Consider the following 57,671-nt stretch of genomic DNA (forward strand, 5'->3'; position numbering starts at 1 on the left):
ATTAAAGATTTCTTTGTGCTCAAGTTAGTGAAGGTAAAGTAAACATGTTCCTTTGCTAGATTATCATAGCCATTCAAATTCATTTTAAAAACCGCAGCTTCCGTGTAAGGAAAAACCACTTTCAGACTATCGTTTTTCGTTATTTGACTGTGGATTGCATTTGTTTTTGCAATCAGTTTTTTAGTGAAATAGATTAACTCGGCATCAGTATATTCTTTTTGGATTTCCATTTTTTCAAATAGCGGCTCGCGGTAATAATTTAAAGCCCAAAGTACATGAAATAGAAAGTAAAAAACCGAGAAGAAACTCAATACCGTAAGTAGGTTGTTTTTCCATTGTAACTTCCATGATTTTCTTTTGTTCCAAAACCATCTTAAAGTAAAGAAAATCAATATAATATAAATACAATCTCCTACAGAAAACGGAAAGACGCTAAATAATTTTCTCGAAAAAAAGGTAATAATCGGGTAGATTCCGTTGCTGTAATATTCCTCAATACTTTCTGGAAAATAAGCAAGAATTTGTAAAGCAATTATTTGTATAACGAGAAATAGAGGCAGTAGGTATTTAAATTTCACGAAGAAGGATTTTATTGATTTGAGAATGGTAAATATAAGTACTTTTGAAGTTAATTAAAAGCTGCTTTTTTTGAAATCAATTCAAGCGCAGTCATTCCGTGAAACAGGGTTATCATGCTCTAGAAATTATACTACCTTGCAATATGACCTTCTTTTAAAATTCAAGCAAGGCTGTTTTATGCAACAAGTTCTTGTTTTTTCTTTCCGGTTTCTTTTAATAGCAAAGCAAAAACAATCGCAATTCCAATACCAATAACCCAAAATAATCCTGCACTTTGAAAATGGCTTTCCTTGTCTACAGCTGTCGCCAAAGTATTTCCATACAAATTACCAAATAATGGTCCCAATAAAGAGGTAACACCAAAGGTTAAGAAATTAATAGCTCCAGTTGCGCTTCCTTTAACACTGTCGGGATTACTTTCTTTGATTATGGAATACGGAATCATAGCTGCACCAGAGGCTACACCTAAAATAAATGTACTGATATAGGCAGGGTAGATTTCTGGAAAATAAAGTAATTGCAATAAATTAGAAATCATCAGTAACGCTCCTGTTATTAAAACCGGTTTTCTTCGGCCTATTTGGTCTGCTATCCATCCCATTAAAGGACAACCTACAGCCCATCCTAAGGCGACACAAGCGCTCACGAGTGTGGCCGATTCAAAATCCATCATACGGTCTTTTTGAAAGAAGGCAACTCCCCAAGTCATTGCAAAAATAGTGGTAGGGGCAAACAAGAGTCCTGAAATTGCGCCAGATAAATAACTTTGTGAATTACTAAAAACAATTTTGTAAGGCGATAATAGTCCGCCTTTTTGAGCTTTTTTAATAGCTAATTCGGTCTTGTCTTGTGGTGTGATGTAAAGTATAAAAACACCAACGGCAATAATCAAGAGTCCCATACCAATCCATATAAAAGGCAAGCTATAGCCATTTTTAATAGCGGGTCCTATGATGAATTGTCCAGCTGAGCCGCCAAGCATTCCAAGTGACTGTGTTGCTCCAATAGCAGTTGCTAGTTTGCGGGGTGAAAAAGCTTTAGAAGCTAAATATACACAAGCAGGAAAAGCCATTGCTGAACCAGCGCCTTGTAAAAGTCTACCAATATAACCATCATAAATACTGGATACGGCAAATAAAATACAACCCAGACCTACAATGATGGTCCCAATTGATAAGGGGTATTTTGCTCCAAGTTTGTCCAGAGCAATTCCGGCAATTAAACTCGTAATAGAATAGGTCAAATAATACATTCCTATAACAGCGCTTACTCCCTTTGTTGAAGTTGTAAAAGCGTGTGAAAGTTCTGGAATCATGACACTTGGTGCTGAGCGGACAGCATATTCTAAAAAGTAAAAGATCAAACCAAAAAACCAAGCTAGTAAGTAGGGATTTTTAGTATAGGAAGTTGTATTTGATTGCATAATTTGAATTCCAAAATTCAAAACGACCTTTAGATATTAGGTAGAAATTGAATGTTCATTGTTTTTCTCAAATTTACGAATACCTATATCTTTGTCAAGGGGTGCAAGAAAATTTAGTGAGTTACGGTGTTTCTTAGCTTAAAAAAATGATTCTTATTTTTATTGTTTAAATTTCTATTACAATTATTCTGATTTAACTTAATTTAAGAATAATTTTACAGATTAAAATATCTTGAGTTTTTCATAACATCCCGTTTTTTTTATTTAAATGAGATGTAAAGAAGGTGATAAAACATTTTAGTAGCAATTTTAGATTAATTTGAAAAGATATAATCCCTTTTTCCCGAAGGCTTCTTTATTCTCTTGATGATTGTCTGTTTGTAAGCGCTGTTTCAAATTCTATGGACGTTGCTTTTGTCAAGATTGGTATCAATTAATTTAATTAGCTAGTCAAATTTGGTTATGACACCTTTTATTGATTTAATCCTCGGCTATTCTTAAAGTCCAATGTGAGAGTCGTTGAAGGCAATGAAATAATCATGGTTATTGAAACCGTTTATAAAAGTTCTTTGAGAGCTTCAGTTTGTGAGATTGCTTCGTTCCTGGCAACGACTAAACTTGTAGTTGCTTGCGTGAGGGATTGAGGCAAGCTACCGAAGTAGCGCCGAAAGCCCGACAGCACTATAGAAAGGGGCTTTGTGAGCGCAAAATGAATATGCCCCTTTTTATAGTGGTGGCACGCCCAAAAGATTGTGCTAATTTTAAGCGAGAAATTATTTTATAAAGGGGAAAACGAATTTAAACTTTGTAACTTTGAGCTTTAAAAATGTTAAACTTCAAACAATAATAAATGAGTCAAGAGATAAGAAATTTAGAACCAAAAGTACTTTGGAATAAGTTTGCCGATTTGAATGCCGTTCCTCGTCCTTCAAAAAAAGAAGAGCGTGTAATTGAATTTATGAAAAACTTTGGTGAAAGCCTTGGATTAGAGACTTTTGAAGATGATATTCGCAATGTGATTATTCGCAAACCTGCGACTCCAGGAATGGAAAATCGTAAGGCGATTGTGATGCAAGGACATCTAGATATGGTGCATCAAAAAAATGGAGATACCATTTTTGATTTTGATACACAAGGGATCGATATGTATGTTGATGAGGATTGGGTTCGCGCTAGAGGAACTACTCTTGGGGCGGATAATGGATTAGGTGTTGCTGCAATTATGGCAGTTTTAGAAAGTACTGATATTCCTCATCCTGCTATTGAAGCGTTGTTTACCATTGATGAAGAAACTGGAATGACTGGTGCTTTGAATTTGAAAGGCGGAATTCTACAAGGACAAATTTTGTTGAATTTGGACACCGAAGAGGATGACGAAATCGACATTGGTTGTGCAGGTGGAATTGATGTTACGGCAACGGCGGAGTATGATGAAGAGGATGCTCCAGAGGGTTCTGTAGGATATAAAATTACCGTAAAAGGATTAAAAGGTGGACATTCAGGAATGGATATTCATAAAGGTTTAGGGAATGCTAATAAGATTATGAACCGTTTATTATTTGATGGTTTTGATAATTTTGGTTTGCAAATTTCTGAAATTCAAGGAGGTAGTTTGCGTAACGCGATTCCGAGAGAAAGTGTTGCGCAAGTAGTTATTGCGGCCGTTTATGATGAGGCGTTTGTTTATGACATGCAACAAATTGTAAACGATATCAAAACCGAATTAAAAACAACGGAACCTAATCTCGAAGTGGTTTTTGAGAAACTTGATGCAACTCCAGTAAAAGTAATGCCTTCGATAGCTCAATTTTATTTTGTACGCGCTATGTATGCTGCACATAATGGTGTTTATGCTATGAGCGCCGACTTTGATGATCTTGTAGAGACGTCAAACAACATCGCTAAGGTAGTTCTTGGTGAGGGAAATCTTTCGGTGCAATGTTTAACGCGTTCGTCTGTTGAAACGGCTAAATTTGATTTGGCTAACAGTTTGCGTTCTGCTTTTGAATTAATGGGTTGTGAGGTAGAGCTTTCGGGTTCTTATCCAGGATGGACTCCAAATTCAGAATCGGAAATTATGGATGTTTTAGTGCCTATTTATGAGAAACAAGTAGGAGAGAAGCCTCGCGTTGTGGCTTGTCACGCTGGATTAGAATGTGGAATACTAGGAACTAATTATCCTGATATGGATATGATTTCTTTTGGTCCTACAATCCACGGAGCGCATTCGCCAGATGAGAGAGCAAGTATCTCATCATCACAAAAATTTTGGAAGTTCTTGGTTGAAATTTTGGCTAACATTCCAGTTAAATAGTTTTGGGTATTATATAAAAATAACAAACCCTCGTTTATTATTATACGAGGGTTTATTGTTTAAAAGAAATTAGTCTCTTTTAGGAGCGTTCTTCTTTTCTCTTTTCTCGTCCTTTTTTTCTTTAGCCGTTTTAAGAGGCTCTTTCTTTGCGGTTTTCTTCGCGTCTTGACTTTTTGCCATGATATAGGTATTTATTGTTTGATTAGTTAATTGTGTGTGAGTAAATGTAATTAATATTCTGATGTTACTGCTTTTTTTCTATAATAAAAATCCCCAAAATACATTTGTATAATGAGGATTAATGATCTTCTTTGTATTTTATAAGAAACGAATAAGTTACTTTACCCTTTCTTTAATATTTTGTATTCTTCATAACAACCGCTTATGGCATCCATAATTTGTAGGTCATTTGCTGATTGAATGAATGATTCACTATAATTGCATCGTTGTAATATTTCGGCGATTTCTTTTTTATCTACGCCTAAAAGTACTGAAATAGTTTCTCTGTCAAATTTGGATTCCAAAAGATTACGCACGGTATCGTCTTTTTTCATTTCCTTAAGCTTTTTGAGATCTTTTCCATTTTTCCCAAAGAAATTATAGAGCATATCGGCTGGATTAAATATGGAACCAAGAACTTTTCCAAAAGCATCAGGGGAATATTCTCCTGCTTCATAACCATGGGTTAATCCAGATATACTGTATCTAAAGTTTTCATTAACAGGGATAGTTTTAGAGTCGACTTCTAAGTAACCAGTTAGGTTAAATGGTCTGATGACCACTTCTTCAAGTGCAATGGCTTTTTCTGTAAGGTAGATTTTTGCCATTTTATTTTTTATCCAGTCATTAGTAACCTTTACTCTTAAAGATTGAAATCCTAAAAGAGACAAGTGTAATGTGTCAGTAGGCTGTACATCAATTTCAAAATAACCGCTAGCGTCTGTTCTGGCACCACGGACTTTATTGATATTGATGATGTTTACATTTATCAATGGCAATTTAGTATTGTCATTATAGATGTAACCGGATACTTTTTCAGATGGGTTAACCGTCTGTGCTTGAGTAATTAGAGATAGTGTTAAAAAAAAGAAAACTACAAAATATTTCATAAACTGGTTTAAGACTTTAAAAGTAGTAAATCAGGATTAAATATTTTGTAGTTTCTTAGTATTATTATCAGAAAATTAACTAATTGTTAGTCTCTTCTTGGTCTTCTTGGTCTTGGTGCATCACCAGAGTTTTCTGAGCGTCTTGGTGCTCTGTCAGAAGAACCTTCACTTCTTGATGAACTTCTTGGGCCAAATCCGCCTTCTCTTGGAGCAGAACTTCTTCCGCCGAAACCACCTTCTCTAGGAGCTGAGTTTCTATCGCTTCTGAAACCTCCAGAACCTTCTCTCCTTGGAGCAAAGCTTCCTTCTCTTCTTCCGCCACCGCCAGAACTTCTTCCGCCGAAACCGCCACCACTTCTTCCGTTGTGATCACGTCTTCCACCACCGTCATTTTTAGAAATTTCAACATTGATACGACGTCCTTCTAATTGTACGTTGTTCAATACTTCCATAACTTTGTCAGTGTGCTCAGGGTCAGTGTTAAAGAAAGAGAATCCTTCTTTTACATCTACTTTAAAGACATCATCACGACCTAGGTCTAATGTTTCTTTTAAGTAATCTTTTAATGACATCCAATCGAAGTTATCTCTAGAACCAATGTTTACAAAGTATCTTGTTGCACCATCACTACTGTTACCTCTTGAAGCACCTTCTCTGTTATCATCACGCTCGCGACGCTCACCTGATTGGCTAGAAATGTCTCTGTTTTTCTTGTAGTAAGCAATAAAACGGTTAAATTCTACAGATACCATTTTCTTAATCAATTCTTCTTTAGATAAATCTTCAAGAACATTGTTGATAGCTGGTAAGTAGTTGTCAATTTCGTGATCAACTTCTGTATCTTTAATTTTATTAGCTAAGTGTAATAATTGGATTTCACAGATCTCAATTCCAGAAGGAATTGTTTTCTCTTCAAATTTTTGTTTGATGATTCTTTCGATAGAAGAAATCTTACGCAATTCACTTTTAGTTACAATAACGATAGAAGTACCTAATTTACCAGCACGACCAGTACGACCTGATCGGTGATTGTAAGTTTCTATTTCGTCAGGAAGTTGGTAATTTACTACGTGAGTAATATTATCAACATCAATTCCACGTGCAGCAACATCAGTAGCTACAAGCATTTGGATTTGTCTTCCTCTAAAAGATTTCATAACACCATCACGTTGCGCTTGAGATAAATCTCCGTGCAATGCTGCAGCGCTGTATCCATCTTCAACTAGTTTTTCAGCAACAGCTTGTGTATCACGTTTTGTTCTACAAAAAACTACTGAGAAAATATCAGGGTTAGCATCAGCTAAACGTTTTAATGCTTCGTAGCGATCACGTGCATTTACTAAGTAAAACTCATGAGATACTGTTGAAGAACCAGAGTTCTTTGTACCAACTGTAATTTCAATAGGGTCTTTCATGAATTGTTTTCCAATACGTGCTACTTCAGCAGGCATTGTTGCAGAGAACAACCATGTGTTTTTTTCGTCTGGTGTAGTTGAAAGGATGTTTACGATATCTTCGTAGAAACCCATGTTCAACATCTCATCCGCTTCGTCTAGAATACAAAAATTAATTTGAGAAATGTTTACCAATCCTCTATTAATCATGTCTTGCATTCTTCCTGGAGTAGCCACAATAATTTGTGCTCCTCTTTTAATGTCTCTTGCTTGTTCTGTAATGCTAGCTCCACCGTAAACTGCTACCACATTAATACCTTTTTCGTATTTGGAGTAGTTTTTAAGCTCGTTGGTAATCTGCAAACACAATTCGCGTGTTGGAGATAAAATTAATGCTTGTGTATTTCTGTTGTTGGCATCAATTTTCTGAATAACTGGAAATCCAAATGCTGCCGTTTTCCCTGTCCCTGTCTGAGCCAACGCAACCATATCTGTGTCTTTTTCCAATAATAGGGGAATCGCTTTCTCCTGTACGTCCGTCGGATTTTCAAATCCTAGATCTAAAATCGCCTTCAGTAACGATTCACTCAATCCTAATTGTTCAAATTTATTCATATGTATTTTTAAAATAGGGTGCAAAATTACTCTAAATTATTGAGATAAACTAATGCTATTTTAAGTTTTGATGATTTAGTACCGTTTGATAATCAGAATGTTATGCTTTTGTGAAATTATCGATAGTTTATTTTTTTGTTTTCAACAACAAAACAGGTCTCGATTTAACAAATTTTGAACTAAAAATGTTTCTTTAGGAACAGTTATTTGTCGTTTTTAAAAAAACCTATTAATTTTTGTACGGCAATACCTCTGTGACTTATTTTGTTTTTTGTTTCAATTGGTAATTCGGCAAAGGTTTGATTGTAACCAAGTGGTTGAAAAATAGGATCATAACCAAAACCTTTGTCTCCTGATTTATTGGTTGTAATACTTCCTCTAGCGATGCCAGTAAATAAATGTTGTTCTCCTTTGTAATTTAATGTAATTACGGTTTTAAATTGTGCTTGTCTGTCGTTTTTTGTGGCTAATCCTGTTAAGACCTTATTCATATTGTCTTCGGAGCTGCGTTGTTCTCCTGCGTATCTCGCCGAATAGACACCTGGTTCCCCATTGAGCGCTATTACTTCCAGACCTGTATCGTCAGCAAAACAGTCGTAACCGTATTTTTGAGTAACATAGTTTGCTTTTAAAATTGCGTTTCCTTCAATTGTAGCTGCGGTTTCTGGAATTTCTTCATGGCAACCGATGTCTTCTAAGCTCATTAACTGAATCGTTTCTGGTAATAATTGCTGAATTTCTTGTATCTTATTTTTGTTATTTGAAGCAAAAACTATTTTCATTTTGTATTTTTTAGAATAATACTCCTTAATATATAATTAGAAGAAATATTTTGATTATTTCAGTTTAAAGTCTAGAAACATTGGTTAAGTTGTCTGGGAAGTAAAGGTCTGATAAGTTAGTAAACTCATCTCCACGCATAAAAACGCTGATATCAACTTCATTATAGCTTGATTTTCCGGCTGCTGCCAAAAGTTCGTTAGCCGAATGTAAGGTGTTTTTATGAAAATAATATACTCGATCAGATTTATCAGTTACTACCAGTCCTTTCATTAGCATTTTGTCTTGGGTTGCCACTCCTGTGGGGCAACTGTTATTATTACATCTCAAGGCTTGGATGCATCCTAGGGAGAACATGAATCCTCTAGCACTATTACAAATATCAGCTCCCATGGCTATAGCTCTTAAAATAGAATAGCCTGAAATTATTTTACCGCTAGAAATTACACGAATTTTATCTCTTATGTTCAAATTAATTAATGTTTTGTTTACAAAAATTAACGCAGGTTCAAAAGGCATTCCTACACCATCAGAAAATTCTAGTGGAGCTGCACCTGTACCACCTTCTGCACCATCTACTGTGATAAAATCTGGGTAACAATTTTGGTTAATCATCTCTTGGCAGATTAATTCAAATTCACTGGTTTTACCAATGCAAAGTTTAAAACCAATCGGTTTTCCATTAGATAATTCACGTAGTTGTGCTATGAATTTAATTAATCCAGGCGCGTCACTAAAAGCGGTGTGACTTGGAGGGGATAATATAGTTGTGTGTGGTTCTACACCACGTATTTTTGCTATTTGTTCCGTATTTTTACTAGCGGGTAAAACACCTCCATGCCCAGGTTTTGCTCCTTGTGATAATTTAATTTCGATCATTTTTACCGAAGGATTATTCGACTTATCAGAGAATTTAGCGGCATCAAAATTCCCTTCGGCATTTCGGCATCCAAAGTAACCCGTTCCTATTTGCCAAGTAATGTCTCCTCCTTGTAAATGGAATTCAGTTAATCCTCCTTCTCCAGTATTGTGATAAAATCCTCCTTTTTTTGCTCCAATATTTAATGCTTTAATGGCATTTTCGCTCAATGAACCAAAGCTCATTGCTGAGATATTCAATAATGAAGCAGAATAGGGTTGTTTGCAATCAGGTCCTCCCACAATAATACGTGGCAATTCCTCATTTACTTTTGCTGGAAAAATAGAATGTTTTATTCCTTCGTAATTTGATTGATTGATGTTTAATTGTGTCCCAAAAGGAGTTGTAGCATCAATATTTTTTGCTCTTTGGTATACGATAGTGCGTTCGTTTCTAGAAAATGGTTTTCCGTCTGTGGTTCTTTCAATAAAATATTGCTGGATTTCTGGAGCAATCATCTCAAATAAATACCTGAAATAACCTAAAACAGGAAAATTTCTTAAAATAGCGTGCTTGTGTTGCGTAGTGTTTATTACTCCAATGAATAAAAGAAGAGCTAGAATTATGGTTAGAAAGAAAGCGTGTTGAAAAAATATATTTATGAGTACGCTAATTATTAAAGCTATAATTCCAAAAGTAAAAAATTTGTTTCTCATCTTGTTTATTTTGTTTTTAATGTAATTACTAATTTGATTTACAAAGAGTTAATACTTAATTTAGTGTATTTTAAACACTATTTGTATAAAGCCAATTAGCACTAGGTTAGTTATGTGAATTTTTACCAAGAAAATAGGAACTGTAAAAATACAAATCAAAAGTAAATATTTAATAAAGATAGTGATGTTATTAGTTTTTATTAATTCATATTCTCAATTTATCTTTAATTTAGAAAGATTTACTAGCGCAGTATCACTACACAATTATACGACAATTGTTGATAGGATAGTGTGATTTAAATATTGACTACGTGAAAACTCATTATAATGCTTTAGCTTCTTTTGTTTTAGTTGTATTGTTTTTATAACATGTAGTTTGAATTTTAGTTTTCTGTGGAATTATTTTTGCTACTAGAAATTTGAAATCCAGTAGAAGGTTTCAAAAGGTAAAAGAATGTATATTTGATTTTTTAAAAAATAATAGTAATAAAAAACAAGCTTTAATTTAATGAGTTAGGGATTTATGTTAAAAAAAAAGTAAATAAATATGCAAGAAATAAATATAAAGATGGATAATGAAGCAGTTGTTGATTGTGGTGTTGAGAAGAGGCAGATAAATACAACTAACAATATTTTACCTGATGTTTATGACTTAGGCGGAAAAACAATTTTAGTGGTTGAAGACAACTCGATTAATCAAATGGTGATTAAAATGATAACTAAGAAATGGTTGAATACAACGGTTATTTATGCCAATAATGGTCAAGAAGGTATTGAAGTTATTAAAACAAATAAAATTGATATTGTTTTGATGGACTTGCAAATGCCAGTCATGGATGGTTATGGTGCAACTCAAGCAATACGTAGCGGTGCTGCAGGTTTAGAGAATGTAGCTATCCCAATTATTGCAGTCACTGCTGATGTTATGGAAGTGACAAAAAAACAAATTGAGCAAATAGGAATGAATAATTATATATCCAAACCTATTAAGAAGCAAGAGTTGTATGAAATGGTAAAAGAATTGGTTTTTTAATTAAAACGCAACCTTACATAAACGTGTTTTATCCCTTTTTTATCAGAATCTCTTTCGTCAATTTCTAAAATATCAGTTAGGGATTTAAGCATAGGAGTTAATTTAGCAAAACCGTAATTTCTAGGGTCAAATTCGGGTTTTTTCTTTACAATTAAGTTTCCTACATCACCTAGGAATGCCCAGCCACTATCATCAGCAATATCGTCAATGGAGTCTTCAATAAGATCTATTGTAGGTTCGTCGATTTTATTCAATGGTTTTGTAATATTTTTTTCTACAACTTTGCCAGTGGTTTTACCTACAGTTTTCTTGTTCTCAGTGTTTGAATTTCTTTTAGGTGCATTTTTCTTAATAGCGCCGTCTAAAACTTCAATAAATACAAATCTATCACAAGCGCTTATAAATGGTTTGGGTGTTTTTTGTTCTCCAATTCCAATTACTTTCATACCTGATTCACGCAAACGAATGGCTAAACGTGTAAAATCACTATCACTGGAAACAATACAAAAACCATCTAGCTTACCTGAATATAACAAATCCATTGCGTCAATAATCAAAGCAGAATCCGAAGAGTTTTTTCCAGAGGTGTAACTGTATTGTTGGATAGGAGTAATGGCATGTTCTAATAAAACCCCTTTCCATCCATTAGCGTTAGGACGCGTCCAGTCTGCGTAAATACGTTTGGTGGTAGGAGTTCCGTATTTGGTAATTTCCTCCATCATTCCTTTTACATTGCTATAAGGTACGTTGTCTGCGTCAATTAAGACTGCTAATTTTAGTTCTCGGGTATTTTGTGACATATAATTGTTTGCATTGTGTGATTTTTCAAAGATACAGCAATATTTTATTGATTGAAAATTTTGTTTTGCAAAGCTTTTTTAAGTTTGATTATTGCTAGGAATGAAATAATATTGATTGCTGCTCTAATTGTTGTGGGTTAATCTTGGTTAGGTTATAAATAAGGTGAAACGGATATTTTTATTTCTTCGATGAGTTCCTTGTCCATGAATTTATAATTGTCTTGAATTTCTAAAATTAGGATAGTAGTGTTTTCTGTTTCTACAGGGAAATTTTGTAGTAGTTTTTGCTTGTGGTGTTTTTCCATAACAAAAATTTGATCAGCCCAAGTGATTAATTTAGAGTTGATTTTAATACGAGCGGAATTTTCGGTACCAGCCGATTTAACGCAAAAGTCAGCGCTGTTTTTATAAATAGTTTCGGCGGTTAAGCTTCTCCATTTATTTCTACTGCATACAAATAATATGTTTTTCAAATTGTTTAGTTTAAGGTTTTGACGGCTTTTTAGTTTTATATATTGTTAAAAACAAGAATTATATATAGGAATATTTGTAGTTTTTTGTTTAGGATTTACTTCTTACTAAAGTAAATTAGTATTTATTGCAAAGATATCTTTTACTTTATTTAGAGATTAAATAAAAGTGTTTTGCATTTGTTGTTTTGTATTTAAAACGTACATAGTTAGTAAAAGTAGACAAGTTTGTATTACTTTTGGTTGGTTGTAATGCGTTATTTAAAGTTTTTTCTTTCTTTTAGGAATTAATTATTTGGAGTTGTACAGAACTCTTAGCCTTGATAGGAACGGCATCCTTTTACTTTTTTTTTATAAAAGTAAAAGATATAGTGGATAGCAGGAATAGCTACGAAAAAATAATTTTAATTTCAAGACCTTTATAAAATATAAATAATTATTTTTGCAACCTCTTAAAATTAAAATTATTACTTAAATATATTATGGTAAAGGATTTATTCGAAAGAATTCAAAACAATAAAGGACCGTTAGGAAAATGGGCTTCACAAGCTGAAGGGTATTTTGTTTTTCCAAAACTAGAAGGAGAATTAGGTCCTAGAATGAAATTTCAAGGAAAAGACGTTTTGAACTGGAGTTTGAATGACTATTTAGGATTAGCGAATCACCCAGAGGTGAGAAAAGCCGATGCTGATGCGGCATTAAAATATGGTGCGGCTGCCCCAATGGGAGCACGTATGATGAGTGGTCACACTAAATACCATGAACAATTAGAGAATGAGTTAGCTGCTTTTGTAATGAAAGAATCGGCATATTTATTGAATTTTGGTTACCAAGGAATGGTGTCTATTATTGATGCTTTGGTTACAAGAAATGATGTAATTGTATATGATGTTGATGGTCACGCATGTATTATTGACGGAGTTCGTTTACACAGCGGAAAACGTTTTACATACAGGCATAATGACATTGAAAGCATGGAGAAAAACCTGCAACGTGCTACTAAAATTGCTGAAGTTACTGGAGGAGGAATCCTTTTTATTACGGAAGGTGTTTTTGGAATGCGCGGTCAACAAGGAAAGTTGAAAGAGATTGTAGCTTTGAAAAAGAAATACAATTTTCGTTTATTAGTTGATGATGCACACGGTTTTGGTACACTTGGTAAAACAGGAGCTGGAGCAGGTGAGGAGCAAGGTGTTCAAGACGAAATTGATGTTTATTTTTCTACTTTTGCTAAGTCAATGGCTAACATTGGTGCATTTGTAGCTGCTGATAAAGATATTATTGACTATTTGAAATATAACTTACGTTCTCAAATGTTTGCAAAATCATTGCCTATGATTCAAACTATAGGTTCATTGAAACGTTTAGAGTTACTGCGTAACCACCCAGAATTGAAAGATAAGCTTTGGGAAAATGTGAATGCATTACAAAGCGGTTTAAGAAATAAAGGGTTTAATATAGGTGATACAAATACTTGTGTTACTCCAGTGTATCTTGAAGGAAGTGTACCTGAAGCAATGGTGATGGTGAATGACTTGAGAGAGAATTACGGTATTTTCTTATCAATTGTGATTTATCCTGTTATTCCAAAAGGAATGATTTTATTACGAGTTATCCCTACTGCTTCTCATACACTATCTGATATTGATGAGACATTAATAGCGTTTGAAGCTATTCGTGAGAAATTAGAAAACGGTACTTATAAAGAGATTGCTTCTACAACTAAAGTTGACTTAGACGCTTAAATATTCTACTTTTTAAATTCTCTTTATGGGAATGTTATAACAAAAACCATTCATTGTATGAATGGTTTTTTGTGTTTATGGCTAAATTTACCTTTATATTAACCATAAATAATAGCAACTATGAAAAAGGCATATTTATTTTCGACCATTATAATAGTAGCTTTGTCTACTGCTTGTAAGAACAATCAAAAAGAGGCTATGAGTGTTCCTCAATTACAAGTTGAAGCGCCACTGGAAACTACCGCTAAAGAATGCTATCAAGCTGTAATTGAAAAGGATACCATCACGCTAACGGTTGATGTTAATAAGGTTAATCAATTTGAAGGGGAGTTGGATTATTCTTATTATCAAAAAGACAAAAGCTTTGGTACGCTTTTAGGAAATGTAGCAGGCGATACTATTTTTGCTGATTATACTTTTCAGTCTGAAGGGAAAACAGCTGTAAGAGAACTGGTTTTTCTTAAAAAAGATGCTAATACTTATTTAGAAGGCTATGGTGAAATTATAGAAACTAACGGGAAAATGACGTTTAAAGATAAAAGCAAAATTAAATTTGACGGAAATGTTGTTTACAATAAAATTGATTGTAAAGAATAATTTTCAGTAAAATAATAAAAAGAAAAGATCCATTAATTTATACTAATGGATCTTTTTTATGGTTTAAAATTAAACTGATTTTAGTCTAATTTAGCTCTTTTTTAAATGTTTTTCTTCGACAAATAATTTTTGGGTCAAAGTTTTTCCATATTGCATGAATGGCATGATTATCGGCTAATTCAGGTGTTCTAATGCAGTTTTCTATTCCTTTCTCTGTAAAAGTAGTATGGTATTCTTTAAAGATTATTGCGTGAGCTCCTTTACTCTGGTAATCAGGATGCACTCCAATAAGGTAAAAACAAACGTCTTTGCTGTTTTTTCTGGCATTTAATAAATGGTAGAATCCAAAAGGGAAAAGTTTACCATTTGCTTTTTGTAATGCTTTAGAAAAACTAGGCATTACGATGGCAAAAGCAACTAAATTCTGGTCCTTGTCTTCTACAAATTTGATGTACTCAGGATTGATGAAACTAATGTATTTTTTCTTGAAATATTCTTTTTGAACATTAGTAATGGGTACAAAAGAGGACAAGCTTGCGTAAGAGGCATTGAATAAATCAAACATCTTATCTACGTAAGGCATTACGTCTTTTGTTTTCTTGAAATTTAACGGTTTAAGTTGGTACCTTCTTTTAATTATTTCTTGCGCTTTATCAAATTTTTCAAGTTTTACATTACTAAAAGGAAATTTACTTTCGATATATTCCTTTTCGGTTACGTAGCCCAGTTTTTCAAAATGAGTAGCATAATAAGGAGGATTGTACCAAGTTATCATGGTTCCTAATTGGTCAAACCCTTCAGTAAGTACTCCAACTTTATCTAAGTTAGAAAAACCCATTGGACCTTCTACATGTTCCAAGTTGTTTTTACGTCCTAATTCATAAACTTTATCAAGTAATGCTTTAGTTACTTCGATATCATCAATAACGTCAAACCATCCAAAGCGGACTTTCTTTTTTTGTTGATCATTTACTTCGTTCCAGTTGATGATTGCAGTAATTCTACCCACTATTTCATCATTTCTATAGGCGATGTAAAAATAAGCCTCGGCATTTTCAAAAGCAGGGTTTTTTGTTTTATCAAATGATTCTAATTCATCAGCAATAATAGGTGGTACCCAGAATTCATTGTCTTTATATAACGAAAAAGGGAATTTTATGAATGTCGTTAATTCCTTTTTTGTTTTCGCTTCCTTAATTGTAATCATGGTATTTATTATATTTTGACCTCGGTTTCTTTTTTATTTTTTTTGTTTTTCTTTTTGGCTTTCTTTAATTTATCAACGGCTTTGTCTTGTTTTTTATCTTTCTTTTTACCGCTATCAAGACGTACAATAACATCTTTATGATTTGCGTCGTAACGCCAAGAAAAACCAATTCCGCCATAAACAACAGAAGGCGTGTTTTTTAAACTTGAACTTAGTGACGCATCAACTTGCATGTCGTCACTCAGTAAATAAGCCGCCCCACCACGTACAATTGCATCGCTGTAAAGGTCACTTTTAAAACCTTGATTTTCTACAAATCCAGACCATTTTTTATTAATTCCTTTCGTTAGAGTTAGTACATAACCATAACTAGGATAATCAGTAGTGACATAATCAGCAATAAAGTTAGTTACAAATACCCAACTTCCGTTACCTAAATGATTTTGGGTAATCAACATGATTTTTGGCGAAAGCCCACCTTTTAAATTACTAGTGTAGGGATTTTTGTTTGAGTAGGCGTAAGGGTTATTGCTTGAAGTAATGTTAGCTCCTGCAAATACTGATACAGCAGGAATAAATTGACGCCATTTAAAACTGTGATTGGCTTTCCAGCTGTAGATGTTTGCTTTTTCTTTATAGTTTTTAAAAGGGTCGTAGATTAAATATTTAGCTCCAAGAATGGTTTGTTTTAATGCCGATCTATTGGTGTTAAAAAACGGTGCGCTAACTTGCTCGTTTTGATATTGTAAAGTAGCAATTACCTCTAAGTTTTCCTTGAATACACCCCATCTCACGGTTGCGTCTAAGCCAAAACCATTTGCATCATAATCTAATAAATCATGGTGTTGTTTTATACCATAAATACCTACTTCTGCTTGGATAACTGATTTTCCTACTGCGTAAGCTGACATCGTTTCTCCAGGTCGGTTAGAATTGATGATATCAGTGTGCTGTGCATATTGTACTGATGGTAAAATTAGTAGTGCAAGAAGGTGTTTTAATTTAAGTTTTGCCATGTGTTTTTTAAGGTTAAAAGTGATATTGCTTTTCAAATGTACTATATTTTATTATTTATTTAAGAATGATAGTTTAATTTTGAACTTTGGATTTGTTAAATTTGTAAAAAAAAAAGTGATTATGCAAACTGCTTCGTTTTATGGTTTTATAAGAACCTTATTCTATATCATAGCTTTCTACTATATTTTTAAGTTTTTGGCTAAGTTATTTCTACCTCTTTTGTTAAAAAAAGTAGTGCAAAAAGCGGAAACTAATTTTAAACAACAACATCAAAATACTCAGGACAATTCTTGGAATAAATCTCAAGCTGAGCAGGAGGTTTTTTATAAGCCACCTACGTCTAAAAATTATAAAGAAACCAAAAAAGTAGGTGACTATGTAGATTACGAAGAAATAGATTAAATTTGCCGTAGTTTACATATTAATACTCTTAAAAAACGCTTTAAAATTGAAAATATTAAATAAGTTTTACCCGCACGCACTGGCAGTTTTAGGTTTTGTAATCATTTCTTTAATTTATTTTTATCCTGTTCTACAAGGTAAACAGATTTTTCAGTCGGATATTGTTCAATATACAGGTATGGCTAAAGAGCAAAATGACTTTAGAGCATCTGATCATGTAGAGCCTTATTGGACAAATAGTTCTTTTGGAGGAATGCCTACCTACCAATTAGGGGCTAAATACCCTCATGATTACGTGGGAGCAATTGATGATGCATTGCGATTTTTACCTCGTCCTGCTGATTATTTATTTCTTTATTTTCTAGGTTTTTATGGTTTGCTTTTAGTATTAAAAATAGATCCTTTGAAAGCCTTTTTTGGTGCTTTGGCTTTTGGTTTTTCTACTTATATGATTATAATTTTAGGAGTAGGACACAATGCAAAAGCACATGCAATTGCTTATATGCCGCTTGTAATTGCAGGTGTTATATTGGTTTTTCAAAAGAAGTATGTACTTGGGGGATTACTAACAATGTTTGCAGCTGCATTAGAAATTAATGCAAACCACTTTCAGATGACCTATTATCTGTTGCTTTTCTTATTATTACTATCAGCTTATTTTATATTTAAAAATGTTAAGGATAAACAATATAAATCACTTTTAAAATCATTTGGTTTTCTTGCTATCGCTGGAATTTTAGCCATTGGTGCTAATGCAACTAGCTTATTAGCAACCGCTGAATATACGGGTTTTAGTATTCGATCAAAAAGTGAATTAACTTACAATCCTGACGGTACAGCCAATACTACAAATAGTGCCATGACCAGAGACTATATTACCGAATATAGTTATGGTGTGATGGAAAGTTTTAATTTGATTGCACCAAGAATTTTTGGTGGTTCTAACAATGAAAATGTAGGGAAAGACAGTGAAATGTATGAACTGATGTTGGGTAAAGGTGTTCCTGAAGCCCAAGCAGCTGATTTTGTTTCTGGCATGCCAACTTATTGGGGCGATCAACCTATTGTTGCAGCTCCAGCATACATTGGTGTGGTAGTTTTCTTCTTAGGGATTTTGGCTTTGTTTATCGATGAAAGAAAAATTAAATATGTTTTCCTTTCTGGAGCGATAGCATCATTGTTACTATCGTGGGGGAAAAACTTCCCAGCATTAACTGATTTTTTTATCGATTACATTCCTATGTACGATAAGTTTAGAGCAGTATCCTCAATACAGGTTATTTTAGAATTATGTTTCCCAGTTCTAGCAGTAATGGGTTTGCAATCTTTTTTTAAACTCGAAAAAGACAAACAATGGAAACCTTTATGGCAATCTGGCGCAATAGGTTTAGGAATTATCGTTATTTTATTTTTAAGTAAAGGGATGTTTAGCTTTTCAGGATCTAGTGATGGTTATTACATGGAGAGCTATGGGCCAGAATTTGTTGATGCATTAAAAAGTGATAGAAAAAGTTTGTTTAGTGCTGATTTATTGCGTTCTGCTTTCTTTATTTTATTAGTAGCAGGAGTATTGTGGTTGTTTATCAAAAATAAAATTGCCCAAAATACCGCAATTATCTTGGTAGGTTTATTTATGGTATCAGATTTATTTTTTGTGGATAAAAAATATGTTTCTGATAAAGATTTTGTTTCAAGTCGCCAAGTAGAAGTGCCTTTTCAAGAAACCCCGGCTGATAATCAAATTTTGCAAGATACTACTGTTTACAGGGTTTTTGAAGTACAAAACTTGATGGGAGCAAGAACATCTTATTTTCATAAATCAATAGGAGGTTATAGCGCTGTGAGACCTCGTAGAGTACAGCAATTGTTTGATTATCAATTAGCTAAAAACAACTTAGAAGTGCTTAACATGTTGAATGTTAAATACGTAATCCAAAAAGATAAAGAAGGAAAAGATTTTCCCGTAATAAATCCAGATGCAAACGGAAATGCTTGGTTTGTAAGAGATGTTAAGTTGGTTAATAAGGCCAATGATGAGATGAAGCTTTTGAATAAATTTGACACTAAACGTGCCGCTATTTTTAATATTCATCTTTATGGTTATAAATTTAAGAATGCACGTTTAAAAAGAAATTTGGATGACAGCGGAACAATTTCTTTAAAGGTTTATAAACCCAATTATATAAAATACAATTCAACTAATAAAAAAGAAGGTTTAGCCGTTTTTTCTGAGATATATTATGAAGATGGTTGGAATGCTTATGTTGATGGTGTTAAAACATCACACTTTCCGGTAGATTATGTATTGAGAGCAATGATGGTTCCTGCAGGTGAGCATACAATCGAATTTAAATTTGAGCCAGATGTTGTAAAAACAGGAAGTACAATTACATTAATTAGTTCTATAATGATGTTATTACTTTTAGTTGGAGGTATTTATTTCGAAAGAAAAGAAAAAAAAATATAGATCATACTGGATGTTAACCAAGCACAGTAGTGCGTGGTTGACATTATAAATTATCCCAATTGGAACCTGAAAATAAAAAAATTTTAATAATTACCTATTATTGGCCGCCAGCAGGTGGTCCAGGTGTACAACGGTGGTTGAAATTTGTCAAATATTTGCCAGATTTTAATTTCCAACCCATTGTTTACATTCCTGAAAACCCTACTTATCCTATTATAGATAATGATTTGCTGAATCAAGTTTCGGAAAAAGCGATTGTTCTTAAACATAAAATTTTTGAGCCGTATCAGTTGGCTTCTTTTTTTTCGAAAAATAAAACCAAGAAAATAAGCTCAGGAATAATTCCGAATCAGAAGAAACAATCTTTTTTAGACAAAGTTTTTCTCTGGATTCGAGGTAATCTTTTTATTCCAGATGCTCGGGTATTTTGGGTAAAACCATCCGTTGTTTATTTAGAAAAATACATTGTCGATAATAATATTGATACCATTATCACATCAGGACCACCACATAGTTTGCACCTTATTGGACTTAAATTAAAACAAAAAACAGGTGTTAAGTGGTTTGCTGATTTTCGGGATCCATGGACTACCATTGGATACCATAAATCTTTGCGGTTGTCAAAGTATGCAGCTAAAAAACACAAGCAATTAGAAAAGCAAGTAATGAATACTGCCGATGAGATTATTGTAACGAGTAAAACTACAAAAACTGAATTCCAGGCGATTACTACTAAACCAATAACGGTGATTACTAATGGTTATGATGTGGAGCCAGTGATAAGTAAAGCTTTAGATACTAAGTTTTCGCTAGCGCATATTGGGTCTTTTTTATCTGATAGAAATCCAATAATTTTATGGGAGTCTATTCAAGAATTACTTGCAGAAATACCCACTTTTAAAGATGATTTACAAATAAAGTTAATAGGGGCGATCAGTCAGGAAGTATTAACAACGATAGCGCAGTTTGGATTGAATAATTATCTAAATAATCTAGGATATGTTTCCCATTCAGAAGCGATTGAACACCAAAAAAAATCACAAGTTTTATTACTTATCGAAATTGACTCTCGAGATACAAAAAGTATTATTCCTGGAAAATTATTTGAATACATGGTGTCTAACCGACCAATAGTAGCAATAGGACCTAAAGATTCTGATTTTTCCGAAATTATTACACAAACCAATACTGGGGTGTTTTTTGAATACACAGAGAAAGAAAAACTTAAAAAGGTGATTCTAGAATATTACAATCTATTTTTAGAAGGTAAGTTACGGTCTAACGGTGTAGGATTACAACAATATTCTAGAAAAAACTTAACTAAGGAATTGGTTAAACTGCTTAATAAATAACATAAAGAGATATTTATCTCACTCTAATTACTAATGGGAATAGTATTAAATCAGTCCTTAAAAAACACAATAATAACTTACATCGGTTTTGGTGTAGGAGCTATAAATACACTTTATTTATATCCAATTTTTCTTGGTGCTACTTATTACGCTGTAACAAATTATATATTATCAGCGGCTAATGTTATCATGCCTCTTTTTGCTATTGGTATGCAGAATACACTGGTGAAATTTTATTCCCAATATAATACTGAAGAAGATCGAGAACGGTTTTTGTCCTTTACAGTGTTATTTCCATTATTATTATGTATTCCGTTAGCTTTTATCGGACTTTTTTTCTTTGATGATTTGGTTTTTTTTGTATCTAAAAAAAATCCAATAGTAAAGACATTTATTTGGTTGATTCCGTTTACAGGATTGTGTATGGCCTATTTTGAAATATTTTATGCTTGGGCAAGAGTACACATGCATTCCGTTTTTGGAAATTTTATAAAAGAGGTAGGTTTGCGTTTGTTTTCATTGTTTGCCTTAATTGGGGTTTATTTTAAATGGATGACTGTTATTGATTTTGTTTATGTAACATCTGGAATTTATTTCTTAGCCTTAGTGATTACTATGTTTTATGCTTTCAAAATCAAGAAACCTAAATTTCAATTTACGATTCCGTCTAATGTAAAAGCAATTTTAGAATATACTTTTTATATCATCCTTTCAGGTAGTGTGGCTAATTTACTTTTGGATGGAGACAAGTTAATGCTTAACCAATACATGGTAATTGAGAATATAGCCTATTATTCAGTTGCAACCTATATTGCACTAGTGATTTCGGTTCCAAGTCGTGCCATGCACCAAATTGTCTACCCAATTACAGCCAAATTAATGCATGAAAATAAGTATGAAGAATTGAATGATTTATATAAAAAAACATCCATTAATCTTCAAGTTGTAGGTGGTTTTGTAATGCTTTGCATTTTTGTAAATATTAATCAGTTATATGAATTAGTTCCAAAAGAATATAGTGGAGGAATAGTAGTTGTTTTTTTAATTGGTATGTCTAAGTATTTTGATTTAATTTTAGGGAATAATAATGCGATTATATTCAACTCTAAATACTATCGTATGGTGCTGTTTTTGGGACTATTCTTAGTGTTTATTACAATAGTTTTAAATATGATCTTTATACCATTGTACGGAATACTAGGGTCAGCTTTTGCGACATTATTGTCTATAACATTATATAGTTTAGCTAAATTGCTTTTTGTGGTTAAAAGGATGCATTTATATCCTTTTACAAAACAGACTGTAACCTCTTTAATAGTCACTTTTATCTTGTTTTTAGCATTTTATTTCTGGGAGTTTCCATTGTATCCCATAATAGCCATTGGTCTTAAATCCATACTAGTAACTATAGCTTACGTTTATTTGAATTATAAATTCAAAGTATCTAAGGAAATTAACGCTGTTCTGGATGGTCTGATAAAGAAATTTGGAATAAAATAAAATAGTATAATCATTGACAACTTGTTATTAATAATTATTTTATAAATAGCTGTGGTAATAGTTTGTTTAAAGAAGTCCATAAGTTGTAATTTTATAAACTTATAATAGTAAAGTGTAACAATCATAATAAGGTATATTGATATTTTTGTTGAGAAAATTAACTTCAACTCATAAATATTTAGTGTTTTTTTTAAAATATCACTAAAAGTGGGTATTGTGGGAGACCAACTAAGAACTTAATTTTGTAATATCAATACTGTTTGACTAGATAGAACAATGTTGAAACTAAATAATACAAATTATTATGAGTAGCCAACTAATTATTAACGAGGAAAGTTCAGTGAAATTTTCTAAGATCCTAAGGGATAAAATAAGTAAGGGTTTTGTAATTGAGGAGAGGAATGATAAATTGCCTTTTGCTGTTTTGTCAAAGAAAAAGCAAAAAATTAATCATAATATCTATTTTGTATTTTCATGTGTTACCCTAGGAATAGGTTCTATTGCTTGGATTTACAAAAGTTTTATTTCTTCAAGAGAAATAAGAATATTAGTTGGTCTTGATGAAGACGGAAACGCCTTTGAAGATAAATGTTACAACTAATACTTACTGTTTTAAGTAAAAAAAATAGCCTAATACAAATATGTATTAGGCTATTTTTTTTTACTTGTTGATTAATATTATTATAGTTTGTCTTTTAAATAGTAACCTGTGATTGATTTTTTGTCTTTTACAATGGCTTCAGGTGTTCCTGCAGCTAATAATTTACCACCATTTTCGCCACCTTCAGGACCTAAGTCAATAATCCAATCGGCACATTTTATTAGGTCTAGATTGTGTTCAATAACTAAAATAGAATGACCTTTTTCGATTAAAGCCTCAAAGGAAGCTAATAATTTTTTAATATCGTGAAAGTGCAATCCTGTGGTAGGTTCATCAAAAACAAATAATGCTTTGTCTTTAGTAGCGCCTTTTACCAAGAAAGAGGCTAGTTTAATCCTTTGTGCTTCACCACCAGATAATGTTGATGAAGATTGTCCTAACTGCACATATCCTAAACCTACATCTTGTAATGGTTTTAATTTTTGAGTAATTTTGGCTTGTTTGTTTTTATCAAAAAAAGTAAGTGCATCATCAATTGTTAGCGTAAGAATATCATGAATGTTTTTACCTTCAAACGTTACTTCTAAAATTTCTTTTTTAAATCGTTTTCCGTTGCAAGTTTCACATGGTAGCTGAACATCGGCCATGAAAACCATTTCAACATTAATTGTACCTTCTCCTTTGCAAGTTTCGCACCTTCCTCCATCTACATTAAAAGAAAAATGTTTGGGTAAGTACCCTCTTAATTTAGATAGTTTTTCTTTGGAAAATAAATCTCTAATATCATCATAAGCTTTGATATAGGTTACTGGGTTAGAGCGAGAACTCCTACCAATAGGATTTTGATCTACATATTCAATATGTTTTATTTGCGAAAAAGAACCTGTTAATTCGCTAAATTGCCCTGCTTTTTCCCCAGCGTTTTCTAACTTTTTTTGCATGGCTGGAAAAAGAATTTTCTTCACTAAGGTACTTTTTCCACTTCCTGAAACACCTGTGATTACAGTCAAAACATCTAATGGGAAAACAACATCAATGTTCTGTAGATTGTTTTCTCTCGCGCCTTTTATTTCAATGAAGTTTTTAAAAGGACGACGTTTTTTAGGAACAGCAATTTCTAAATCACCATTTAAATATTGAGCAGTAAGCGAGGTCGATTTTAATATTTCATCATAAGTTCCTTGTGCTACTAATTCTCCACCAAAAGTACCTGCTTCTGGGCCAATATCAATAATCATATCGGCTGCTTTCATGATATCTTCATCGTGTTCTACTACAATTACCGTATTTCCTAAATCTCGTAAGGAGAGCAATACTTTAATTAAGCGCTCAGTGTCTTTGGGATGTAAGCCAATACTTGGTTCATCTAAAATATACATTGAACCCACGAGGCTGCTTCCTAATGATGTAGCAAGATTTATACGTTGTGACTCACCACCAGAGAGAGTTGCAGAGTTCCGATTTAGTGTTAGATAATCTAAACCAACTTCTGTTAAAAAAGAGAGACGGTTATTGATTTCAATTAGCAAACGTTTAGCAATTTGCTTTTCATAAACATCTAATGTTATATTTTTGAAAAAATCTACTAAGTGTTTGATAGGTAAATCAACTAATTCAGAGACTGTTTTTGAATTTATTTTCACATAAGAGGCTTCTACTCGCAAACGTTTTCCTTTGCAGGAATAGCATTTGGTTTTTCCTCGGTAACGAGAAAGCATGACTCTGTTTTGTATTTTGTAATTTTTTTCTTCTAATTCTTTAAAGAAATCATTCAGACCTTGAAAATAACTGTTTCCTATCCAAATTAATTCTTTTTGCGCTTCTGTTAATTCAAAATAAGGTTTGTGAATAGGGAAATCAAATTTATAAGCACTATTAACTAATTGATCGCGAAACCAACTCATACTTTCTCCACGCCAAGGATAAATAGCGTTTTCAAAAACAGATAGTGTAGTGTTAGGAACAACTAATTCAGCATCGATACCTATTATGTTCCCATACCCTTCACAAACTGGGCAGGCTCCGTATGGGTTATTAAAACTAAATAAATGGACATTGGGCTCTAAAAAAGTGATTCCGTCCAACTCAAAGTTATTCGAATAACTGTGTCTTTTATTAGTTTTTATTTCTTGTAAATAGCAAATGCCTTTTCCTTCAAAAAAAGCAGTTTGTACAGCATCAGCAAGTCTGTTATAAAACTCCTCTTCCTCTTTAACAACAATTCGGTCCACGATTAAAAACAGTTCTTTTTTATTCAAACCAGTTGGCAAATCATCTAAACGAACCATTTCATTATCAACAAGAATTCTTGCAAAACCTTGTTGTAATAATACTTTAAGTTTGTCTTCTAATTTTCGGCCTTTTTCAAGATGAATAGGAGCTAAGAGCAGCCATTTAGTGTCAATTTCTAATTTTTTAACATCAGCAACTACATCGGTTACGGTATTTTTCTTTACTTCTTTTCCAGAAACAGGAGAAAAAGTTCTTCCAATACGGGCATAAAGAAGCTTGATGTAATCGTAAATTTCAGTAGATGTTCCTACCGTTGAACGGGCATTTGTGGTATTTACTTTTTGCTCAATTGCTATTGCGGGAGCGATACCTTTAATGTATTCTACTTTTGGTTTATCTAATCTTCCAAGGAATTGTCTTGCATAAGAAGATAAACTTTCTACATAACGACGTTGCCCCTCAGCGTAAAGGGTGTCAAAAGCCAAACTGGATTTACCAGAACCCGAAAGTCCTGTAATAACAACAAGTTTATTTCTTGGAATAGCAACATCTACACTCTTTAAATTGTGTACTTCTGCGCCTTTTATAATGATATTTTTCTTTGGATCTAATTTTGAAAACTCAACTTGCATAAAAAATTGTATTTCTACAAAAGTAATGAATTTTAAGCAGAGAAAAAGGATTCAACAAATCACAAATTTAAGTTATAGAACTAATTTGAAGCTAAAGCTAATTACCAATAATAAAGGTATCTGGTCAGCTTTTTGGATGTTTGTTGGCTAAAATGTGGTGAAATTGATATTCTAGAATAGGTGGGAAAGAACGAAATACTGTTTTTAACTCTTTACATACAGTAGATAGCGATGGAAATACGATTAATAGTAAGAAAACTGAACTTGAAGGTATACAAAATGGATTTCATATTTATGGGATTGATTAGAGTAGTGAAAAAATGATTTCTATGTAGATGGTAAAATGTTATATAGCTTATTTAATCCAGAAGAAAAAAAAAGCTGTTTGGCCATTTGATCATCCATTTTAATTTTCTAATTAATATGAGTATTGGAGGAAATTTTGGCAGAGCAGAAGCAAATGATGTGATTTTTTCGCAAGATTTTATCGTTGATAACATAAAAGTTTAACAATAATGCACTAATAAGGACATATTTTGTCGATTGCTAAAACGCTGTTTGCTCTTTAAAATTGCGGGATTGATCACGATAAGTAAAGTATTTCTAATTTTTTGTTAAAATTATTTGTTTCTTAGTTAAAATATTTACTATTTTTGGACTTCAATATTAACATTAAATTATAATAAGCCTATACCACAAAATTACTTTTTTTAGAGAAAATTACTCCAAAATTTAATCAAAAACTAAAAGGTATTATTATGACTAATTTAGAACTCCCAGATGCTTTATTGGTGCAAAACTATATAGCTGGAAATGAAAATTCTTTAGCTACATTAATTAATAGACATGAATCTCGTATTTATGGTTTTATATATTCTAAAGTATTAGATAAAGACGTATCCAATGATATTTTTCAAGATACATTTATCAAAGTAATAAAAACATTAAAATCTAATTCTTATAACGAAGAGGGTAAATTTTTACCTTGGGTGATGCGAATTTCACACAATTTGATTATTGACCACTTTAGACGTAACAAAAAAATGCCATTATATAGAGAGACAGAAGAATTTTCTATTTTTTCTATAATGTCAGATAATGAACCTACTATTGAAAGCAAATTGATTTCAGAACAAGTGGAAATTGATATTAGGAAACTTCTAGAAGAATTGCCTATTGACCAAAAAGAAGTACTTATTATGCGTATGTATCAAGATATGAGTTTTAAAGAAATATCAGAAATTACTGGCGTTAGTATTAATACCTCTCTTGGAAGAATGCGTTATGCTTTATTGAATTTAAGAAAAGTGATTGACAAACATCAAATTGTTTTGACTAACTAACAATATATATGGGTTCATTACGTTATTGTGATATAATAATTCATACACATGGCGAAAATTTACTCTAAAAATTCATTGGTTGCTAAGGCAAAAGGGCCTAAAAAAGAAGTTATTTCTTTTTTATTAAATTACTCAAAAGCGCTCCATGTTTTTACTTTAGAGCATAAAACTTATGAGATTAATGCAAATTAAATTTTAGAATCAAACTCCACTACTTTTATAAATAGTGGAGTTTTTTTATTTAATTAAAATGTAGCTTTTAAATTTAAAAAAGCCCGTAGTTTGTTGTAACTACGGGCTTTTGTGCTTTGTGAAAATAGTTGTCGATTATGTGATTGGCGTCTCTTTAAGCGCTTTTTCTTTTGCCTTTCTTTTTTCTTCTAAAATAGCTTCTTGCTGTTTTGCCGTCACCATTAGTCCCACCATCATTATTATTGCCGTTAATAAAATTACTTGAATAATGAGTGATTTGTTTACAATAAGAATGGTATGTTCTGGCGTTATGGATAAAAATAATAGAATGGTAATTAATCCTCTAGGTGCAACAAAAAGTAATGGAAACATTGGGATTTTAGATAGTTTGAGCTGTAAATAGCGTAAAATAAATAAAATAATTACAATACCAACTGCCCATACTAAAGTATCAGTGTTTATAATTTCGGAGGTTTGAATCAAATATCCAAAAAGCATAAAGAACAAGGCACGAACTAAAAATGTAGCCTCAACAATAAGCTCTTTGAATTTATGAACCTCTTTGTTCAATAAGTCTAACCTAAATCTTTGCGCCCATTTAAAATGGTTTAGTTCGTCTAAATTACCAATTGATAATCCAAATACCAGTATGAATATTAAAGCTGGTAAATGGTAAATTTTAGACACTTCATAAATTAAAATAATCAGTAAAATGATAGGTACGAATTTAATATGGTGGTCAATTTTATTCAATAAAAAGGAAAGCAATATGGTTGCTACGACTGAAATTACAATAATAATTAAAATTTCAAGACAGAAATATCCGAAGGTTTCAAGTCCAAAACTAGTGTTAAAAGCAATGAAATTAAAGAAAACGACACCAAAAATATCTGATAAACTACTCTCGTAGATAATAAATTCTTTTTGGCTTGAGCTTAAATTTCGTACACTAGGAATGGCAATAGCACTACTAATAACACAAAACGGAATAGCGTTAGTAAGACTGTCTTTAAAAGAATAACCACCATAATAATGTAATAAATAGGCAAGCGAAAAGGCCAAAACAATTAAAGGTAAAAATGCACCAATAGAAGATTTTTTAATTAATCCAATTTTAGATTTATTGAGTTCTAATTCTAGAGAACCCTCTAATACGATAAGAATCAATCCAATAGTTCCTAAAATAGGAAGTGTTGAGGTTAAGTCAGGTATTTCTATATCTACTAAAACGGTAACTTCTCTAACTAACCAACCTAATATAAGGAGTAAGATTACAGAAGGTATTTTTGTCTTTGATGCTGTAAGATCAAACAAATAGGCGACTAACAATAGTAGACAAAGTGAAATTATGATGGTCATATTGTATGGTTTATTTTTTTAAAATTTTATCTCCTGTTTCTACTGAATTACTAGAAAGTAGGGGATGTAAGGTAATACATTTGGTTGTTAAAATACAAAAGATTTTTGTTTTGTAAAGAATTATACCGCGTTAAATTTAGCAATTGTAATTGCTTTATAAAAGTAAAGTTGCAGTTTTTAGTTTTATTATAATTAAAGTTTAATCCTGATAATGTAGACGTGATTAAAAGAATTTCGTTTCTTTAATTTTAAGTAGCTGTTTTACTTTTAATTATATAAAAATATAAAGCATTAAAAGTCACTAGAGTTATCTTAATAGCTACTCATTTTTAGATTAGGTAAATAAATTGGTTTGGGGTAAAATGAAATTGCTTAAAAAAGATGTGTATTTTGGTAACTTTAAAAAAAACGTTGAGATTGTATAATTAGAACATCATTTTTTTGAGTTCATCCATTGTAATTGGTTTAACAATATAATTGCTTATAAAATCATACGCTTTTGCTCTTTCTATGTCAGCTGGGTCAATTGAACTTGTGATAATGTAGATGTGAATTTTTTTTTCATTTGGTATCTTGATGAACTCATCTAGAAACTCCCATCCATCCCAAATAGGCATGTTTAAATCAAGAAGAATGACATCGGGCTGTTTCTCATCATTAAGTATGATTTTTTTAAGGTTGTCGTAGGCCTCTTTGCCATTACTAAAAACCATGTATTCTTTGCAAAAATTTACGGACTGCATGATTCTTTTGGTACCAAAGATGAAAATTGGATCATCATCTATGATACAGGTTATATCAATTTTTTTCATATTTAAAATATATTTTAAAAGTTGTTCCTATATTTTCTTTGCTTATTACTTCAATTTTGCCTTCTAATGCTTCGACTTGATTTTTAGTTATGAAAAGTCCTATACCTCGCGCATCTTTATTATCATGAAAGGTTTTATACATTCCAAAAATTTTAGAGCTATTTTTTTTCATGTCTATTCCTATTCCGTTATCTTCAATTTCTAAAATGACAAACTTTTCTTTTTGGGTGCTACTTATTTTAATCATACTGTCTCGTTCTTCTGACTTGTATTTTATTGCGTTTGTAATTAAATTAAGTAAAATACTTTCTAAATAAGCGGGTAATGCTAAAATGGTCGTTTCTTTAGGGATCTCATTAATTATTTTAATATTTGTGTTAAATATTAAGGAACGAGTATTCTCTATTGTCAGTTCCACATAATCGTGCAAGTTTAAACTTTGTAGGTTTTCATTTATAGCGCTATTCATTAAAACAACTTCATTAAGATGTTTAATTGTTTCTTGTAAATTAACTGAAGCTGTTTTTAATAAATTTACAATTTCATTGTCTGCTATTTCAGGTTGTTCGTAAAGTAATAAATCCATCATCATCGTGATATTACCAGAATGGGATCTTAAATTATGAGAGACAATATGAGCAAAGTTTTTCAACCTTTCATTTTGATCTTTAGTAACAGTAAGTAGTGACTGTATTTCTTTTTCAGTTTCTTTTATATAAGTAATATCAACTGCTATGCCTAAGTAACCCGTAATCACCTCATTTTTTTTAATTGCTGTAATCGTTAATTGTACGGGAAATTGAGAGCCGTCTTTCCTAATGTAGGTCCATTCATTAGTATCATAATCACCTTTGTCAGTGGGTAAAGTGAAAACTTGAAACTCTTCAATAGGTTGGTTGTATTTAACAGTTAATTCTTGTGTACGGGTTTGTATTTCGTCTTTTACATGAATCAATAAAGGAGTTGCAATACCTATAATTTCTTCTTTTTTATAACCTAATAAATTTTCGGCACCTTTGTTAAAAGTTCGTATTATTCCATCTAAACTAGTTTCTATAATTGCAACACGTGTACTAGCTTCAATAAGTCCCTGAGTTTTTGCAATTGTATCGGCTAATTGTAACTCTGCCTTTTTTTGAGCAGTGATATCAATGATTTGTACAATAAAATAGAGCGGTTCTTGATTCTCATCTCGTACTAGTGAAGCTGAAAGGATGGTGGTTATAACGCGCTCATTTTTACATATAAATCTTTTCTCAAGATGATAAAAAGAACGTCTCCCTTTTATAAGTTCATCTAATAAGTTTAGATCGGCTTGTAAATCATCTGGATGCGTTATTTTTTGAAAATTTTGGGTAACCATTTCTTCTTCAGGAAATCCCAATAACTTACATAGGCTAGTATTTACCTTAAGCCATTGTCCGGTTGTATTTAATAAGCCCATACCAATAGCGGCATTTTCAAAATTACCTCTAAACGCTTCTTCGCTGATACGAAGTTTTTCTTGAAATTGTTTCCTTACCGTAATATCAGCAGTGTACATAATTAAACCACCTATAGATCCATTGTCATTATGCCAAGGTTTTATTTCCCATTTTAACCATTGAATACTTCCATCTTTTCTAATAAAAACATCTTCTTCACGATGATCAGGAATACCCATCAAGCATTTTTGATGAATTGCTTTCCATTCTTGTTTTATTTCTGGAAATATATCATAGTGGCATTTACCAATGATTTTTTCATCATTTAATTGGTAATCGCTTTTCCATTTTTCTGAGGAAGCTAAATAGTTCATTTGATTATCAAACATAGCGATTGCTGTGGGTGTTTGTTCTATAAAATGAATGTTCCGTTGATTAATTTTCTTCTGTTCTGTAATGTCATAATGTGTACCAAACATCACTAATGGTTTGTTGTTCTCAGTCCAGCTAATTACTTTTCCTTTATCTAACACCCATATCCAATGCCCGTTTTTATGTCTAATACGGTATTCGGCATTATAATATTCTGTTTTTTTATTGAAGTATTCTTCTAGTTTTTGTTTGGTAATTAATAAATCATCGGGATGTACTAGTTTTTCCCATTTTTTAGAACTTATTGGTTGTAATTCAGCTAAGGGATAGCCTATTATTTCAGCCCAAATTTCGCTGTGATGTGTTTCTTCTGTTTGAATATTCCGCTCCCAGGTTCCTGTATTGGTTCCCTTTAAAACACTTATTAACTTTTCTTTTTCAGTAGTTAAAGCGATATGCGCTTCTTTGACAACGGTTATATCTTGAAAAGTTCCATATACTCGTGTGCACACTCCGTCAGAAAATGCAGCTTGACCTATTGATCTCACCCACTTAGTATTTCCTTTTAGTGTTATTATTTGAAGTTCATGATTAAAAGGAGTCCCTTTTGCAACAGCTTCTTTAAAAGATTTTTCTATAAGATCTCTATTCTCACCTTCTTTATAAAAGTCAATAGCAGTTTCTATATTTGGAATATAATCAAAAGAGGTCTCATGAATAACTTTAGTCATGCTACTCCAATTTAATTTTTGACTAACCAAATCAATTTCCCAATATCCAATATTTGCAGCTCGATTACATTGGTCTAAGAAAGCATCTTGTTTTTTTAGTTTTTCAAATTCCTTTTTTAGTTCTTCATTTAGTAATGTAGTTTCACTTACAATATTACATTTTTTATATGCTTTTAAAATATGGCTGTTATTACCTAGCTTATTTTTTATATAAATTGCTTTGCATTCGGTTATAATGTTATTTCCTTCTTTGTTTTTAAATATAATTTTTTGATTGATATAATTTTTATCAATTTCATTTGATGACTTTTTTTCGGATATAATTAAGCTTGGGAGTGTTAATTGACTTCTTTCGAAACTTTTAGAATCATAACCTAACATTGTAAAAAAAGGGGCATTCATCCATGATTTTTCAGGATTTTCTAAATCAGAAAATGAAATACCGTTAATGGCATATTCTTGAATAAAATCAAAAATTGAAACATCTTCTTTTAGTAATTCGTAAAGTTCATCTTTTAGGTAATTCATAATTTTAAACTTGGTTTAAAGCAAAGAGATCGTGCCTTAATTAAAGTTTTAATTGCGACTAATGTTGCTTAATGTGTGGTAAATGAGCGTAATATACCACATTTTAAGAGTTTATATGGTTTAAAACATGAAAACTATTTAAATAACTTGTTTTCACAGTGTTTGTAGTGTTATATAAAAAAAAAATAAAAGCTATAATGACACTTAAATGAAGTGTCATTATAGCTAAAAATTAATTGTCATAGATCCTTAAACTATTTTTAACAGTTGTTAATTCTTGTTCTAAGGAATCTATTTTTTGAAGCAAGTTTAAAATAATAGCAACACCTTCTATATTTACATCTAAGTCTTGATGAATTCGTATTATTTTTTCGATTTTATAAATAGCATCGTTATGTATGTAGTGGGTCTCATCAATATTTAGAATTTCTATAAGTCCTATTTCGTCTAAATTATTAAAAAAAGCAACTTCTACTTGGTAATGAGTGCTTAATGTATGTACTGTTATCAGGTTTTCGGTATTCATGTTGTTCTTAGTTTAGAAAGTTCAGTGAATAATTCTTTTTCTTTATCAGATAGCTCGGTTGGAATCGATATTTGATAGCTGATATATAAATCTCCAAATTGTCCCTCTTTTTTATAAACGGGAAAACCTTTTCCTTTCAATTTTACTTTGGTATCATTTTGTGTTCCAGCGGCGATTTTTAATTTTACTTTTCCGTCAAACGTAGCTACAGTAATTTCTCCACCTAGCACAGCAGTATATAAGTCTAAAGCAACTGTTGAATAAAGATTTTCTTTGTCTCTCTTAAAATCAGTATGATTATCAATCGAAAAAGTAATGTATAAATCTCCTTTTGGTCCACCAGAAGCACCTTCAGCGCCATGTCCTGGAATTTTAATTACTTGTCCGTTTTCTACACCAGCAGCAATAGTAAGTCGAATGTTTTTACCATTAACTGTTAGTGTTCTTTTATGAGTAGTATATACGTCTTTTAGATCAAGGTGTAATTCAGCATTAAAATCTTGTCCTTTATATTGTGGACTGCGACGTTGGCCACCTCCACCACCAGATTGATTGAACATTGATTCAAAAAAATCAGAATAATCGCCTCCTCCAAAGCCATTAAAGCCTCCTTGTTGGCCATTACCTTGATGTTGTCTTTGCTGCTGTTGTCTTGATTTTTCGTATTCTTCACCATGTTCCCAGTTTTCACCATACTGATCATACTTTTTTCTATTCTCAGGATTGCTCAATACTTCATTAGCTTCGTTAAGTTCTTTAAACTTTAATTCGGCTTGCTTGTCATTTGGGTTTAAATCAGGATGGTGTTTTCGGGCCATTTTGCGGTAGGCCTTTTTAATTTCAGTCTCTGTTGCTTTTTTGTCTACTCCAAGGACTTTGTAATAATCTATAAATGCCATGTTTACATTTTTTTTTATAATTATTTAATTGCATATTTTGCTACTCAATGTATGTTCATCTAGAAGGAAATGTGCTCTATCAAATTTACTCAAATTTTAGCAGACAAGTAGTAATAAAATGTTTTATTTTAAGTGTATAATTGTTTTTTACAATCCAGTTAATGACAAAATACCTGAGTTAACTATTCGACTTAATTTGACTTTTCTCTGTTTTTTTTTCTAAAATCACTTGGACGCACTTTTGCAATTTCGAAGAAAGTATTGCTAAACGTTGCCAAACTATTGTATCCAGAGGCATAGGCTATTTCGCTAATTGATAGATCGGTTTGCAATAGTTTTTCCATACTTAATATAATGCGGGTAAGCTTGACGTATTGTAAAAATGAAATGTCTAGATTTTCTCTAAATAGGCGTGATAAACTGCGACTACTCAAACTGAATTTTGCAGCAATATCTTTTAACTGCAAGGATTGATCTACGTTAAAGTAAATATGTCTAAGTATAGGGCGCAACTTAATGTTTGTAGTTGTAGGTAACACAACTGCTAGTGCCGTTTTATTTGTTGAGGCGATTACATTACCTAAGGTCTTCATGTACAAATATTTTTCAGGTTCTTTTTTTGTGATGTTTTCACTCCAATTTTCAGTAAACGAAATCATCTCTAAAACCAATGTTGAAACAGGATAGATTCCCATTTTAGAATGAAAATTATTTGGCATCAAAGCCTGATTAGGAATATAAATATTGCGCATCATGGTAATCGATGTTCGTAATTCGATAAAATGTTCTAATCCCGCTGGAATCCATACAAAGTGGCGTGCAGGCAAGAAATAGGAGTTCTCCTTAGTTTGTAAGTAAGCCACTCCTCCTTCGATATACGTTAATTGATGTTTAGTGTGACTATGCATTTCTAGTCGTACTTCTACATTACTGTGATATACATAGCTAGATCTTGGAAATTGATCTACTTTCTCTAAAAAAGATAGCTCTTGAAGCGCTAATTTTGGATGATTTTGTTTCTGGCTCATATTGACAAATATATGGCTTATTTAGTAAAATAAGACTAGAAAATATATCCCAATTTTGCATATTAATTTAAGAGAAAAATATGCATTTTAATTGTTATAAAATGGCAGTGCCTTCATTCTTATTTGCACTTTGCTCAACTGTAGCCCAGAGTCAGGAAGTTGTTAAAGATAGTATTCCTATTTCTTTAGAAAAAGTCTGGGAAAAAGCGGCGGCAAATAGCAAAGAAATCAAGATAAACCATTTGCACACAGCCTCTGGTGTCGAAGCTATTAAAAATGCAAAAAGCAAGCAGTTACCAGAAATTGGTTTTAATGCTAATTATGGTAAACTGGCAAATATTCCAGTTTTTACTAACGGAATTTTAAATAAAGCCGACTTTATCCCGCTAGAAGACCATTCTATTTATGGGGCTACTATAGATGCTTATTTTGAAATTTATAACGGCCACAAGCTTAAAACAAACATTGAAAAAGAAGCTGTAAAACAAGAATTGTCTCAGTATATAGAAGAGGAAACTATAGAGACTATTCATTATCAGGTTGCCGAATCATATTTAAAGTTACAACTGTACTTGCAGTTTGAGAAGTTAGTAAAGCAGAATATTCATCAAAACGAAGAACGTTTAAAACTAATCCAAAAACTTTATAATGGAGGTGTAGTTTTAAAAAGTGATGTGCTTAGAGCACAACTGCAATTGTCTAAACAAAAAACGGCTTTGACTGCTATTTGTAATAATGAACAATTAACCATGCAGGAATTAAATATTTTTATGGGTGACCCTGATGAGCAACTCTTGAAGCCTACTGATGAAATAGGTTTTCAAGACAGCCATAAGCTCCTGAGCTATGAGGAATATATTGATGATGCGCTAAATAAATCGCCTTTGCAGAAAATCGAAAAGCAAAAAGTAGCCTTGAGCAAATTAAATATAGAAGGATTAAAAGCCGATAAATTACCAAGAATTGGTTTGTTTGGAGATTATAGTTATTCGTATCCGCAAATCAAGCTGTATCCTTATGCAAATGCGCCTTACTTATTAGGTGTTGTAGGGGTAAAATTGTCGTATGATATCTCATCGATTTATCATGATTTCCATAAAGAGGAAGAGGCAAAAATACTGTATGAAGAACAAAAATTAGCACAAGAGAATGTACAGGATAATTTGCGAAAAGACATTAATAAAGCCTACAAACGCTATCAGGAAGATCAAGAAAAAATTGAAGAATTAGAGCTGAATATAAAACAAGCTACAGAGAATTACCGCATTCTCAACCAGACTTATTTTAATCAACTTTCCTTGATAACTGATTTACTTGACGCCGATACGCAATTATTACAAGCACAATTTGAACTTATTTCAGCCAGAATCTCAGAGCAATTACATTATTACCAACTACAAAAAAATACAGGAAACCTATAATCATGGCTACAAAAACAGAAAGACACGAACGCATAGACAGAATAACAGTTAAAATAACGTACAGTATTGCTGCTGTGGTATTGCTATTATTATTGGTTTACGGCGCTTTTACATTGGTAAAAATGTATCGTTATGAAGAAACAAATGATGCGCAAGTAGAAGAGTATATTAATCCAATACTTAGCAGAACAACTGGTTTTGTCCAAGAAATTAAATTTAGAGACCATCAAAAAGTGCAAAAAGGAGATACTTTATTAGTAATTGATAAAAATGAAACCTTAATGCAATTGCAAGAAGCAGAAGCGACGTTGAGTTCCGCAAAAGCATCTTTGCTAGTTTTAGAAAGTAATACGGTAACTACCACAAGTAGCGCATCAGTTAGTGAGGCAAGTATTGCTGGCGCCAAAGCAAAATTGTGGCAGCAAGAACAAGAGTTCAATAGATATAAAAAATTATTAGCAGAGGAAGCCGTAACACCACAGCATTTTGAAGCTATAAAAACCAGTTTTGACATTGCAAAAGCCGAATATAAAGCGGTTCAAAACTCTTATAAAACGGCAAAAGGAAAAATTAATGACGCCGATTCTCAATTGGCTGTAGCCAAAGCCACCGTGCAACAAAGAGAAGCTATTGTAGCCAGTATAAAACTCAATTTAACTTATGCAGTAATTATCGCTCCAGCTGACGGAATAATGGGTGATAAGACGTTACAAGTGGGACAATTAATTCAAAAAGGACAAACATTAGGCTTTATTGTAGACCAAGATCAAGGAAAATGGATTGTAGCTAATTTTAAGGAAACTCAAATCGCCAATATGAAAGAAGGGCAGGAGGTAGAAATTAATGTAGATGCATATTCAAATGAAACTTTTCATGGTAGAATACAATCGCTTGCTCCCGCTACAGGATCTCGTTTTTCACTTTTACCTCCAGATAATGCAACTGGTAATTTTGTTAAAATTATTCAGCGTTTTCCCGTAAGAATACTTTTGACTGATGCTGTTGCAAAAACTAGAAATCTTCGCGCAGGAATGAATGCTGAGGTATTGGTCCCTAAATTATAACTATAAATGGATCAAGTTTCAAGTATATTTAAAAGTTGGGTTCCTAGGTGGAGCATCAAAGCTATTATTTTTTTGACAATTTTGCCTGCAGTTGCAATGCTGGCAGGATATATTGGCGGAATCAATAGTGCTGCGAGTTATTATGGTTTGGATCCTACTGATATTCAATTTTCAATTGTTTTGTATTACATTGGGATTGCGAGTTTTTTTCCTTTAGAAAGGCGTTTTTTTAGCTATTTTGCTTCTAAGTCGTATTTTTTAATGAGTGTCTTGTTGTTTACGGCAATAAACCTAACGCTGTATTTTACTAATAATGTAATGGTTTTTATGCTTTTTAGATATCTAGGAGGAGCCGTTACAGTTGCTTTAATTAGTGTTTCTCTAAATTTAATTTTCGCACAATACCACTCTGAAAGATCGCGAGTTTTGGGCTATGCTGTTTTTTACGGTACATTATTAATTGCAAATGCTTTTACCTATTTGCTTAATGCTTATATATTTCAAAATTTTGATTTTAATGTACTGTATTTAGCTATTATTTACATTCAAATTCCTGGGGTTTTATTGCTTTTTCTTTGTCTAAAAAGAAACATGCGTTTGCTTACTAAAAGACTGCCTTTATTTAATTTAGATTGGAGGAGTTTTTTGATTTACACTACAGTGTTAATTTTAATTGCTTATGTGATTTTGTATGGTCAATATTACGACTGGTTTGATAGTATACGTATTTGGACTTGCGTCGCAACTATTGTTTTATTACTAACTATTTTTATCACTATTCAACTTAGGAGTAAACGACCATTTATTGATTTAGGAATTTATAAATTCAGGAATTTTAGGTTAGGAGCATTGTTGCTTATGCTGTATTACATTTGTAAGGGAGATTTAAGTGTAGCTAATAATTTCTTTCTGGAAAAGATGCATCTAGATTCTTATCATTATGCTTACATTATGTTTTTTAATGCCTTAGGAATTATAGTAGGAATCAGTATAACCGCAAGATTTATTTTAACAAAGCGCAACATGCGCTTAATCTGGCTTACTGGTTTTGCTTTTCTATTAGTGTATCATATCCAAATGTTTTATGTTTTTGGCTCGCAGGCCAATGAGCAAAGTGTTTTGTTGCCCTTATTTTTTCAAGGAATGGGAAACGGAATATTGATGCTTTCTATTGTGTTGTTTTTGATAACTTCAGTTCCAGAATCTAAAAGTTTTTCAGCTTCTTTAAGTGGGGTTTCATTTCGTTTTTTTGCTTTTACAGTTAGTTTAGCACTAATATCATATATGAATTTAAGACAAACAAGCGTACATTATCATGAATTAGGAAGCACGGTTACAACATTAAATGTAGAGTCAAGTAAACGCTTACAATTGTATGAGAATATTGCTCTGGCAAAAGGAGCTTCAGCGCTTAAAGCAAAAGTGATGGCCAAAAAAATGCTTGGTAAAGCAGTAGCGAACCACACAAATATACTATTTGCAAGAGATTACTATTATTATGTGAGTATTATGATATTTTTTATCATGTTAGGTATTGCATTATTACCACATTTGCATTACCATTTCAGGAAAATAGGAGCTAGACTTATTCCTATTTAGAATGTTGTTTTTATGTCATAAAAAAAAGCCATCAAAACTGAATTTGATGGCTTTCATTATTTTACAGAAAAGTAAAATTATGAAACTTGATGAATTATTTTTTTATCAAGTATTTAATATTTACAACCCTTCCGTTAATTATTGTTTTTAAGAAATAAAATCCTCTTCTCAATTGTGATAATTCCAAATTAGAAACAGATTTCCCTGCACTAATTTCTTCAGAAGACCTACTTACTAATTGTCCATAAATATTGTACACTAGGAAATCTACTTTGGCGAAAGCCGAACTATTTATACTAACATTTACGTTACTCACAAATGGATTAGGATAAACGGTTATGTTAGTTACAGCACAAGTAGGGTTTGTGTCATTAGTGCAGTTTCCTAGAACATCTCCATGAGCTAAATGCCATTTTACGGCATATTCATCAACACAAATTGTTTTTCCTTTATGGCAAATTGCTACTTTTGGGTGTCTAGAATTGTTTCCGCATTGTACGTTTTCTACAGTTACAGTTCGCTCTGTAACCGCAGTACAGCCATTTGCATCAGTTACTGTTAACGTATAAGTAGTGGTTTGTTCTGGACATACTTTTATAGCATTAGTTTTTGCTCCAGTACTCCATTCATAAGTAAAAGGTTGTACGCCTCCTATGATTTCACCAGCTTGAAGTGTTGTGCAAGATTTGTCCTTGTAACCATAATAAACGGTTACATCATCTGCATTTGGTATTTCAATCGCATCGGCTTCAGTAATTATGAACGCAGTAGTTATTGCTTTATTAAGAGCATCTTTTACAGTAACAGTATAGTTTCCTGCTGAAAGATTAGAAACACTATTTGTAGTTGCGCCGTTGTTCCAAAGATAAGTGTAAGGTATAATACCTCCTGTTACAACAACGGTTGCGGTTCCATTTTCTTCCCCATTACAAGTTATATTTTTACTACTAGAGCTAGCAACTGTCATTGGTTTCATTTGGATTCTAACAGAAACAGGAAAGTGATCAGAAGCTGTTTTAGTATAGTCGCTCGTGTAAAACTCATAATGCACTCTTGCTGATTCAGGAAGGTATAAATTAGCTAATTCATTAGAAAGTGTAATGTGATCAATCATGTTTTCATAAGTTACATAAGATCTAAACCCAGCATCACTTAATGTTTTTGTTGGGACAAAATAGTTTGCTGTGTCCTTAACGTAAGCTTCGTAGGATGATGCAGTTGTAGTAGTGATATCTGAAACGGTGTAATCAACATCGTCATTATAATCGCCAAGCAAAATTAAATTTGCATTAGGATATTGTGTATCTAAGCTGTCTTTTAAAACTTCAACATCAAACTTACGCATGTCGTATTTGCCTTGAGCATCACCACTTGTATTTGCTCTTGCATGAAGATCGATAATATTAATTTGTTTTTCGGTACCGTCAATGGTAACATTTGCAGTTAACATGAAAGGCAGTCTTCCGCTGGCAAAAAAGCGTGTTTTATCAGCTTCGGGATAATTGGTTAAAGCCGAGGCATCTCCTCCATTATAATAGGGGTGAATGGTTTTTAACAACACTTTTGTACTTACTGCTTTTACAGTTTTGTTTTTATAGATGAATCCTACTTTTTGAGTGGGACCTGTAGTATCATTAGGATATGAAGTAGCGTTAGATAAAACAAAACTATAATCGTTCATTTCACTAACCATTTGACCTAATAAAACGTCATCAGAAACTTCTTCAACTGCATAAATATCTGCATCTAGATTTTGAAGTACAGCTTTAACCGCTTCTTTTTGGATGTTATCTGAGTCGGATTTTCCAGCTGCAGGCGAATTTGTTTCATCACCAAACCACGCTACATTCCAGGTTGCGATATCTAGAGTTTTATCTTTAGAAATAGTCAAATCACTTCCTGATTGTTGGAATTTTTCGGCACAAGGTAAATCAGTTCTCAATCTAGGTAATAATTGTTGCGTGGTGAAATAATTAGCGACAACACCTATGATTTCAGCGCAAGTCTCTGGTTGTGCAAAACCTGTAAGCTCAGTTACATTAGCATCAAGTCTTAATTGTGCAGTTCCGCTCGCGTCAGTAATAGTAGTATTTGAATTCCCAAACATAATTGCTCCAGGTTTAGGAAAAGTAGTATTTTCTATGCGGACTAATTCCGCTGGATGATTTGCCATTTCGCCTAAAGTAATCGTAAGCGGTTGGATCACTTGATTTGTATTTCCGTTGTAAGTCACAGCGCTAACAGGACCTATTTGCACTTGATCATAATAAGAACTTCTTGCCCCAGTTACTGTAATAGAATCTCCTATTTTAAACAATCCAGCACCGTAAACTGTTTTATCATAAATAGCAATTGCACCACTAGTATCTTGAATATAAGCCGAACCAGCTAATTGATCTGAAACTGTTAAAATACCAGTCACGGTAACAATTTCGCCATCGGCTTTTGCTCGCGCGTTGGCAATTGGAATTACAGTAACAATGTCACTAGCGTCTCCAAAAAACTGTCCTGTATTTATTTTTCCAGCAGTAGCAATTGCTGCTTGCCAAGTGAAATCAGTATAATTAAATCCAGCACCCGTTAATTGAAGAGATGTTCCTACTGCAGCGCTACTTTCTTCAACTATTCCAATGTCAGTACTAGTCATTCCATTTGCGGGACCATCTGTAGCGGTAAAACTGCCTTCATAGCTTAAAAACTGAATCACATTTCCTTGAGGGTTAACCAATGCTAAACCATCAGGAGCGCCATTTTGTAAACCAGGAATACTTACATAAACGGTTCCGTAACCGTTCATTTGATCAGGAATAATTCCGGATAAAGTTCCTAATGGTGTGTAGCTAGTACCACCATTTCCGTTGTAAGGAACTATTGTCCAATTGGTTAAATCGGTTCCTGCATAACCAGCAATTTCTACTGCTTCATCAATGTCAGTTCCTACATTGTCATAATGGATTTCGTTAATGAAAACCAAATCACCAAATTTTTGTCCCGCATTCACTTTTCCAGAAGTACTGATAGCAGCTTCCCAAGTGAAATCAGTATATTTAGTTCCTTTTCCAACTAACTGTAGTGAGGTTCCTACGTTAGCAGTGCTCGATTCAGCTGCCCCAATATCCGTACTCGTCATTCCGTTTGCAGGACCATTTGTGGCGGTAAAGCTGCCTTCGTAACTTAAAAACTGAATCACATTATCATTAGCATCTACTAAGGCTAATCCATCAGGAGCACCATTTTGTAAACCAGAAATACTTATAGAAATTGTTCCATAACCATTTGATTGGTTTGGGATAATACCAGATAAATTTCCTATTGGTGTATAGCTGGCACCTCCGTTACCGTTGTAAGGAATAATTCTCCATCCAGTAATATCAGTTCCAGCAAGTCCCGCGATTTCAACACCTTCATCAATATCAGTTCCGGCATTATCATAGTGAATTTCGTTTATAAAAACAGCTCCAGCAGGAGTAGGCGTTGTGTTGTTATTTAAAGTTGTCACAACAATAACGTTACTCGGTTCAGATGTGTTGTCATCAACATCTACTGCTTTAACTGTAAAATTATAAGATGTATTTGCTGTTAAACCAGTAATTAAAAAGTTGGTTGCTGTTGTAGTTGCTATTTCAGTAGTACCATTATAGATGCTATACGAAATACCATTGGAAGCATCCCAAACTAAATTAGTGGTTGTGCTTGTTGTGTTACTCGCTAGTAAGTTTTTAGGAGCAGTAAGAGCAACAGGGCTATTAGCAAAAGATTGTCCATTATTAATTGCTCCATAAGTGCTTGCTGTAGCTGTTAACCAAGTAAAGTCAGTATAATTAGTCCCTGATCCAGTTAATTGTAGTGATAATCCAGCAGCTTCGGTTCCTGTTTGTGAAACGCCTATGTCTGTGCTTGTCATTCCGTTTGCAGGACCATTTGTTGCCATAAAACTACCTTCATAGCTTAAAAACTGAATTGCCTCTCCTAGATTATTAACTAATGCTAAACCATCAGGCGCACCGTTTTGAAGTCCAGTGATAGGAACAAATACAGTCCCAAAACCATTTGACTGCTCTGGGATCGTACCAGAAAGCACTCCCACGGGAGTATAACTAGCGCCACCATTACCGTTGTATGGAATAATAGACCAATTGCTTAAATCAGTACCTGCAGTACCAGCGATTTCGACACCTTCTCCTAGGTCAGTTCCAGCATTATCATAATGAATTTCGTTAATAAATACCGTAGCAACAGGATTAGGTGTTGTTGTAGCGGCAGTAGTTGTAAATGTAACAGTGTTGCTAGCTAGAGAATTGTTCCCTGCAGCGTCAAAAGCTTTAATAGTAAGTGTGTAGCTAGTATTAGCAGTTAAGCTCGTTAAGTTATAGCTATTATTTTGCGATGAAGCTAAGAAGTTAGTTCCGTTAAAAATGCGGTATCCTAAAACGGCAACATCATCTGTGCTTGCAGTCCAATTTAGTATTGCAGATTCTTGCGTAACACTATTTACAACTAGATTACTAGGCGTTGTAGGAGCCTGAGTATCTGCAGTGGTATTTCCGGTGAAGCGATTTTCGGCTTGAGGACCACCCCAAATTGTTGTTGCAAATGCTGGATTATCAATAAAAGGGTTTCGATTACCTTGCACGCCCTCTAAAATTGTGTTTCGATTTAACTCAAATTGAGATACAGGATCTTCAATATTCCACAGCAGTAAAATATCTGTAATATCATTATTAAAAGTACGCGCGCCCACCGTTACATTAGCAGGAAGACATTGTTCGCCATAGCGTAAATACATGTACATTAACATTCGAGCAACATCACCTTTCCACTCATCACCAGGATAGAAATAAGCATTATTTATAAGTGCTGCATTTCCTGATCCAGCTCCATAAGGGTAATTACTTCTTGTGGCGTTAAAAGCAATATCAGAAGCTCTTAAATGATGCGCATCGCTTCCAGGTCCTGAAGTTCCTAGATTAGGCACTCCTAAAGATTTAGCATAAACGTGTTCGCGATTCCATTGACCAGCATTTCCGCCATTAGCATCTTTTGAGCGCGTTCTATCATTTGTGCTATCAGAATCAGAATCGTTGTAGCCATAGATTAGTAATACTTTGCTAGGGTCAGTAGGATCAATATCTGTTTGCTTTAAAGCATCCCAAACTCCAGGAGTATAGGATAAGATAGTGGTGTTACTGCTAATTAAGGTGGCAAGACTCGATTTTAGTTCAGTTCCTGATTGGTTAAGGTTAGTTCCGTTATAATAGGTCGGGACTTGACCAAAAGAGAAAAGACTTAAAAAAGACAATACAGCAACAAAAAAATGCTGTTTTTTTAAGTAAAAATGTTTCATGGTTATTTGTTTTTAAAAAAGGTAAAATTAGAACTATCTCTATTGAAAAGCGGTTATTGATATTAATAAATTGTTAAAAATGTATATTTGGTAATAATTCTTAAACGGGAATGTTCTTTTTTTATTTTATTTTCTAAAAAATGCAAAGTTGATTGTAGTAAGTAAGGTATCTGAAATAGCGAATAATCCCCGTGTTTACTAAGCGATTTAATTGTGAATTAATTTTACTTGAATTCTAAACAGAGCGTTTGATTAGTGCTTTTGTCAGTTTTTTTTTCGATAAGGAAACCTAGAACGGTTTTATTTGTTTATTATATTGTATTGTTGTTAAGATATATGGTAAAAAGACATAAAATTGATTTATTTTTGTAATAAGACTTACGATAATTTGCTTATTAGTATTCAAATTTAATTACTGTCTAAAGCTGAAGAATACCTACTTTTTTAGTAAAATAAATTTAAAACTACAATGAAAAACATCCCAATACCTACTAATGAACTGGAGCGAATTAAAGCATTAAAAAGATATTCAATCATGGATTCTTTGCCAGAAGATGAGTATGATTCCATTACCAAACTAGCTTCGTTTATCTGTGAAACACCTATTTCTTTAGTAAGTTTATTAGATGAAGAACGCCAGTGGTTTAAATCTTCAGTGGGAATAGATGTTAAAGAAACAGCAAGAGAAATATCGTTTTGTCAATACGCAATCATGGGTGATGGTATTTATGAAGTGAGTAATGCCTTAGAGGATAACAATTTTTCTAAAAATCCATTAGTTACGGGTGATCCTAACATTCGATTTTATGCCGGCGCACCTATAAAAGATGAAGAGGGGTTCAATTTAGGTACTTTATGTGTTATTGATACCGTTCCTAGAACGCTTAGTGAGCAACAAAAAGAGGCTTTACAATTATTAAGCCATCAGGTAGTTAGTTTGTTAAAACTAAGGAAGAATAATACAAAATTAATTGAAACTCAAAAAGAATTTCAAAATTTCATCTCGCTTTCTAAAGACCTCGTATGTATTGCTAATGTTGATGGTAATTATTATAAAGTAAATCCTGCTTTTACGACTGTTTTAGGATATTCAAAAGAGGAACTAGAAGGGCAGCCGTTTATAAAATTTGTACATCCTGAAGATCTTGATAAAACATATAAAGAGGTCGCTAAATTGAGTCAAGGTTTTACAACCATTAGTTTTGAATCCAGGTCACGTTGTAAAGATGGTAGTTATGTAACCTTGAGTTGGAATAGTTCTCCAGATCCTGAAACGGGTAATTTATATTGTATTGCTCGCGATATGACTATTGAAAACCAACAGAAACAAGTACTTAAACAAACTACGACAGATTTAACAGCAATATTAAACTCGGCTGAATTTTCAATTATCGCTACGGACAAAGAGGGTAATATCAAGCAGTTTAATAAAGGAGCAGAGAAATTATTAGGATATAGTGCTGAGGAAGTAATAGATAAAAAAAATAGTTCTATTTTCCATCTTCAAGATGAGGTAGAAAAAAGAGCTGCAGCATTATCAGCAGAATTATCTGAAAATGTGACTGCTGGATTTGATGTATTTGTCATTAAAGTACAAAAATTTGATTTAGCAGATTCTCATGAATGGAGTTATGTTAAAAAAGACGGTACTGTTTTTCCAATTGTTTTGTCAGTCACTGCTATAAAAAATGATCTAGGAGAAATCACAGGTTATTTAGGAATTGCCAAAGACGTTACTAAAGAGAAAGAGGCAGAGCAAGACCTTATTAATAGTAAAATTTTACTGGATGATTCCCAACGAATTGCAAAAATAGGAAGTTGGAAATTTGATACTAAAACAAATAACCTTATTTGGTCAAAAGGGCATTATGAGGTATTTGAATTTGAAGAAACTTCAGGAGATAAATTAAATGAAGCTTATAGAAGTAGAATTCATCCAGAGGACCTTATAAAATTAGATATATTAGAAAAAAAAATCGTTAAAAACGGAACAGATTTTAGTGTAAATTACCGAATTGTTTTTCCAGATGGAAGAATTAAGCATATTCTTGAAATAGCAAGTCCGCTTCTAGATGCAAACGGAAAAACGGTAGGGATGCAAGGTAATGTTCAAGATGTTACTGAAATTAAACTTGCTGAAAACAAAATAAAAGATAAAGCTAAGGAAATAAATGATGTAAGAGCAGCACTTGACGAGTCAGCAATTGTTACCATTACTGATCAAAACGGAATATTAACTTATGTTAATGATAAGTTTTGTTCCATTTCGCAGTTTTCAAAAGAGGAACTTCTAGGGCAACATCATTATATTGATGCTTCGGGAAATTACACTAACATATTAGTAAAAAAAATCTGGTTGTCTATTGCTAATGGTAATATTTGGAAAGGGGAATTAAAACAAATTGCAAAAGACGGATCTTATTACTGGGTACACACAACCATTGTTCCATTTTTAGATAAAAACGGTAAGCCTTATCAGTATATTGCAATTAGTGCTGATATAACTCAGGAAAAGATAGCTGAAGAAAATTTGCAAAGTGCCTTATTAGGTTTGCAAAAAACGAACAAGGAATTAGATCAGTTTGCGTATGTAGTTTCACATGATTTAAAAGCGCCCTTACGTGCTATAAATAATTTAGCTGAATGGATTGTTGAAGATATGCCTGAGATGCCTCAAGATGTTAGTAACAATCTAAATTTATTGCGAGGTAGGATTTTAAGAATGGAAAACTTAATTAATGGCGTTCTAGATTATTCTCGAATAGGAAGAACAAAAATCGAAAAAGAAACAATAGACTTAAACCTCATGATTAGTCAAATTGTAGAAACGATCGTACCTACTAAAGGTTTTGAAGTTACTGTAAGTGATATGCCCGAAGTTTTTAGTGCAAAAATATTATTGTATCAAGTCTTTAGTAATATAATTAGTAATGCCGTGAAATATAATGATAAACCTATTGGTACAATTAGTTGTACTTATGAATCCTTACCTGGTTTTCATCAATTTAAAATAACTGATAACGGACCAGGAATAAGCAAGGAATATCACAAAAAAGTATTTGGTGTTTTTCAAACTATTGAAGCCCGAGATAAAAAGGAAAGCACAGGAATAGGATTGTCTATTGTTCAAAAAATAATTGAAGAAAAAGGAGGTCAAATTTATATTGAATCAGAAGAGGATAAAGGAGCCAGTTTTGTTTTTACTTTACCCAAAATAAACAAATAAGAGTAATGTCAGAAGATAAATATTTTGAGGATTTTGTTGCCTTAAAAAAAGAATATGATGAGTTTATATATATTGTTTCTCATGATTTAAAAAGTCCAATGAGAGCCATAAGTAACATAACTAATTGGATAGAAGAAGATCTGGGCGATAATGTAAACAAAGACATTCTAGATAATTTTGGTCTGTTAAAAAATAGAGTAGGACGTTTAGAAAAAATGATGAATGCCTTACTTGAGTTGTCCCGAGTTAATAAAATAGAGCCTAAAGGAGATGCTGCTACGCTTTTAGAAATGATAAAGGAATGTATCGCAATGGCTGAGGTGAATACAAGTGTCAAAATTAAGTTAGATTATAATGTAAAAGAATTAAATGTTACTATATTAGCTAAGAAGATGCAAAAGGTATTTTTTGAACTTCTTGATAATGCAATTCAGTTTCATGATAAGGAAAAAAAGAATATTTTTGTTACAGTAAATGAAACCGATAGAATGTATGAAATTTCGGTTCAAGATGACGGACCCGGAATTGTTGAGGAAGTTAGGGATAAAATTTTCAATATTTTTTATACTGTTAGCTCTAAAGATGATTTAGACACCACCGGCGCAGGTTTAGCCATTAGTAAAAAAATTATGGAAACAATGGCAGGGAAGATCACTTATGAGGCTGCTAGTCCTATAGGGTCTATATTTAAAATAAGTTGGCCAAAAAACAATCAATTAAATTTAATAATATAAAATATGAGTGCAAAATTAGTAAACATTCTATTAGTAGAAGATGACGAAGTCGATGTAATGAACGTTAAAAGAGCTTTCTCTAAAAACAACATTCAAAATCCACTATTTATTGCAGGAAATGGTGTAGAAGCACTCGAAATGCTAGAAAGCAAAATAATTCCTTTACCCAAAATAATTATTTTAGATATTAATATGCCTAAAATGAACGGAATTGAATTTCTAAAAGTATTGCGTGCTGACGAAAGACTCAAGAACATATCGGTATTTGTGATGACAACTTCTAATGAGGATAGTGATAAAATTAATGCCTACAATCTTAATATTGCAGGTTACATTTTAAAACCACTATCGTTTGAAAAGTTCATTACCTCAGTAGCGACACTTAAAAATTTCTGGCAGCTATGTGAAATGTAGCCAGTATTATACCTTATAAAGATGAAAGAATTTAATATATTATTAGTCGAAAATAACACTGGTGATGCTAAAACGTTTCAAGATTTTTTCTTGGATAAAAATCAATACACTGTTGTTGACGTAGCTAAGGATAGTATTGAAGCTTGGACAATGTTGCGAGAATTAGGAGAAAAATCTACATTACCTAAGATTTTAATAATTGATTGTGATGATGATTATGAAGACGAAATAAATTTAATTAAAAAAATAAGAGAAGATGTAGTACTAAAATCTACGTTAATTTTTATTTTAAAAAAATCAGGTAATGAAAGTTTTAGAAGTGTGGCATTAAATTTGAACGTAGCTGCCTATATCCACAAACCTTTGAATGAAGAAAAAATGAATGATTTTTTTGTAATTCTATATGATTATTTGGATATACTAGAATTTTCACGAGCAACAAAATTAAAATGACCCACTCCTTAAAAATATTAATTATTGATGATGACAAAGTTGATGCTATTGCAATTGTTAGATCAATAACTAGATCAGATATTGACGCCGAAATTGATAGTGCGCATTCTGCTAAAGAAGGTTTTCAAAAATTAGAAAATAGTCATTATGATTTAATTTTCTTAGATTATATGATGCCTGATTCAGATGGGATTTCCATTTTAAAAAAGCTACGTAGTCTAGATATTGAAACTCCTGTTATTTTTATTACCTCGCAAGGAGATGAAAAAATTGCGAGTCAAGCAATATTAGCAGGTGCATCTGATTATATGCCAAAAACTTTATTGACTTCTGACGGTATTTCCCATAGTGTTCGAACGGCATTAAAATTGCACGAAAACCAAAAATTAAGGAAAAACGCCGAATTAGAATTAAAAATAAATTCTAACCGACTTTCTGAAGCGCAAAAGCTTGCAAAAATTGGTAGCTGGGAAATTAACTTAAATGATGGCGCTATTTATTTCTCCGAAGAGTTGTATAACATTCTAGAATTAGATGTACATGAGGAGCCTTCAATTGCACTATTGAAATCCTTTTTTACAAGTACAGAGGATATCATTCTATTTGAAAAGAAACTAAGAGATGTTCAAATTAATTATGAACAAACGTTGTTTAGTCATACCATTTTAGATAGAAAAGGAACCGTTAAATACATCAATGAATATATAAAATGTTTGACTGATGATAATGATAAACCCTATCGCATTTTAGGAACGATTCAAGATGTAAGTATTCAAAAAGAGATTGAGAAAGAATTAATCGAAGCTAAAAATTTAGCAGAGCAATCTGTTAAATTAAAGGAGCGCTTTTTGACTAATATGAGTCATGAAATTAGAACGCCTATGAATGGGGTTATTGGTTTTGCAAAAATTCTGGAAGAAACTAATCTAGACGAAAATCAAAGCCAAAGTGTCAAAGCAATTCGTACGGCAGGGGAGAATTTAATGACTATTATTAACGATATTTTGGATTTATCCAAAATTGAAGCTGACAAAATAGTTTTTGAAGCTATTCCGTTTTCTGTTAGAAAAACCGTTAATGCAATCACAGAATTATTTACTCCAGCAGCGCGCGATAAAAAAGTAACTTTCACTGCTGATATTAGTCCAACAATAAGTGATTTATTGGTTGGTGATCCTACACGACTTACTCAAATTTTAATTAATTTAGCAGGTAATGCTTTAAAATTTACTAATTCAGGAAGTGTTTTATTGCGCGTAACCGAAGAGGACGAGTGTGATATTGAAACTTGTATTCGGTTTTCAATAATTGATACCGGTATTGGTATTCCTGAGGATATGATTCATTCTATTTTTGATAGTTTTAACCAAGCTTCTAATGAAACTACAAGAAAATATGGTGGTTCAGGTTTAGGACTTACTATTACTAAAAAATTGGTTGAACTTCAAGGCGGAATAATTTCTTTAGAGAGTGAAGTGGCAGTAGGAAGTACTTTCTCTTTTATGATTAAATATAAAAAAGCACAAAAAGACTTTACTGTTTCGCTTGATGAAAAAAAGACAACATTAGATCCTGTTTTTTTAAAGGACATAAAAATATTATTAGTAGAAGACAATGAGTTAAATCAGCTATTGACCGTTAAATTATTTAAAAAATGGAATAAAGAAATTGATATAGCAGAAAATGGTGCAATTGCCATTGAAAAAATTAATTCCAATACCTACGATATTATATTAATGGACATTCAAATGCCTGAAATGGACGGTAATGAGGTGACTAAATATATAAGAGAAGCAATGGCTGCTCCTAAGTCGCAAGTTGCAATTATTGCAATGACAGCTCACGCAACGGTTGATGAAGAAAAAAGGTGTATTGCAAATGGAATGAATGATTACTTGTCTAAACCATTTGATTTTAATATTTTATTAGAAAAATTGTACCGCAACATAAATTTAGATGCTGAGGTTTCTATTGTAAAGTCAGCTACAAAACGAGCAATTACCTCTGAATGTTTAGTGAATTTTGATTATTTAATTGATTTTTCAGAAAATGACGCCTATTTTATAAAAGAAGTTATTGAGTTGTTTTTAGAAGACGCACCAGGTACTTTAGTCGAAATAACAGAAGCTGCAAATAATAAAAATAATGATAATTTAAAAAAGGCAGTCCACAAGTTTAAATCATCGGTAAGTATTTTCGGAATTCAAAAAGTCTTGGATACTATAAATATAATTGAAAATGAATTACAAACGAACCCTAGTGGTAGTTTGCGATACGAAGCAGTTGTGAAATTAAATGAACTTTGTCTTAAAGCGATTAATGAACTTAAAAATAGAACTGAATATATTTAACAATAGATAAATAGTCAATCATCATTTATGATGGGTTTCAAATAACAAAGCTGTATAAAGGTTTCTTAATCGAGAAATTTTTACACAGCTTTTTTGTTTTTACCTTTAAAAAGAGATTCTTGAAGTTAAGATTAATTAATGATTTTGGTTTTCTATTTGAACATCCTTTAAAAAGATTTACATTTGCAAATTCTGATTCTTAAGAATAGTTTTATTCTTATCAAGAAATTAAGTCTTAATTCAGACTTATTAATCAGCTTAATTCCTCCAATTTTTATTGGTTACGCAACAATTTCGGAAAGTAAAATCCGGAAAAAAATATTTTATAATTATTTAGAAAAAGAATGAAACAGTATTTCAATTTATTTGACTTCACTCAAAAGGTGAATTATAAAACAGAGATTTTAGCAGGTTTAACCGTAGCTATGACAATGATTCCAGAATCATTATCATTTGCTATTCTAGCAGGTTTTCCGCCTTTAGTAGGTTTATACGCTGCTTTTATAATGGGTTTAGTAACAGCAATCTTTGGAGGGAGACCAGGAATGGTTTCGGGAGGTGCTGGAGCTACCGTGATTGTATTAATTGCATTAATGAAATCTAGTGGTTTAGAATATGTTTTTGCCGCTGTTGCCTTAGCAGGAATATTGCAAATTCTTGTAGGAGTATTTAAACTGGGTAAGTTTATACGGTTGGTTCCACAACCAGTTATGTTTGGTTTTGTTAATGGTTTAGCGATTATTATTTTTATGTCGCAGCTAGAACAATTCAAGACTATTGTAAACGGCGAAAGTGTTTGGTTAACCGGTAGTCCCTTATATATAATGTTAGGACTAGTATTGTTGACTGTGGGAATTGTATTGTTTTTTCCAAAAATAACAAAAGCTGTTCCTGCTTCACTTGTTGCAATAATTGTTGTTTTTGGTTTGGTCTTAGGACTAGGAATTGATACTAAAACGGTTGCTGACATTGCTTCTGTAGGTGGTGGTTTTCCTCCTTTTCATATTCCTGAAATCGCATTGACATTTGATACCTTAAAATTAATTTTTCCTTATTCATTAATTATGGCTTCAGTAGGATTGACTGAAGGGCTGTTAACATTGAATTTAGTCGATGAAATGACGGGTACAAAAGGAAGTGGTAATAGGGAGTGTATTGCTCAAGGAAGTGCAAATGTACTAAATGGCTTTTTCTTCGGGATGGGTGGTTGTCCTATGATTGCACAAACTTTGGTAAATCTTTCTGCAGGTTCTAGAGCGAGATTATCTGGAATAATTGCTGCGTTAACAATATTATTAATCATTTTATTTGGTGCACCTATAATTGAACAATTGCCTATGGCTGCTTTAGTAGGGGTGATGGTGATGGTTGCCATTGGAACTTTTGAGTGGATCAGTATTCGTATCATTAATAAAATGCCAAAACATGATATTTTTGTTGGAATCCTAGTTGCTGTGATTACTATTTTATTACACAATTTAGCACTTGCTGTATTGATCGGAGTGATTATCTCGGCTTTAGTTTTTGCTTGGGAAAGCGCTAAGCGTATCCGAGCTAAAAAATATGTAGATGACAATGGTGTAAAACATTATGAAATATACGGCCCATTATTTTTTGCATCAACAACTGCTTTTGCTGAAAAGTTTGATGTTTTCAATGACCCAAATGAAGTAGTAATTGACTTTAAAGAAAGTAAAATTGCTGATATGAGTGCTATTGATGCCTTAAACAAAATTACAGAGCGCTATGCTAAAGAAGGTAAGAAAGTACATTTAAGACATCTAAGTACAGATTGTCGTCAATTATTGAAAAATGCTGATGATGTTATCGACATTAATATAATAGAAGATCCTACGTATAAAGTAGCGGTTGATTAAATAAAAAAAGGATCTGATTTTCATCAGATCCTTTTTTTATAACTTTTTTTTAAAAAAATCAGCTCACTAAAATTTCGGGTTTTCGTTGATGTTTATTTCTGTAACAGGACCAAATTTCTCCGCTATTTTTTTGATTTCAGATGCTTTCCCAACTAGGATAAATTGCAATTTGTCTTTTGGGAAATAAGTAGCAATTATTTCATTGGCTCTAGCCAAATCAAGGCTATCTACATTTTTTTCAAAATTATCAATGAAGCTGCGGTCAAACTTATACCAGAACATTTGTGATAATAAACTAGCTAACTGTCCAGAAGTCTCATAATCTGGCGGAAACTGTCCTTTAACATAGTTTTTGGCAGATGTTAATGCGTTTTCATCAATTCCGTTTTGATGTAACTTATTAAGGACTTCAACCGCTTTGTCTAATGCAGCTTCTGTAGTTTTGATATTTGTAAAGGTACTAATAACAAAAGTACCATCATTTTTCAAAGTATTAAAACGGCTACTAGCACCATAAGTTAATCCTGTATTTACTCTTAACTCATCATTAAGCATCGATGTAAAGCGACCACCAAAAAGCGTGTTAACAACATCTATTGCTATATAATCAGGATTGTTTCTACTTATTCCAGGAGCACCTATTAAAAATGTTGTTTCGTTAGCATCTTCTTTATTAATTAATAAAACACGGCTTTCAGTAGGTTTTTTATACGCTAATGTTGAAAGGTCTTCTTTTACCTCTTTTCCTTTTTTCCACTCTGAGAAAAGTTTAGTAATACTGGCTTTCATTTCTTTTGTAGAAAAATCGCCCACTAATGTAATTGCAGCATTGTTTGGGGTGTAATTTGCTTGGTAGAATTTTTTAACATCGCTAGCCGTCAATCCTTCCACTGTTGCTTTCATTCCGTTGATGATGTTACCGTACACGTGGTTTCCGTATAAGAATTTATCAAAATAAAAACCAATTACTGCTCTAGGACTTTCTTTTTGTTGTTCAAGGCCAACTAATAAACGGCTTTTTTCTTTATCAAATTCTTTTTCATCGAATGCTGGATCTAATAAAATTTCCTTAACAATATTTAGTACTTTTTTTTGATCCTTCGTAGCAAAATTAGCCGAAAGTCGTGCATACTCTTTAGTAGCCGATGCATCGATACTCGCACCTATAAAATCAAGTTCTTGATCTATTTGTGCTTTAGTATAACTTTTTGTTCCGTGTTTTAATGCCGTAGCAGTCAATGACGCTAAACCTGCTTGCTCTCCATCATAAATTGCACCTGCTGGCACCACAGTAGAAACACTTATTAAAGGAACGTCATGCTGTTCCATTAAATTCACAGTAAGACCGTTAGAAAGTTTAAAAGTAGTGTATGCGGGTAATTTATATCCTTGTGCTGATGTATTTGCAATGACTAAAAGTAGCACACAGATGCTAATTAGCTTTTGATTTATATTTTTCATAAAATTAGTTCTCTACATTTGTTTTTAATACACCTACCGTTCTATTGCTTTTTGCAAAATATTTTTGAGCTACCTTTTGAACATCTGCGACAGTGATTTTATTGAAATCAGCGGGCGCATTGAACATTTTTTTGTAATCGCCAAAAAATACTTCGTAAGTACCAATATTTCTAGATTTACCATTAATAGTTTCTACTTGACCGTAAAATTCCATTAATTTCTGGTTTTTGATTTTTTGCAATTCATTTTCGGTAATTCCGTCTTTCTGGATTTTTTCAATCTCAGCGTAGATAGCATTTTCTAAATCACTTTCATTAATATCTTTATTGGCTACAGCATAAATAGAGAATAGTGTTGGGTCAAAACTATCACCATATTCTGTAAAAACTTGTGTTGCTAATTGTTGTTTGTCAACCAATGAAGCGTATAAACGGGAAGAATTCCCGTTAGAAAGTGCTGCACTAAGAATGTTTAAAGCGTAATAATCTTCGTTTTTGGATTCGGGTGTATGGTAACCAATCATTAAGTAAGGTGTAGCCACATCTTTTTGAACCGTTATTCTACGTTCTCCTGTTTGTTTTGGCTCTACGATATGAACTACTGGCGGAGTGGGTTGCGCCGGAATAGGTTCAAAATACTGTTTTGCTAATTTTTTAATTTCCTCAAATTTAACGGCTCCCGAAATTACCACTACACAGTTATTAGGTGCGTAATAAGTCTTAAAATATAGTTCTAAATCTTGTTGGGTCCAGTTTTTCATATCGTCCTCATAACCAATAACTGGCCAGTGATAAGGATGTTCTTGAAAAGCAGTGGCTTGCATTGATTGTGACAAAAGTCTCCATGGGGAGTTTTCAAGACCAGTACTTCTTTCGCTTAACACAACACCTCTTTCGCTTTCAACAACTTTAGGGTCAATACTAAGATTGGCAATACGATCACTTTCTAAATCAAAAATAGTTTCAGTAGCTGAAGCAGGAAACCAATCAGTGTAAACAGTCACGTTTTCAGTAGTATAAGCATTATTTGAGCCACCGTTGAATTCCATTGTGCGGTCAAAAAGTTTTGGTCCGTATTTTTTAGCACCGTTAAACATCATGTGTTCAAAGAAATGAGAAAGCCCGGTGATTCCTTGATGCTCGTTTCTACTACCCACTTTATAAAACAAATACATGTTAGCATTAGGTATAGAGAAGTCTTCAACTACTAGAATTTTCATTCCATTAGTTAGTGTAAATGTTTTCACATCATCTGCTTTCATTTGTCCTTTCATCGAAAAACTGAACAAAATTAGCAACGGAAAGATCATTTTTTTCATAGTACTTAATTTATTTATTGCGAGTTTACCCCGTATTTGCTTATAAAGATATTTATAATTTATATTCTAAACAGCTTAATGTTTTTATAGTGCTCTACAAGTTGTTGTTTATTACTGTATTGGAATAAAAATAGAGAAAACTACTCCTTTATTGATGGCTGATGTTACACTAATAGTACCGTTATGGTTTTCGATTATTTTTTTTACTATGGCTAAGCCAATACCTGTTCCGCTGTATTTTTCTTTTCCACCTAATCGTTGAAAAAGTTCAAATATTTTACTACTGTATTGTTGTTCAAAACCAATTCCGTTGTCTGTATAACGGATGTAGCAATATTGTTTCTCAGCCACTAATGTCTTATTTTCAAAATCCTTTCCCGCTCCAATAGTGCAGTCAATAGTAATTACCGGATATAAATCAGCTCTTGCAAATTTTAAAGAATTACTAATTAGATTGTGTAATAATTGTCTAAACTGAAAAGGAATGATCTTTAAATCACAGGTTTTACCTACCGTTATAACCCCGTTGCTTTGTTGTAACTCTTCCATTAAGTCACCAGTAGTTTCTGCTATAATAGTTGCTAGGTTAATTTCCTCAAATTTTTTATCACTATTATTCGTTCTAGAATATGCTAATAAGTCTTGAATAAGGGTTTGCATTCTATTAGCAGAAGTTTGAATTTTATAGAAATAGTCTTTTCCAAAATCAGAAAGATTGTCTTTTTCTTTATCTATAATTCGTGATGCAAATGTTTGAATTTTACGCAATGGTTCTTGTAAGTCATGACTTGAAATATAGGCAAAAGACTGTAACTCTTTGTTCATATATTCTAAGTCAATATTTTTTTGTTCTAATTCTGCTGTTCTTTCTAAAACTAGTTCCTCAAGTTCATTTGTGAACATTTTTTGATCTTGGATGTCCGTGCTTGTTCCTACCCACATTTGTACATTACCATCTTCGTCTTTTTGAGGAACGGCTCTACTTAATTGCCAGCGGTAAGTTCCGTCATATTTTCTAAAACGATGTTCTATTAAAAAATTATTACCAGTTTTAATAGCATCAGCCCATAACTCAATATTTCGGTCCCGATCATCAGGATGAACAATACCCACCCATCCTTCTTCATTTAGTATTTGTTCTAGTGATAGCCCGGTGAAATCAAATACTGACTGGTTATAATAATTTATATTCCCTGCTGGATCAGATGTCCACACCTGCTGTGGCATAGAATCAGCTAATAATCTAAATTTCTGTTCTCTTTCAAGTAATTGTTGTTGAAAGAAACGTTCCTCAGTAATGTCTCTAATTGTTCCCAATATTTCATTAGGGTTTTTATCTGAGTCATAAAAA

General features: G+C 32.6%; 41 protein-coding genes (2 of these 41 cut by a window edge). 20 read left to right on the plus strand and 21 right to left on the minus strand.

The window, feature by feature from the left end; genetic code table 11:
* Both ACVEGE_RS12295 and ACVEGE_RS12300 read right to left on the minus strand, forming a co-directional pair.
* On the minus strand, positions 1-578 hold the 5' portion of the coding sequence (locus ACVEGE_RS12295) for a DUF3810 domain-containing protein (protein WP_192500353.1). Its footprint begins 484 nt before the window's first position; 578 of the gene's 1,062 nt are visible here — the first part of the coding sequence; it begins with the start codon at positions 576-578; its stop codon lies beyond the left edge, outside the window.
* A 176-nt stretch (positions 579-754) separates the two neighbouring features.
* Positions 755-2,002 (minus strand): MFS transporter, encoded by a 1,248-nt coding sequence (locus tag ACVEGE_RS12300; RefSeq protein ID WP_192500354.1) that lies wholly within the window; start codon positions 2,000-2,002, stop codon positions 755-757.
* An 850-nt stretch (positions 2,003-2,852) separates the two neighbouring features.
* Here ACVEGE_RS12300 and ACVEGE_RS12305 point away from each other — a divergent pair.
* A complete protein-coding gene (locus ACVEGE_RS12305) occupies positions 2,853-4,316 on the plus strand; it encodes an aminoacyl-histidine dipeptidase (RefSeq protein ID WP_192500355.1) in 1,464 nt (487 codons plus the stop codon).
* Between the two features lie 341 nt (positions 4,317-4,657).
* Here the strand turns inward: ACVEGE_RS12305 and ACVEGE_RS12310 are convergent, their stop codons facing one another.
* The 4 genes from ACVEGE_RS12310 to ACVEGE_RS12325 form a co-directional block, all read right to left on the minus strand.
* Positions 4,658-5,425, minus strand: a complete 768-nt coding sequence (locus ACVEGE_RS12310) for a carboxypeptidase-like regulatory domain-containing protein (RefSeq protein WP_192500356.1) — start codon at positions 5,423-5,425, stop codon at positions 4,658-4,660.
* Positions 5,426-5,511: 86 nt separating this feature from the next.
* On the minus strand, positions 5,512-7,434 hold the full coding sequence (locus tag ACVEGE_RS12315) for a DEAD/DEAH box helicase (RefSeq protein WP_173853258.1): 1,923 nt from the start codon (positions 7,432-7,434) through the stop codon (positions 5,512-5,514).
* Positions 7,435-7,637: 203 nt separating this feature from the next.
* Positions 7,638-8,216 (minus strand): non-canonical purine NTP diphosphatase, encoded by a 579-nt coding sequence (locus ACVEGE_RS12320; RefSeq protein WP_192500357.1) that lies wholly within the window; start codon positions 8,214-8,216, stop codon positions 7,638-7,640.
* Between the two features lie 64 nt (positions 8,217-8,280).
* The gene (locus tag ACVEGE_RS12325; RefSeq protein ID WP_192500358.1) at positions 8,281-9,789 is read right to left on the minus strand and encodes an FMN-binding glutamate synthase family protein; all 1,509 of its coding nucleotides are present in this window, start codon (positions 9,787-9,789) and stop codon (positions 8,281-8,283) included.
* Between the two features lie 547 nt (positions 9,790-10,336).
* Between ACVEGE_RS12325 and ACVEGE_RS12330 the strand changes: the two genes are divergently transcribed.
* On the plus strand, positions 10,337-10,822 hold the full coding sequence (locus ACVEGE_RS12330) for a response regulator (RefSeq protein WP_192500359.1): 486 nt from the start codon (positions 10,337-10,339) through the stop codon (positions 10,820-10,822).
* Here ACVEGE_RS12330 and ACVEGE_RS12335 read toward each other — a convergent pair.
* Together ACVEGE_RS12335 and ACVEGE_RS12340 are read right to left on the minus strand one after the other, a co-directional pair.
* A complete protein-coding gene (locus tag ACVEGE_RS12335) occupies positions 10,819-11,622 on the minus strand; it encodes an NYN domain-containing protein (RefSeq protein ID WP_192500360.1) in 804 nt (267 codons plus the stop codon). The genes ACVEGE_RS12330 and ACVEGE_RS12335 overlap by 4 nt on opposite strands.
* A gap of 152 nt (positions 11,623-11,774) precedes the next feature.
* Positions 11,775-12,095: a low molecular weight protein tyrosine phosphatase family protein gene (locus ACVEGE_RS12340; RefSeq protein ID WP_192500361.1), complete on the minus strand. Its 321-nt coding sequence runs from the start codon at positions 12,093-12,095 to the stop codon at positions 11,775-11,777.
* A gap of 479 nt (positions 12,096-12,574) precedes the next feature.
* On the opposite strand from ACVEGE_RS12340, the gene ACVEGE_RS12345 reads away from it, so the two are divergent.
* Together ACVEGE_RS12345 and ACVEGE_RS12350 are read left to right on the plus strand one after the other, a co-directional pair.
* Positions 12,575-13,837: an aminotransferase class I/II-fold pyridoxal phosphate-dependent enzyme gene (locus ACVEGE_RS12345; RefSeq protein WP_192500362.1), complete on the plus strand. Its 1,263-nt coding sequence runs from the start codon at positions 12,575-12,577 to the stop codon at positions 13,835-13,837.
* 120 nt (positions 13,838-13,957) lie between these two features.
* Positions 13,958-14,434 (plus strand): hypothetical protein, encoded by a 477-nt coding sequence (locus ACVEGE_RS12350; protein ID WP_192500363.1) that lies wholly within the window; start codon positions 13,958-13,960, stop codon positions 14,432-14,434.
* A gap of 85 nt (positions 14,435-14,519) precedes the next feature.
* Here the strand turns inward: ACVEGE_RS12350 and ACVEGE_RS12355 are convergent, their stop codons facing one another.
* Entirely contained in the window at positions 14,520-15,641 is a 1,122-nt protein-coding gene (locus tag ACVEGE_RS12355) for a GTP cyclohydrolase (RefSeq protein WP_192500364.1), read from the minus strand.
* An 8-nt stretch (positions 15,642-15,649) separates the two neighbouring features.
* Positions 15,650-16,657, minus strand: a complete 1,008-nt coding sequence (locus tag ACVEGE_RS12360; RefSeq protein WP_173853249.1) for a transporter — start codon at positions 16,655-16,657, stop codon at positions 15,650-15,652.
* A 121-nt stretch (positions 16,658-16,778) separates the two neighbouring features.
* On the opposite strand from ACVEGE_RS12360, the gene ACVEGE_RS12365 reads away from it, so the two are divergent.
* The 5 genes from ACVEGE_RS12365 to ACVEGE_RS12385 all read left to right on the plus strand — a co-directional run bounded on the left by ACVEGE_RS12365 (position 16,779) and on the right by ACVEGE_RS12385 (position 22,980).
* The gene (locus ACVEGE_RS12365) at positions 16,779-17,060 is read left to right on the plus strand and encodes a DUF4834 family protein (RefSeq protein ID WP_173853248.1); all 282 of its coding nucleotides are present in this window, start codon (positions 16,779-16,781) and stop codon (positions 17,058-17,060) included.
* Between the two features lie 46 nt (positions 17,061-17,106).
* Positions 17,107-19,527 (plus strand): YfhO family protein, encoded by a 2,421-nt coding sequence (locus ACVEGE_RS12370; RefSeq protein WP_192500365.1) that lies wholly within the window; start codon positions 17,107-17,109, stop codon positions 19,525-19,527.
* A gap of 59 nt (positions 19,528-19,586) precedes the next feature.
* Positions 19,587-20,879: a glycosyltransferase family 4 protein gene (locus tag ACVEGE_RS12375; RefSeq protein WP_192500366.1), complete on the plus strand. Its 1,293-nt coding sequence runs from the start codon at positions 19,587-19,589 to the stop codon at positions 20,877-20,879.
* Positions 20,880-20,912: 33 nt separating this feature from the next.
* The gene (locus ACVEGE_RS12380; RefSeq protein ID WP_192500367.1) at positions 20,913-22,379 is read left to right on the plus strand and encodes an oligosaccharide flippase family protein; all 1,467 of its coding nucleotides are present in this window, start codon (positions 20,913-20,915) and stop codon (positions 22,377-22,379) included.
* A gap of 304 nt (positions 22,380-22,683) precedes the next feature.
* On the plus strand, positions 22,684-22,980 hold the full coding sequence (locus ACVEGE_RS12385) for a hypothetical protein (RefSeq protein WP_173853244.1): 297 nt from the start codon (positions 22,684-22,686) through the stop codon (positions 22,978-22,980).
* Between the two features lie 80 nt (positions 22,981-23,060).
* On the opposite strand, the gene uvrA is transcribed toward ACVEGE_RS12385, so the two are convergent.
* Complete coding sequence (gene uvrA / locus ACVEGE_RS12390; RefSeq protein WP_192500368.1) at positions 23,061-25,844, minus strand: excinuclease ABC subunit UvrA; 2,784 nt, start codon at positions 25,842-25,844, stop codon at positions 23,061-23,063.
* A gap of 758 nt (positions 25,845-26,602) precedes the next feature.
* Between uvrA and ACVEGE_RS12395 the strand changes: the two genes are divergently transcribed.
* Together ACVEGE_RS12395 and ACVEGE_RS12400 are read left to right on the plus strand one after the other, a co-directional pair.
* Positions 26,603-27,187, plus strand: coding sequence for an RNA polymerase sigma factor (locus ACVEGE_RS12395; RefSeq protein WP_173855561.1), 585 nt, complete (start codon positions 26,603-26,605; stop codon positions 27,185-27,187).
* 48 nt (positions 27,188-27,235) lie between these two features.
* Positions 27,236-27,379 carry a hypothetical protein gene (locus ACVEGE_RS12400; protein ID WP_173855562.1) on the plus strand — a complete coding sequence of 48 codons (144 nt, stop codon included), beginning with the start codon at positions 27,236-27,238 and terminating at the stop codon, positions 27,377-27,379.
* A 135-nt stretch (positions 27,380-27,514) separates the two neighbouring features.
* Here the strand turns inward: ACVEGE_RS12400 and ACVEGE_RS12405 are convergent, their stop codons facing one another.
* The 6 genes from ACVEGE_RS12405 to ACVEGE_RS12430 form a co-directional block, all read right to left on the minus strand.
* Positions 27,515-28,738, minus strand: a complete 1,224-nt coding sequence (locus ACVEGE_RS12405) for a cation:proton antiporter (RefSeq protein ID WP_173853234.1) — start codon at positions 28,736-28,738, stop codon at positions 27,515-27,517.
* A gap of 425 nt (positions 28,739-29,163) precedes the next feature.
* Complete coding sequence (locus tag ACVEGE_RS12410) at positions 29,164-29,550, minus strand: response regulator (RefSeq protein WP_173853233.1); 387 nt, start codon at positions 29,548-29,550, stop codon at positions 29,164-29,166.
* Positions 29,537-32,605 (minus strand): PAS domain S-box protein, encoded by a 3,069-nt coding sequence (locus tag ACVEGE_RS12415; protein WP_192500369.1) that lies wholly within the window; start codon positions 32,603-32,605, stop codon positions 29,537-29,539. The genes ACVEGE_RS12410 and ACVEGE_RS12415 overlap by 14 nt, the downstream gene beginning before the upstream one ends.
* 232 nt (positions 32,606-32,837) lie before the next feature.
* The gene (locus tag ACVEGE_RS12420) at positions 32,838-33,131 is read right to left on the minus strand and encodes a chaperone modulator CbpM (protein WP_173855564.1); all 294 of its coding nucleotides are present in this window, start codon (positions 33,129-33,131) and stop codon (positions 32,838-32,840) included.
* Positions 33,128-34,030, minus strand: coding sequence for a DnaJ C-terminal domain-containing protein (locus tag ACVEGE_RS12425; protein WP_173855565.1), 903 nt, complete (start codon positions 34,028-34,030; stop codon positions 33,128-33,130). Before ACVEGE_RS12425 ends, ACVEGE_RS12420 begins: the two co-directional genes overlap by 4 nt.
* A gap of 191 nt (positions 34,031-34,221) precedes the next feature.
* On the minus strand, positions 34,222-35,058 hold the full coding sequence (locus tag ACVEGE_RS12430; RefSeq protein WP_192500370.1) for an AraC family transcriptional regulator: 837 nt from the start codon (positions 35,056-35,058) through the stop codon (positions 34,222-34,224).
* Positions 35,059-35,138: 80 nt separating this feature from the next.
* On the opposite strand from ACVEGE_RS12430, the gene ACVEGE_RS12435 reads away from it, so the two are divergent.
* The 3 genes from ACVEGE_RS12435 to ACVEGE_RS12445 are packed head-to-tail and all read left to right on the plus strand — an operon-like array spanning position 35,139 to position 39,142.
* A complete protein-coding gene (locus ACVEGE_RS12435) occupies positions 35,139-36,479 on the plus strand; it encodes a TolC family protein (protein ID WP_192500371.1) in 1,341 nt (446 codons plus the stop codon).
* Between the two features lie 2 nt (positions 36,480-36,481).
* On the plus strand, positions 36,482-37,543 hold the full coding sequence (locus tag ACVEGE_RS12440; RefSeq protein ID WP_192500372.1) for an HlyD family secretion protein: 1,062 nt from the start codon (positions 36,482-36,484) through the stop codon (positions 37,541-37,543).
* Between the two features lie 6 nt (positions 37,544-37,549).
* A complete protein-coding gene (locus ACVEGE_RS12445) occupies positions 37,550-39,142 on the plus strand; it encodes an MFS transporter (protein WP_192500373.1) in 1,593 nt (530 codons plus the stop codon).
* A gap of 94 nt (positions 39,143-39,236) precedes the next feature.
* On the opposite strand, the gene ACVEGE_RS12450 is transcribed toward ACVEGE_RS12445, so the two are convergent.
* Positions 39,237-44,486, minus strand: a complete 5,250-nt coding sequence (locus ACVEGE_RS12450) for an endonuclease (RefSeq protein WP_458008544.1) — start codon at positions 44,484-44,486, stop codon at positions 39,237-39,239.
* A 469-nt stretch (positions 44,487-44,955) separates the two neighbouring features.
* Between ACVEGE_RS12450 and ACVEGE_RS12455 the strand changes: the two genes are divergently transcribed.
* The 6 genes from ACVEGE_RS12455 (at position 44,956) to ACVEGE_RS12480 (ending at position 53,541) form a co-directional block, all read left to right on the plus strand.
* Positions 44,956-47,712 (plus strand): PAS domain S-box protein, encoded by a 2,757-nt coding sequence (locus ACVEGE_RS12455; RefSeq protein ID WP_192500374.1) that lies wholly within the window; start codon positions 44,956-44,958, stop codon positions 47,710-47,712.
* A 5-nt stretch (positions 47,713-47,717) separates the two neighbouring features.
* The gene (locus ACVEGE_RS12460; protein WP_192500375.1) at positions 47,718-48,446 is read left to right on the plus strand and encodes a sensor histidine kinase; all 729 of its coding nucleotides are present in this window, start codon (positions 47,718-47,720) and stop codon (positions 48,444-48,446) included.
* Between the two features lie 3 nt (positions 48,447-48,449).
* Positions 48,450-48,860 carry a response regulator gene (locus ACVEGE_RS12465; protein WP_173853222.1) on the plus strand — a complete coding sequence of 137 codons (411 nt, stop codon included), beginning with the start codon at positions 48,450-48,452 and terminating at the stop codon, positions 48,858-48,860.
* A gap of 21 nt (positions 48,861-48,881) precedes the next feature.
* Positions 48,882-49,313: a response regulator gene (locus tag ACVEGE_RS12470; protein WP_173853221.1), complete on the plus strand. Its 432-nt coding sequence runs from the start codon at positions 48,882-48,884 to the stop codon at positions 49,311-49,313.
* Complete coding sequence (locus tag ACVEGE_RS12475; protein ID WP_192500376.1) at positions 49,310-51,664, plus strand: hybrid sensor histidine kinase/response regulator; 2,355 nt, start codon at positions 49,310-49,312, stop codon at positions 51,662-51,664. Before ACVEGE_RS12470 ends, ACVEGE_RS12475 begins: the two co-directional genes overlap by 4 nt.
* A gap of 344 nt (positions 51,665-52,008) precedes the next feature.
* Positions 52,009-53,541, plus strand: a complete 1,533-nt coding sequence (locus tag ACVEGE_RS12480; RefSeq protein ID WP_192500377.1) for a SulP family inorganic anion transporter — start codon at positions 52,009-52,011, stop codon at positions 53,539-53,541.
* Positions 53,542-53,607: 66 nt separating this feature from the next.
* Here the strand turns inward: ACVEGE_RS12480 and ACVEGE_RS12485 are convergent, their stop codons facing one another.
* The 3 genes from ACVEGE_RS12485 to ACVEGE_RS12495 all read right to left on the minus strand — a co-directional run.
* A complete protein-coding gene (locus tag ACVEGE_RS12485) occupies positions 53,608-55,002 on the minus strand; it encodes a M16 family metallopeptidase (RefSeq protein WP_192500378.1) in 1,395 nt (464 codons plus the stop codon).
* Between the two features lie 4 nt (positions 55,003-55,006).
* Positions 55,007-56,320 carry a M16 family metallopeptidase gene (locus ACVEGE_RS12490; RefSeq protein WP_173855575.1) on the minus strand — a complete coding sequence of 438 codons (1,314 nt, stop codon included), beginning with the start codon at positions 56,318-56,320 and terminating at the stop codon, positions 55,007-55,009.
* A gap of 111 nt (positions 56,321-56,431) precedes the next feature.
* Positions 56,432-57,671, minus strand: the final stretch of a protein-coding gene (locus ACVEGE_RS12495; protein ID WP_192500379.1) for a PAS domain-containing sensor histidine kinase. 1,943 nt of this gene lie beyond the right edge of the window; only the last 1,240 of its 3,183 coding nucleotides appear in the window; the start codon falls outside the window, past its right edge; its stop codon occupies positions 56,432-56,434.

The organism is Flavobacterium sp. PL002, assembly GCF_054165825.1.

What these genes read in the sequence shown, in the direction of transcription:
- ACVEGE_RS12300 (WP_192500354.1), bottom strand. Translation starts at nt 2,002, where the DNA reads ATGCAATCAAATACAACTTCCTATACTAAAAATCCCTACTTACTAGCT.
- ACVEGE_RS12305 (WP_192500355.1), top strand. Translation starts at nt 2,853, where the DNA reads ATGAGTCAAGAGATAAGAAATTTAGAACCAAAAGTACTTTGGAATAAG.
- ACVEGE_RS12310 (WP_192500356.1), bottom strand. Translation starts at nt 5,425, where the DNA reads ATGAAATATTTTGTAGTTTTCTTTTTTTTAACACTATCTCTAATTACT.
- ACVEGE_RS12315 (WP_173853258.1), bottom strand. Translation starts at nt 7,434, where the DNA reads ATGAATAAATTTGAACAATTAGGATTGAGTGAATCGTTACTGAAGGCG.
- ACVEGE_RS12320 (WP_192500357.1), bottom strand. Translation starts at nt 8,216, where the DNA reads ATGAAAATAGTTTTTGCTTCAAATAACAAAAATAAGATACAAGAAATT.
- ACVEGE_RS12325 (WP_192500358.1), bottom strand. Translation starts at nt 9,789, where the DNA reads ATGAGAAACAAATTTTTTACTTTTGGAATTATAGCTTTAATAATTAGC.
- ACVEGE_RS12330 (WP_192500359.1), top strand. Translation starts at nt 10,337, where the DNA reads ATGCAAGAAATAAATATAAAGATGGATAATGAAGCAGTTGTTGATTGT.
- ACVEGE_RS12335 (WP_192500360.1), bottom strand. Translation starts at nt 11,622, where the DNA reads ATGTCACAAAATACCCGAGAACTAAAATTAGCAGTCTTAATTGACGCA.
- ACVEGE_RS12345 (WP_192500362.1), top strand. Translation starts at nt 12,575, where the DNA reads ATGGTAAAGGATTTATTCGAAAGAATTCAAAACAATAAAGGACCGTTA.
- ACVEGE_RS12350 (WP_192500363.1), top strand. Translation starts at nt 13,958, where the DNA reads ATGAAAAAGGCATATTTATTTTCGACCATTATAATAGTAGCTTTGTCT.
- ACVEGE_RS12355 (WP_192500364.1), bottom strand. Translation starts at nt 15,641, where the DNA reads ATGATTACAATTAAGGAAGCGAAAACAAAAAAGGAATTAACGACATTC.
- ACVEGE_RS12360 (WP_173853249.1), bottom strand. Translation starts at nt 16,657, where the DNA reads ATGGCAAAACTTAAATTAAAACACCTTCTTGCACTACTAATTTTACCA.
- ACVEGE_RS12365 (WP_173853248.1), top strand. Translation starts at nt 16,779, where the DNA reads ATGCAAACTGCTTCGTTTTATGGTTTTATAAGAACCTTATTCTATATC.
- ACVEGE_RS12380 (WP_192500367.1), top strand. Translation starts at nt 20,913, where the DNA reads ATGGGAATAGTATTAAATCAGTCCTTAAAAAACACAATAATAACTTAC.
- ACVEGE_RS12385 (WP_173853244.1), top strand. Translation starts at nt 22,684, where the DNA reads ATGAGTAGCCAACTAATTATTAACGAGGAAAGTTCAGTGAAATTTTCT.
- uvrA (WP_192500368.1), bottom strand. Translation starts at nt 25,844, where the DNA reads ATGCAAGTTGAGTTTTCAAAATTAGATCCAAAGAAAAATATCATTATA.
- ACVEGE_RS12395 (WP_173855561.1), top strand. Translation starts at nt 26,603, where the DNA reads ATGACTAATTTAGAACTCCCAGATGCTTTATTGGTGCAAAACTATATA.
- ACVEGE_RS12400 (WP_173855562.1), top strand. Translation starts at nt 27,236, where the DNA reads ATGGCGAAAATTTACTCTAAAAATTCATTGGTTGCTAAGGCAAAAGGG.
- ACVEGE_RS12405 (WP_173853234.1), bottom strand. Translation starts at nt 28,738, where the DNA reads ATGACCATCATAATTTCACTTTGTCTACTATTGTTAGTCGCCTATTTG.
- ACVEGE_RS12410 (WP_173853233.1), bottom strand. Translation starts at nt 29,550, where the DNA reads ATGAAAAAAATTGATATAACCTGTATCATAGATGATGATCCAATTTTC.
- ACVEGE_RS12415 (WP_192500369.1), bottom strand. Translation starts at nt 32,605, where the DNA reads ATGAATTACCTAAAAGATGAACTTTACGAATTACTAAAAGAAGATGTT.
- ACVEGE_RS12420 (WP_173855564.1), bottom strand. Translation starts at nt 33,131, where the DNA reads ATGAATACCGAAAACCTGATAACAGTACATACATTAAGCACTCATTAC.
- ACVEGE_RS12425 (WP_173855565.1), bottom strand. Translation starts at nt 34,030, where the DNA reads ATGGCATTTATAGATTATTACAAAGTCCTTGGAGTAGACAAAAAAGCA.
- ACVEGE_RS12430 (WP_192500370.1), bottom strand. Translation starts at nt 35,058, where the DNA reads ATGAGCCAGAAACAAAATCATCCAAAATTAGCGCTTCAAGAGCTATCT.
- ACVEGE_RS12435 (WP_192500371.1), top strand. Translation starts at nt 35,139, where the DNA reads ATGCATTTTAATTGTTATAAAATGGCAGTGCCTTCATTCTTATTTGCA.
- ACVEGE_RS12440 (WP_192500372.1), top strand. Translation starts at nt 36,482, where the DNA reads ATGGCTACAAAAACAGAAAGACACGAACGCATAGACAGAATAACAGTT.
- ACVEGE_RS12445 (WP_192500373.1), top strand. Translation starts at nt 37,550, where the DNA reads ATGGATCAAGTTTCAAGTATATTTAAAAGTTGGGTTCCTAGGTGGAGC.
- ACVEGE_RS12450 (WP_458008544.1), bottom strand. Translation starts at nt 44,486, where the DNA reads ATGAAACATTTTTACTTAAAAAAACAGCATTTTTTTGTTGCTGTATTG.
- ACVEGE_RS12455 (WP_192500374.1), top strand. Translation starts at nt 44,956, where the DNA reads ATGAAAAACATCCCAATACCTACTAATGAACTGGAGCGAATTAAAGCA.
- ACVEGE_RS12460 (WP_192500375.1), top strand. Translation starts at nt 47,718, where the DNA reads ATGTCAGAAGATAAATATTTTGAGGATTTTGTTGCCTTAAAAAAAGAA.
- ACVEGE_RS12465 (WP_173853222.1), top strand. Translation starts at nt 48,450, where the DNA reads ATGAGTGCAAAATTAGTAAACATTCTATTAGTAGAAGATGACGAAGTC.
- ACVEGE_RS12470 (WP_173853221.1), top strand. Translation starts at nt 48,882, where the DNA reads ATGAAAGAATTTAATATATTATTAGTCGAAAATAACACTGGTGATGCT.
- ACVEGE_RS12475 (WP_192500376.1), top strand. Translation starts at nt 49,310, where the DNA reads ATGACCCACTCCTTAAAAATATTAATTATTGATGATGACAAAGTTGAT.
- ACVEGE_RS12480 (WP_192500377.1), top strand. Translation starts at nt 52,009, where the DNA reads ATGAAACAGTATTTCAATTTATTTGACTTCACTCAAAAGGTGAATTAT.
- ACVEGE_RS12485 (WP_192500378.1), bottom strand. Translation starts at nt 55,002, where the DNA reads ATGAAAAATATAAATCAAAAGCTAATTAGCATCTGTGTGCTACTTTTA.
- ACVEGE_RS12490 (WP_173855575.1), bottom strand. Translation starts at nt 56,320, where the DNA reads ATGAAAAAAATGATCTTTCCGTTGCTAATTTTGTTCAGTTTTTCGATG.